The sequence below is a fragment of the Candidatus Bathyarchaeia archaeon genome (assembly GCA_038882715.1).
In the GTDB taxonomy this organism is placed as follows: Archaea; Thermoproteota; Bathyarchaeia; order Bathyarchaeales; family DTEX01; genus DTEX01.
In genome coordinates this window covers 57,320-114,714 of sequence record JAVZNR010000004.1, presented here as the reverse complement: position 1 = coordinate 114,714, position 57,395 = coordinate 57,320, and the positions used below count along the sequence as shown (strand labels likewise).

Here is a 57,395-nt window from a genome sequence, read left to right as displayed (position 1 = left end):
TCATAACTAAAATCGGACCATCCTCTGTAATCCTAACTATATCATCAAAGTCACCACTGCTGGACCGAGAAAATGTGGAGGAAATCATTCGCTCAATCTCATTGATAAAATTCTCAGGTAGAGATTTCACTATCTCAACTAACTCATCGGCAGTTGAACCCTCGATCACTATTTTACCAAACGATGTTTTGATCTCGGCTTGAATTTTCCCCAATAAAGTGACCCACTCCCTTTTTTATCCAAAGACCTTTATATTTTTTATCTACGAATTAAACTGTATCTTTAATTAGTACCTGAAAATTTACGCGATTTTTCAGCATCATCTAGATCCTTTTAAGCTCCTCTGAGATTTTCTCCCTTAATACTTTATTGACCGTCTCAGGTTTAACTCTGCCCCTCAGATCCCTCATTATAATACCCATCAATGTGCCAAGCGCGCCAATCCCTCTCTCCATTACTAAACTCCTATTCTTCTCTAAGTACTCCTCTATCAATCTTTTAAGATCGTCCTCTGAAATCATCGTTAATCCGAGCTCCCTTATAGCGTCGCTTGGCGCAGCATCCTCATGCTTTGCTAGCCACCTTACTATCTCTGGTATAGATTCCTTTGATGTCTTCTCCAAACTTACCAACCTAAATATCTCAATTATCTGTTCATCAGATATAGCGTCAAGGTTTACGCCCTCCCGCCTTAAAGCCTTAAATGTCTCTGTTAGCGTTGCGGCCACAACTGTAGGCGTTACACCCGTTTCCTTAACTATTGCCTCGAAAAGATCGGTGTATTCTGAGTCGGAGAGCTGCCTCGCAAGCTTCTCATTTATTCCATACTCACCCATTAGTCTCCTAACAGTCTCCTCCGGAGGCTCGGGCAAGGCTTTCTTCAGCTTCTCCAAGTAATCTTTAGTGATCTTTACGGGAGGAACATCCGTTTCAGGATACATTCTAGCGGCCCCGGGTCTGGGCCTCATATATCTTGTTGTTCCATCCGGGTTAGCTGCGCGCGTTTCTTCTGGCACACCCTTTAATGCTTCACGAGCCCTTTCTACAACGGCTTTGAGCGCATCCATAGCGTTCTCAATCTTATCCGCAACTAATACTATGGCGTCCTCTTCAGATGCGTTTACTCGCCTTCTTAACTCGGATATCTCCTCATCTGAAACACCATAAGACCGCAGCTCATCGGTGTGAAGTATGCCTCCTACTCTGCCCCAGAATTTCGCTCTATCGGATAGCTCGCCGCCAAATCTTAAACCCGGTATAAGCTCAAAACCCAGTAGACCTGAAAATCTAGGTAGCTTAACTGCGAATACCCTTGCCCCTTGACCTATGGCTCTTTGCAACACCCTACACTTTGTCCCCTTAAAGACGTCAGTTACATCGAAGAATTCTTCCCTAAGATCCTCGTCTTTAACTCCTCGCTTCTTTAATTCGTCGCGGATCTTTAACAAATTTAGTTGGCGTTGCACCTCATATTCAACAACTTTAGAGATTAACTCGAGCTCCTGGACGCCTTTTACCTCGACTAGAGCCCCGTCCCTAATAGATATATTTAAATCTTGCCTTATTGTACCAATGCCGCGTTTAACTCTCCTCGTAGCCCTCAGTATTCTGCCTATTGCGAGCGCAACTTTCTCAGCCTCCTCCGGCGTATTTATAAGCGGCCCTGTTGTAACCTCAACGAGAGGTATGCCTAGCCTATCGATCCTATATCGCACTAAGAGGCCTTCTTCACCCATCTTTCTCGCAGCGTCCTCTTCGAGACTTACATGCTGTATTGGGATTGTTTTGCCGTCAACCTCTATTGAGCCATTTAACGCAACAACGCATGTTCTCTGAAAGCCGGTTGTGTTTGATCCATCTATGACGATTTTACGCATAACGTAGATTTCGTCTACGGGCTTCGCATTCATCATTAACGCTATTATTAAAGCTATTTCTAGAGCCTCACGGTTAAGCTCATGGGGCGGCTCCTCATCCATCTCAACGAGACAGGATGTTTTACCATCAGCCTCGTAAAGTATTTTCACGCCTTTCTGGAACTCAAAATAGGCTGCTGGATCTATTTGGCCTAGCTCGCTTTGGGTTGGCCTTAACCTTCGCATAAATAGCATCTCGGGTTCTCCCTTGAACAGCTGAGGGGGACACTTACAGAATAGCTTCTCACGTGTTGCAAGCTGCTGATGGCATTCTAAACCAACTTTGAGCCCCAGCTCTTTATAGTTGATGTTCATCTTTCATTATCACCTCTAGACCAGAGACGTCATCCCTAAACTCTTGAATATTCTACGGGTTCCACGGTTCTCTCAGAAAACTCATTTGCAATATTTGTTAACATAAGTTTTTTCGCTTCGTCCAAGTCTTTTGTCTGCGCTAGACACCACATCATCTTAACTAGAGCGGTTTCAGCAAGCATATCTGCTAGCGGGATCACCCCTATAGCCAAAAGATCTCTGCCGTTAGAATAAACATTCATGTTCACTCGCCCCCATATGCATTGCGACGCCATAGCGACGATTACCCCATCCTCAATGGCGCTCTTAATTGCTGGAAAACATTCTCTTCTAACATGCCCTAACCCCGTCCCTTCAAGAATTATTCCCTTATAGCCTTCTGAAACATACCAATCTATGATTTTGGGATCCATGCCCGGATAAAACTTTATTAATGCAACCCTTTCATCAAAGCTCGGCTTTAATATGAGGCTGCGGCCTAGATCTCTAGGCCGGTAACCATCTATAAGCATATGAATATTATTGTCGATGATTCTGGCTAGAGGCTTAGCATTTATTGTTTTAAAGGCATCCCTGCGACTGGTATGACACTTTCTCACCTTTGTCCCTCTATGTAACACCACTGTTTCATCTGATGGCGTTTCATGCATCGCCACAGCTACCTCAGCAAATGGCGCTTTGGAAGCGGCTAAAACCGCACCTATAAGATTAATGGCTGCATCAGAGCTCGGCCTATCTTCAGACCTCTGAGCACCCACTAATATGACTGGAACTGGAAGATTCTGTAAGGCGAAGCTTAGAGCAGCAGCCGAATAACCCATAGTGTCGGTTCCATGCGTTATAACAACGCCCTGAACACCTTTAGCGATATGTCTGGCAACAGCCTCAGCCATAGCTGACCAATGCTTTGGAGTTAAATCCTCGCTGAAGGTGCTGAAAAGGATTTCCGCATCTATGAGAGCTATTTCCGATAGCTCTGGAACAATGCTGTAAAGATCGCTTGCTGAGATAACTGGCCTAACAGCTCCAGTCCTATAGTCAACGCGGCTGGCTATTGTTCCACCGGTGCTTAAAATAGTGACTCTCGGCAAGCCTATTTTCTGCTCTGGGAGCGGAGGAGGAATAAATGCTGGCTTTGTCTCCGCAGCAATCTTCTCCACTTTAGTTGTCGGCGTAACTTCAACCCCAATATTATAGCCAGACTTAATTTTTATCACGATATGGCGGTCATCGCTGTACTCTGATCTAGGGATCAAAATGCCTTCGAAGATATCATTCTCCCTAATTACGCGTATCAAGTCCCCAATTTCAGCCCCAGCTTCAAGCAGAATCTTTAGAGCTAACCCTCTATACCCCGTAAGCCTCTCGCCCATTATCCACTACCTCATAGATGTAAGGAACACTGGCTAAAAATAATTAGTAGATAAGAGGATTAAAAATCTCGCTTAACCTAAAGGCATTTTATTATATTTTCCTTAAAGGATCTTGTAGACTTTATCGCCTTCCCTAACTCTTTGGCTAACTTTAAGCCCTACGCTCTGCCCGCTATACGCGACATTTACATTTTTATGTTCTATTTGCATTGATTCAACTGTTTGCTCAAAATTTGTCGTTGTGCCCCTTATGAGGATTCTATCACCGACTGATAGGGTATCGGTTAAACTGATTACTGCAACACCTATCTTTGTGAAGTAGTGGGTTACTTTACCGACCTCTTTTAACTCCGGCTCAGACATATTTTCCACCTGCTGACAAATAAAATTTAGAGTTATTATCCTTAAATGATTTACGATGCCACAACCCCTATCTACGCTAGCAACTCATCCAATTCATGACAAAAATAGAGGTTCTAAGATGGCGATGCGGAGATCTATGAAATCTCTTCTAGATCCTTTAGACTTAATCCCAGCTCTTTCGCCTTTCTAACCAGCTCCTCCAGCTCTGCCTTTAATTTCTTTTTCTCTTCCTCTTTTGATGTGAATATTGTAAGGGTTTCTAGCGGTCTTATCTCCATAATCTCTATTGTCGCTGAAAGCGGCTTAAACTCTCCCCGCGGCCCCGTTTCATAATTTATTATGAGTCTAGCTGGCTTATCCGTGGCGTTGCGCTTATTTATCTCTTCGACGAGCTTAGCGGCTAAGTCGACCCAAACCTTCTTATTTTCCTCCTTTATCTCGGCTGGAACCCCAGTATAGAATGTAGAGTAAAACCATCTCTTAGCTCTAAATAATGCGCTTTTACAAGTAGGAGTTATCCTGAACCTTTGAACAGGCATATTGGCCCCCAATGGATAATATATAAGCATGAACATATAAATATATCGAGCGTAGCAGATCTTTTGCCTAACACTTTCCTACTCATATCTAGTATATAGACATGTTATCTACGTAGATGCCCCGATAATGTATAGTTTAAAATATTCGGCCCATTCTAAAGAAGAGTCAGCCTAAAGCGGTCTTGGCCCTGAAAAAGAGGAATATGCGGAGGGCAGGATATGAGCCAGAAACTTAAAATGATGCTTGCGATAACGATAATCGGGTTTATGGGCTTTATTTTGGGAGCTATGGCTAATTTAATTTATGTTCATGTCTTTCCAGTAATCGCGGAACTTTTTCCCCAGATTTTCACGTCAGAATGGGTTATTTGGGGTTTAATTGGAGCGTTTTTGGCTGTTGCATGCTGCCTTATCTACGCTTGTCTTCCCTAAGGAGCTCCCTGAAAGCATGTTCACGTTGATGGTGGTATTAAATTGAAGGGTCCCTTACCGCAATACAAATCTTCCATGTGGATTGACCCCTCCGGAAAACCAGTCTCATGCTGCCTTGTTTACGATAGAGTATTCGTAGAGACTATTGTTGAGAACCCCTTAAGAATGCAGCCGGCAATAGGTCTAGTTAAAGTGGCGATATTTAAGAGCAATAAACTTCTCCCTGACATGCTCATAAAGTACTCTAAACATATTGTAACCCTGCCTCCCCTCTCAAGCGAAAAAATAGTTGTATCTTTTAAACCACCGTTTGAAGCCGAATATTATTATAAAGTTTTCATAGAAGACGAAGAAGTATATATGCAGCCGAAAGGCTCTCCCCCAAGGCTGCGCGCTTCTAAGAGAGAAAGCCGCATATTTATTGAGAAAATATCCGAGTTCTCGCGGAACCCCGGCTTTACAGTAATCGGTAAACTTGTTGACGCTATTACAGGCGAGGGCATAGAGAGAGCCCGAGTAGAAATATATGATTCTAGAATCTTTAGAAATGATAAGATGCTTGCTTATGGAACCACCGATAAATCCGGATCTTTTGTCGTAGAAGGGTTAAAGACCCTTAAGATTGGAGACCAAATCAAGGTTTACGTAAAGTTTAAGGGAGATGACGTCTATAAGCCAGCTGTCAGCGGTTACTTTGCGGTGAACCGCGCTTAACACTGATCCTCTGACTAACTATACTCGCTATTCTTTATATAAAAGGATAAAAAGGTGTTTTCCTAAGTCTTATCGTAAGTATGTTTGCATGGTGGTGATTATGCAGAGAAAGTTAACGTTGATAATGGCTGCTTTAGCTCTAACCATCGCTTTATGGTACTACTTGCTTGGTGGATCAAAAATGCTCGCTTTCTTCATGAGTGAACAGTATGCAGTAAGATTCATCTCAGCTCTTATCTTATTTGCAGGGCTCACAATAGGCTACATGCTCATCTCGTTGCTGATAAGATCGGCGATGTTGAGGGTCGGCGCTAAAGAGGGCGAAGTAATAATGATTAATAATGTCATTAAGGCAGGCTTAATTCTAGCTGGAATAATATCCATTTTAAGCGACTGGTTTTCGCTTGGAGCTTTAGGCTCGGTATTCGCAGCTTTTGGAGGGATGTTTCTGGGATGGTCTCTGCAAGCACCTATAACGGGTATAGCTGGTTGGTTACTGATATCGATCATTAGGCCCTTCAGCGTTGGCGATAGAGTTCAATTACCATCCTATGGCTTAGTCGGCGATGTTGTCGCCGTCACCCCACTGTACACAATACTAAATCAGGTGGGCGGCTCTGTTGGAAGCGAGGAACCAGTAAACAGAACAATCCTAATACCAAACGCGATGCTTTTCGGCACATTAATCATTAACTATACGCCTAAAGAGCAGGAAAAGCTCATCGAAATGTTCAGAAAGAGGTTTAGTACGGGTGAAGCCGAGCCTGGCCCGGCTTATATACTTGACGAGTTCGTTCTAAGAATAACATTTGACTCTGACTGGGATGAAGCCGAGAGAATCCTATTAAACGCGGCCAAAGAGGTCACGGCGGATATTATAAAGGCAACTGGGCAGGAGCCATATATTCGTGCAGATGTATCTGACTGGTATGGTGTATTTATGAGACTTAGGTTCATGACTAATGCGACGGAAAGACCGCGTATAATGTATGAGTTAACAAAAAGAATAATTAAGGCGATACAGGAAAGCGATAAAGTCGATATAGCAATACCATACGTATACTCTATGAAGAGACCTTTCCCGATACAAGCAATAGAAGGCTCCATCGGGTTCACCAATATAAAGGGGTTAAACCCAAAAGGTGACGCTGAAACGAAAGCCTAGGATCTTTAAATTACTAGCTGCTGCAAGATGGGGTAACTTGATTTAACTTTGTTCTAAATGTATCCATTAAAACAAGAACGTTTGAAGTTCTGTTAGAACTTTATAGCCTAGATTCTACAAGCAGTTTGAGATGATGCCGTCTCTTCTTCTTTCCCAGTAGAAGGAGATTCTATCTCGGCTAATCTTTTAAGGAGGGATAGGGCTCCCATCGAGAGATTTTTAAGTATAAGTGATAAAAAAGGTTATTGTGAAAGTTAGGAATGTGAGAACGGGCGACGTCGATTCTTTTATTAAATTATACGTCGAGTCCTATAGGGGGCTTGAAGAGTACGCTTATATTGATGAGAAGGACATAAAAGATTATTTTGGATGGCTATTTAGGAGGGACCCCAAAGGTTTCCTTGTAGTTGAATTAAATGAGCCAGTCGCCTTTATGGCATGCGACGCAAATTGGTTCAGCCACTTTGAAGGAGAGATTCTAGGTGAAATTCATGAGCTCTTTGTTCATCCAAATTACAGGGGGCAGGGAATAGGAAGCATACTGATTGGTGAAGCAACTAACTATGCGAGGAAAAAGGATAGAAATTTAATGGGCTTATGGGTTGGAGTGAAAAATATATCTGCAAAAGAATTCTATAAGAAGAAAGGGTTTATTGAAACCATAACCCTCGGAAAATGGACGAGGATGATGAAAATAATCTAGATCCCGAAGGATGCAACTCATCCTAGCGAAGATTAACCGAAAACCAAAAAAAATTTTTAAACAATAGATATACTAGTGGATATCTATGGAGCCTAGGTTTAAGGGGAAGGATGAAGGCGAAACTATACTTGAAGTTAGAAATCTAATTGTTGAATTTAAGCTTCCACGAGGAATACTTAGAGCTGTAGACGATGTAAGTCTTGACGTGTACCGTGGTGAAGTTTTAGGGCTAGCTGGAGAGAGTGGATGCGGTAAGTCGGTTTTCTCTCGCGCGATAATAAGGCAAGTGGATCCAAATGGGTATATTAAAAGCGGGAAGGTGTTTTTCAGGAGAAAAGATGGAAGCATGGTAGATATAATGTCCTTATCCGAGGAAGAACTGCGTAACTTCAGGTGGAAGAACATATCAATTGTTTTTCAAGGAGCGATCTCGTCCTTTAACCCTGTGATGAGAATAAAGGAGCATTTCCTCGACACGGTGCTTGACCATGAGGAAAGGGTGGACAAAGAAGAATTGCTTTCTAAGGCTTCAGGTCTACTTAAAAACGTTCTTTTGGATCCAAACCGAGTTCTAAGACTATTTCAGCATGAGATGAGCGGTGGGATGAAGCAGAGGTCGCTGATCGCTTTGAGCCTAATACTTGATCCCGATCTTGTAATACTGGATGAGCCCACCTCAGCCCTTGACGTTTTAACACAAGCCTACATTCTTGACATACTTAAGGATCTTCATAAGGAGACTAGCTTGACGATGTTATTTATAACGCATGATTTACCGGTTTTAGCTGAAATAGCTGATAGAATCGCAGTAATGTATTTGGGCAAAATAGTTGAAATAGCGGACGTATGGAAGATATTCTATGAACCTAAGCATCCATACACGCAAGGCCTCTTAAAATCTATACCCTCAGTAACTGGAAGCCTAGAGGGTCTTAGACCTTTATCTAAGGGCGTCCCTGACCCAATGAACCCGCCGCCGGGATGCAAATTCCATACTCGATGCCAATATGCAATGGATATATGTAAGAAAGTGGTGCCGTCGCTCCTGAATTTAGGAAACGGGCATCTAGTTGCCTGCCACCTCTACAGCAAGTGATTGTTTCAGACATCAGTTTGCCGTTAAAATTTTGGTTCTCGCTTAAAGGCTATACGGCTATTATTTTTATTTATCTTCTTTTGATATACCTGCCTGCTTTACTTGTTTTCTGACATCGTAAGATACATATAATAGGAAGGCGAGTGAAACGGTTAACGCTATAACGTCAACGATAAACTCCGCTGAATTAAAATCTAAGAATGGTAAAGGAATTAACGCTAAAAAAACTAGAAGAACCCCTATATTAAAGGCAACTCTACCGGTAGATGGATCCATACAACTAGTATTTCCTTAACACCTTTAAAAAATTAATCCAAAATTGCTTATGCCTAAAATTTGAGAAAAACTTTTAAAGAGTAGCCCTATATTTTCTACGTGAAGGGGGAATATTATTGGAGAGAAAAATTGGCGAAATACGCGGGTTGGCTCTTGTCATAATACTTTTAGGGACTTTACTCTTCGGCAGCTTCTCCATTGCGAGAATAGGAGGACAGGAGCAGAAAGCGAGAGTATTCACTTACGGTCAACCTGCAATAAAACCGCCTGTCCACTGGAACCCGTTCACCACAGGCTCCTACTTTGGTCCCGAAGGCCTTGTCGTTGAACCATTAGCCTTCATAAATTTAGCTAACTGGACTTGGATACCTTGGTTGGCTGAGAGCTGGTCTTTAAGCGAGGACGGCCTAACCTTAACCGTTAATCTTAGAAGGGGCATTAAGTTTAGTGATGGCACAGACTTCACGAGTAAAGATGTTGTATGTACATTTTACTGCTGGTATCTCGTTAAGTCGTGGCTCTGGGACTACATCGAAAGCGTTGAAGCCCAAGGTGATTACAAAGTGGTCTTCCACTTAAAGAAGCCATTTATACTAACCGAGTTCTACATAATGAGGACAGCCATATGGTCAGATTCGGTCTTCGGCAACTTCAGCGATAAGGCGATCGAGCTCATTAAGAAGGGAGCTCCAGAAGAAGAGATGGCTCCACTGAGGGAAGCGCTAAGAAACTACAGGCCGCCGAAAGCTATTGGAACAGGAGCATTCGAAATAAAGGAGTATACAGAGGCCGATATATGGCTTGTTAAGCGATCCCAATATTGGAGAGGCATCGAGAACGTTTATGTCGATGAGTTTATGCAGGTTAACATTGGAGGAACAGCGCAATTAGCGCCAATGCTCACATATGCTTTCGACTTCAACTCGCCAGATCTGCCCGCAGCGGTTTACCAAGAGGTTTTAATGAAGCCAATGTTATACGTTCCAATACTTAGGTGGACTCACGGAAACATATTACTGTTCAACTGTAGGGTTTATCCTCTCAATATTACTGAGGTCAGGCAGGCTATAGCTTACGCCATTAACCGCACAGAGCTAGCTATAGCTGCGTCTCCGCACCCCAATCTGTCATTCCCAGCTAAGTATCCATGTGGAATGACTGCAGATCACATTTCCCTATTCCTAGGTGAAGACTGGGCTAAAAATAACCTAAACAACTACGATTACAATCCAAAGAAGACAGAAGAGCTGCTCAAAAAGATTGGTTGCACTAAGGGTTCAGACGGCGTATGGATAGCTCCTGATGGAAAAACAAGATTTGAGTTTGACCTCTATAATCCGCCCTGGGCTGACTGGGTGCTCTGCGCTGAAAACCTTAAAGCTCAGCTTGCGAGAGTGGGCATTATAGTGAACCCGATAACTATTGATGAGGCAAAGTTCGGCGAAGTCTTCAGAAGGGGAGAGTTCGTGATGGGACTGGAGTTCTTCTTCTTCCAGATACATCCATGGGAGACTTGGAATAGGCATTTTGTGCAGTTTGGAAGGATACCTGAGCTACCTGAGCAAGTTGGCGAGGGCTTTGAGTACGCCACACTTCCGAATGGGACGGTGGTAAGCGTTAAGGACTTAACCGTGGCGCTTGGATCAGCCGTAGATATGGCGAAGCAGAAAGAGGTGCTAAAGACGCTCGCTTGGGTAACAAACTATTATCTGCCTTGGATAACCCTTAGAGAGAAGCCATGCACTTACGTATACTATCTTGGCAGGTGGCAGTGGCCTCCTAAAGGAGATCTCTTCTACCTTTGGCACTCAAAGGATGAATATTATGCTCTTGGCTGGATAATAGCGTCTGGAACATTGAAACCGGTACCGCCCGAGCAAGTCGTGGTCGAAAAACCGGTAGAAGTTGAAAAACCAGTTGAAGTCGTAGTTGAAAAGCCAGTTGAGGTAGAAAAGCCAGTTGAAATTATACCAACATGGGTCTACGGCGTTATCGGTGTGGCGGTTATAGCGGTGATAGCTGCCGTGGTAGTGGCGCTAAGGCGGAGGTGAAAATAGAAAAAATTTTTAAATCTTCCCTTTTTTTATTTTTGGTGGTGGTTAGACCTTGAGGTGGATCGTTAAAAGAACAATTACGCTTTTAACAACCTTCTATATAGCTATTACCTTAACCTTCTTTTTAATACGTTTAATGCCCGGGAACCCTATCGATGTTATGATCAACCAATACATGCAGCAGGGAATGTCTATGGAGCAGGCTAGAATGATGGTCTCCTCACTTTACCAAATAGATTTTTCGAAACCAGCGTGGGAACAATACATTGAATATTTGCAGCTGATTTTTAAGGGTAATTTAGGAGTCTCCTATATCTATACTGGGGTGCCAGTAATAAGAATTATTTCTTATGCTCTTCCATGGACCGTCTTCCTATTGTCCATCAGCATAACTTTAAGCTTTATGCTAGGCATAATCCTCGGAATGTTCGCGGCATATAGAAGAAATACGAAGGCTGATCATACGATCACGTTGCTTTCAACGATAACTAATGCTATACCAAACTACGTTTTAGCGCTTATCTTTCTATTTTTCTTCGCTTGCGTATGGAAGATTTTCCCCATGAGGGGAACCCGTGACCCTAGAATTCCTCCGGGCTTCACTTTAGAATTTATATCTAACATATTTTATCATGCGACATTACCAATACTTTCTTTCCTTATTACAACAGTAGGCAGCTGGATTCTGCAGATGAGAGGTGCAACTATAAGCGTTTTAGGAGAAGATTATATAAAGGTGGCGGAGGCGCGAGGACTAAAGGGAAGAAGAATAATGTTTTCTTATGTTGGAAGAAACGCGATAATACCACTATTCACTAGGCTAGCTATAGCTATAGGCTACATGTTTTCGGGGTCAGTGTTAATAGAGAACATTTTCACTTACGCCGGAATAGGCTATTACTTAACTTATAGCGTTACAGCGAGAGATTATCCTTTAATGCAGGGTTGCTTCCTTATAACAACGCTTGCAATCATATTATCTAATTTCATAGCCGATCTTCTCTACGGTGTCCTTGACCCAAGGGTTAGAATTGAAAGGTAAGGTGGAAAATATGGCTCAGATTAAAGAAATATTGATAAAAACTCTGAAAAAACTCGTATACGATCCACTAAAAATAATATTGAAGAGTAAAAGAGGAACCGTGGGACTCATAATAGTCTCATTCTTTGTGTTAGTGGCCACAGTCGGCCCATTGATAGTGAAGTATGATCCATCAACTGTGAGCTTAAGTGAGGCATTACAGCCCCCCTCCCTTAAACATCCTCTTGGCACAGACTGGTTTGGCAGAGATATATTAGCAATGCTCATAGTTGGCTCTCAAGACGTTTTATTTGTCGGTTTCGTAGCTGCCTTAATAACTACATCAGTAGCTACTTTTATGGGCATCCTTTCAGGGTATATGGGAGGTAAAATGGACTCCGCATTAGTGGCTGTTACGGATATAGTTCTCACAATCCCAAGCTTCCCGCTACTAATTGTCATAGCCTCCGTTTTAAGGACTTCGAACCCAGTGCTGCTGGCTGCGATACTGAGCATAACCGCGTGGGCACCCCTTTCAAGGGCAATTCGAGCTCAAACCCTTTCTTTAAGGGAGAGAGGGTTCATAGAAATGGCAAAATGTCTCGGTATGCCATCAATCCACATTATACTCAGCGAAATACTGCCAAATATAATGCCCTACATAATTATAAATGGCATATTCGCTTTCACGGGAGCAATTTACGCTCAAGTAGGCCTTTTCATGCTCGGATTAGCGCCTTATAAAAGCCAAAACTGGGGCGTAATGCTAAACCTAGCTGTAAATTATGCGGGAGCCGTATTCTCAATAAGGCAAGCTTCCCTTCTGGCCCCTGCAATATGCATTATACTATTACAGATTGGGCTAGTCTTTCTGTCTGGATCTTTAGAGGAAGTGTTCAATCCACGTCTACGCTCAGGCTAAAAATTACGAATGAATGGTGAAGCCAAACATGATTTCTCGCCGCAATAAGCACAATTCAAGTTATTTTTCAAGGCGAATATGGAATGGAGAGATGAAACATCGGAGGTGAAATCATCTCCGAATACGTGATGGAGGCCAGAAAACTAACAAAAGAATTTGAAGTAAGCGTAGGGATGTTTAAGTCTAGGGTAAAAATTAGAGCTGTAGATGAGGTGTCATTTGGCATAAAGGAAGGTGAACAAATAGCGCTAGTAGGAGAATCAGGCTGCGGTAAAAGCACCCTCGGAAGGCTTTTGCTCGGTCTTATAAAACCAAGCTCTGGCCAAGTATTGTATAGAGGAAGAGACATATGGCGCCTCTCCAGAAAGGAATTCGAAGAATTCCGCAGGAACGCTCAGATAATACCCCAGAATCCTTACGATGCGCTTAATCCCGCGAAGAAGTTGTCGGCCGCACTGATACCGCAGATCTTACGCCATAAGATGGCGAGGGGAAGAGACGAGGCGAGAAAAATGGCGCTGGATCTTTTAGAGATGGTTGGCTTATCCCCTCCAGAAGATTTTATAGAGAGGTATCCGAGCAGGTTAAGCGGAGGCCAAATGCAAAGGGTTGTCATAGCCAGAGCAATATCGGTTAAACCTCAATTCATAGTTGCTGATGAGGCAGTATCTATGCTTGACGCATCTCTCAGGGTAGAGATACTTGACATGCTGCATAAAATCGGAGAGGAATTAAAAACAACATTCCTGCTTATAACTCATGATTTAGGGGTGGCAAGATACTTCGCTAAAAACGGAAAAATTGCCATAATGTATCTGGGAGACATTGTTGAAGCAGGGGAAACTGAGGAGACGATACGCAATCCAATGCATCCATACACTAAAGCGTTACTCGCAGCTATCCCGGTGCCAGATCCAAAGATCGCTAGAGAGAGAAAAAGCATTCCGTTGAAAAGCATTGATGTGCCAAGCCTATTAAAACCAATCTCGGGCTGCAAATTTCACACAAGATGCCCATATGCCACCGAAGATTGCGAGAAAATAAAACCAGAGCTCCGGCTGATCGGTAACAGGTGGATTGCCTGCCACTGTGTGTAAATTAGATAAACAACCATAATCGTCCTTTCTGCCTCTAAATTTTTCTACCTCCCAGGTAGGCGTAGTAGGCGGTTAACCTCCTTTAATCCCCTCATTTTATTAGCAACTTTCATCTAATAAAAAGATAAATTATGGATTTTAAAGAGAATCACTGAGAGATGATTGAGACTTGGGGAAGACAGTAAAAATTGGCGAAGTCCACCGCTTGAGAATTGAGGGGAGCTCTGACTTCAAGGCGATGGTGCGTAAAGCCCTTAAACTCATTAAGACCGCCGGCTACTATGACTTCTTAAGAACCTATATTTATTGTATAAGGGAGATTAATGGTTTAACGCAGCTGAGAGTCTCTGAAGCGACAATCTGGGCAAATAAGTACGCTGTTGAAAACCCGGTTGACGCAGCTGGCAGATTTATTCAAGAGGCTTACTACGTACAGATGCAGCTTGAGGAAGAGCGCATAGAGTCGTATCACGCTGGTCTACTGGAGCTTAAATCATTTGAAAAACGCATAGAGTTCCTTAAGAAATTGGGGGAGAAGAGTCGAAAGCTGGAAGTTAAGAATGAATGTGATAGATTATTAAGGATGTGGAATGAAAGCCTACTGATATACTGATCTCTCACCACACATGCGTTTGTCAAGATGAACCGAGAGAGAAGAATCACTTGGCATAATCTTTTCTTGTCGAGAAAAAGATTATGATCAAATTTATAGCAAGCGCTGTGAAATCGCTGTTGTCTCCTCTAGAGCATCTATGCTAGGAAACTAAGTCTCGTATAGTCTATGGTATTTAGTGGCTTCTCGCCAGAAAAGAACCTTCTAAAATCTTCCACAATAACGCCGAATAACATGCTTCTTCTCTCATCGGATAGACCTGCTACGTGTGGCGTGAGAAAAACGTTCTCATCTAAATCATAGAGCGGGCTTTCCGGTGGCAAAGGCTCCTCTTCAAAAACATCTAATGCCGCCCCCGCTATCCATCTTTCTCTTAGGGCTTTGCATAAAGATCTCTCGTCTACTAATGCGCCTCTCGCAGTATTTATGAGGAAAGATGTCGGCTTCATGATTTTAAGCTCCCTTTCACCTATCATATGATATGTTTCAGGTGTTAGAGCCGCATGCAAGCTAACTATATCGGAATTTGACAGCAAGTGGTCTAAATCGGATTTCTCTACACTGTACTTCCTTAACTCCTCAACTGATACATATGGATCAAAAACTAGAATTCTGACATTAAATGGTTTAAGAAGGTTAACGAGCTCACGAGCAACCGCGCCAAATCCAATCAAACCTATAACCTTATTTCTGAGGTCGAAGGTTTCCCCGGATCTCGCTTCCTTATATCTCCAGTCTCTTCTCCGCATGGCGCTTATATGCTGCGGTATAGCCCTTAAACAGTTTAAAATCATGGCTAAAGTGAACTCGGCGACTCCGATGGCTATAGCTGATGCAGCATTAACAACCACTATGCCTCTCTTGAAAACTTCATCTGTAACGTATGGCTTCACGCTTCCCGCAGCATGACCTATGATCTTAAGTTTATCGGCTTTGTCTAAAACTTTCTTAGTGAACCTCGGAGAACCCCAGCTAGTTATGCAGCCATCAACGCCTTTTATAAAGTCTGCAAGCTCGTCCTCACTTAAATTCCTACTATACGGATTAAATTCAACATCAGCAAACTCCCGAAGCTTGTCTTCATCCTCCATCCTTGAGAGTTGCGCATACAGCTCTCTGGGAATCGTTATTAAAACTCTGATTTTCCTGCCCACTCAATCCATCTCCCCGAGCTCATAATTTGTTGAGAATGTGCTTCACATATGCTAAGTCTCTTCTAGTGATCTCTATTATCCTCTCAAGACTTTCATGGTACTCGCTGTGAAGCGATATTGGACCATGAAATTTTATGTCTTTAAGTATTTTAAAAACTTCTTTCCAAGGAACTAACCCTTCACCAAGAGGAACAGTATTTGCAACCCATCCCTGACTAGTCTTAAACCAGCCGAAATCCTTCACAGCGACCATGACTATTCTATCAGAGAGGATATCCATGCCCATCAGCCACCCCGCAAGTCCGCCTTCAACAGCCATATGACCGGGGTCTATATATGCGCCAATATACTTTGGCTCGAATCCATTAAGCATAAGATATACTATTGCTGGCTCAGCTGTTGCAAACATGCCTGAGTGTATATGTAATCCGGCAGTCACCCCGTAGTTTTCGCAGAGTTTTTCGATTCCTTTAAGTTTTCCACGAACTTCCTCAATCTGCTTTCTAATGTTACCGAAACCCCTATACCTCCAGTATCCGAGCTTAATATATTTTATTCCCATGTTTGACGCGGTAGAGAAAGTTTCTTCAGCATATGGTTCATCCGCCGATGTTATAGATGTCGTTATCATGGGCACGCTTAACCCCTTTCCTTCAAATATTCTTATGGCTTCAGGAAGTTTTTCCGGCACATCTCTAGGCTCTATATACCCTTCTGGCCTAACTGTTAAATCGATTCCCTCGAAACCCATATTGGCTGCGAGATCCGCGAACCTTTCCATGGGCATTGACTGAAACATTTTAGAAAATAATACGAGCATCATTACTGTAGATCACCTCCCTAAAAATGCCATTAAAATACTTTTTCTATTGTTGACGCACTTATGAGCTCTACGAGTTTCATGGTTTTAACGGCGTCTTCGAAGTTGGTTTCAGGTTCTATGTCGCTTTTAATACAGTCTATGAAATGCCTATTTTCCTGGAGGAACCCGTAAGTTACGTGAAAGTCTCTGACCCCATCTACGAGGTCAAGATTTTTTATTATCTCCATTTCCCCATAAGGCTTATTCTCCCTAAGTATATAGGCTAGCTGTTTTTCAGGCGGCTCCAGAGGCAAATCTACCATGGCGTATATTCCTCTCGAATGCATCTCAAAATAGTGTACCCGTCCGCCAGAAGAATAGTTTGAGCATAAATGACCTACGCAGCCATTACTAAAAATAAGCAGAGCGTTAAAGCTGTTTGGATAATCCGTGTAAAAGCTCGAAAAATAGCTCGCAACCTTTTCCGGCTCTCCACCCATAAACCTTAAAGCATCGACGGCATGTATTACGTCAGCTACAAGGTGGCTTACCGATCCCCATGGCTGGCTCTCATTCAAAGCATTTTTGTGAAAGACTGCAGAGCAATGAGTTATCTGACCATACTCTTCAACTATGGCTTTAGCTCTCTTGAATACTGGTATAAACCGCCTATTGAATCCAACCATGCTTCTACACTCATTCTTCTTCGCGGCTTCAGCCATCTTTTCAGTCTCAGAAGACGTGATTCCAGGAGGTTTCTCCACAAAAACATGGAGCCCGCGTTTAAGGCATTCAAGAACTATTGAAAACATGGGTTCAGCGCCCGCATAGAAGCTGGTCGGTATAGGTGCCATGATAACGTAAACAGCATCTAAAGGTACTTTGCTGAGCATTTCCTTATAGTCTCTAAATACGCTTTCTATACAATATTTCCCGCTAACTAATTTGAGTCTATCCTCGTTTAGATCACAAGCAGCCTTCAGCTCCACATCGGTGAAGCTTGCAAGCGAGGGATAGTGTACTTTAACTGCATGCGATCCCGCGCCTATAATTCCTATCTTAATTTTATCGCTCACAGATGAACACCTCTAAAGTGATAAACCTAAACCAAGAGACCCATTAAGTATACCCGTCCTTATAAAACCATTTCTAACATTAAACAACTCCTCATATTTTCCCTGAACCTCTGGGAAAGCTAGTGGAAGATACTGCCTAGCATTATATTCAAATCCTTTTATGGGGTTTATCCTAGAAGCAAAACCAGCCGAATGCACTAAGGCTAAGCCTGAACACGTTAAATCTTGAACGCTGTAGGGGACTCCAGCCTCTTCGGCTTTAGCCATTAGTAGCAGGGCTGAGCTATGACATTTACAAGTTTTTAGAGCCACGCCAGACCATCCTAGGCTTAAGGCCAAGTCGAAGCTGCCTATATTGATGACTCCCTCATCAGCCAACACCGGCTTAATCGCTGACACCAACATCATATTAAACCTATATTTCTCTAGATCTCTGTTGACCGGCTGCTCTATGTAAAGTATCCTCTCAAAAACGTCCGGGGCTTCCCTCTTAATTCTTCTAAGATACTCAAGAACATCATCAGGTGATTTATGCATTTCATTTGAGTCAACCGAAAGAAAGTATTCATTTCTGCCGAACTTCTCCTCAAGTTTTTCTTCGGCGATTCTAGCTACAGTCTTAGTTCTCTCCACATCCCAATCTATATCTACGCCATTTAGCTTTATTTTAAAGCAGAAGACGCCATCCCTCTCGATCCATTCTTCTAGGCTGACAGGGAAACCATCCTTAGGATCCTCGGGACTTATCTCATCTTTAGTGAGCTTATCTAGCCCTCCAACGAGATGGAAAACCGGTATCTTTTCCTCGTATCTTGGCTTTATATAATCAGAAATATATTTGCCCCTAAATTTTGATCCGAGATAATAGCTTAAATCTCTCTCCATATACTTGGGTCCGTAACCATCATAGCTACATATATTGTTGACTTTACCAAAACCATCGTGAATAGCAGCATCTATAGGTGATACCGCCACTAGAGACGCTAAGACTGGCAAAGGAGCCTTTAGCTTAAAACTTTCAGAAACATAATGAGTTATCCTTAATATTTCATCCTCAAACCTCATGAACCAATCTATAGGATGTAGATAAATGCCGCTGCCGGACTCTTCCTCTATAGTCTCAGCGTACTTTTCAGCTACGAGTTTCATTGCTTCAAGCTTATCTTCGTGCTCTACTTTTGGATCTGGAAAAGCCCATTCGCACATGAGGGGCATAGACCCGATGCCTTCAGCTTCACCACCCCCCTTCCTCTTAACTAGAACTTTAGCGATCAGAGAAACCGATTCATTAACGATAACTGAGCCGAATTTCAGCGGGGTTCTAAAATTATAGGATACGTAGCTCAGAGATATCTCCCTAATATTTACGTTTGACTCCATATCTGTTACTATCTAAGGCTAAGTAAATATGTTTATAGAGCTCAAATCAAATTATTAAGGGTTTTAAAAACGCAACGCTATTTCTCTGGACTTTCTTTCAGCAGACTTTAATGCTGCTTCAATAAAAGCGATAATTTCAATGGTCTCCTCCGGAGTTACTGGCATTTTACGCGTTTTAAACATTTCAATAACCCTCTTTAACAGTTCCCTATAAATGTATTGTGTGTTTATGCTGGAGGAGACCACATCTCTCTCGCAAAAAGCTGTGAAGCCGTAGACATGCGGACCTTTTCGTATCCCTCTGAAAATTCCTATTCGGTCGTCATGCCATGTGCCGATGACGACATCCCACCCCTCTTTATGGACGCATCTAACTGACTTACAGCCATTTCCCATAATAGTGTATAGCATCTCTATACCATGAATGCCGTAATTGAAGAGCCCAGGGTTCTTTGGATTTAGGATTGCGGGCGAATATGTCTCGGCTCCTAAAACCTTACCTAAGTCTTCCCTAGACTTTAGTTCCTGAACCTCAGGAGCATAGCGAAGCGACGATGATGAGAAGACTGGAGTATTATAAAGATGGGCTAATTCAAAAATCTTTTTTGCATCAGCTACGCTGCATGCGAGCGGCTTATCTATGAATGAGGGTATGCCTGCCTCTAGGAAGGGCTCAACGATCTTCAAATGTAAATCACCCTCCTGTAGCTCTATCATAATTGCATCAACTTTACCAATAACTTCTTCGGGAGAATCTACTATTTCAACGCCAAATTCCCTGAGAGCTTGCGTTCTCTGCGCAATTATATCTTCGCTGGCAAAACTTGAGGGTCCGCAGGGGCAACCTACTGTTACTTTCGCGCCGTAGACCCAATGGTCCTCAGATATACCTATGTGGTTTATGCGCTTCGTAAATTCTACAGCGTGAGAAGTATCAAAACCAATTATTCCGATTCTCATCAAATACATCACCACAACCGTAAGCAACATTAAATTGACTCTGATTCTAAAATAATTAATTATGAGTATTAAGCATTTTATATTCGGAGCGCCCCTTTAAGATTAAGGGGTGTTTTAGTTTAATGGAGGCGAAAAAGTCTTGCATCCATATTTATCCGAGTTTGCCGATCTACCTGTTATCGACTGCCACGTCCATTTTGATGACTGGCGCAATAACGCGAACCTGAAGAGAATGGCTGAGTTTATGGTTAAAGTGGCTGAAGAAGGCAGACTCAACAAGATTTATGTAACTGGAGGTGATGCTGGAATATATTTGAAGTTAAAGTACCCTGGCTTATTTTATGCTGGTGGGTTTGTGCCTTGGTCAGGCGGCACAGGTAGCATGCCTAATGTCAACTGGGACAACTACATTCGCTCTTTAATCGAAGCAGGTTTTGACGGCGTCGGAGAAATGGGTTCGAAGCCGGTTCCAAAAAGGATACATGTGCCGCTGAACAGCGGGTACTATGAGGGTTTTTGGGGTGCTTGCGAATCCTACGGTTTTCCAGTCTTATGCCATGTTGCCGACCCAGAAGAGTTCTGGGATGAAAATCTAGCTCCAGAATGGGCTAAGAAAAGGGGTTGGGTTTACTATGGCGGAGACTACCCGTTGAAGGAGGAGCTCTATAGGGAGATGGAAGATATCCTAGATAGGCATCCACGCTTGAAGATAGTTCTATGTCACTTCTACTTTATGTCAGCGAATCTTGAAGAGGCAGCCGACTTTCTTAACCGCCATAAGAATGCTAACCTTGATTTAACTCCGGGAATAGAGCTCATATATAATATTTCGCGTAGGAGGGATGATTGGAGAGACTTCTTCATAAAATATCAGGACAGAATATTTTTTGGAACAGATATTGCAACGTGGCAGACGGAGGTCGAAGCGGTCGCTAGAATATGGATAGTTAGGAAATTCCTAGAGTCGGATGAAGAGTTCTTTACTCCGGAAACAGCGGACGAATTACTGACAAGGTATAAAGAACCGTTTATAGGTTTAAAACTGCCAGTGAACACTTTAAGGAAAATATATTCAGAGAACTTTAAGAGACTTTGGGGGAAACAACCAAGAAAAGTAAACGTCGACACTGCGATGAGATTCTTTGAGGAAAGAGGAGAAAAAGAGCTTGTAGAGAGCATGAAAAGCAATTTTTAACTTGGCTCATTTTTTAAGTTAAGTGTCTTTAATTCAATTTATTTCGGGTGTTTGGGTTAATCACCCGGGGGCTCTTCACCGGTTAATAGTAGCTTCCTCATATATTTTAATGCCGCTTTTACGTGCCTATCTACAACTTCAACACCTTGGTGCTCATGATTCTCTAGAACTGGGGCACATTCTTCAGATGCGAGAAAACCATTATAACCTATTCTTTTTAGCTCTCTTATGAAAGCTGGATAATTTATGTATCTACGCATCAAGATTTCGCCGCTTGATAGCTCATCGAAGTCTAGGGAGCCGTAATGTGAGAGAATTATGCCGACATCTTTACAAGCCTCAATCGCTTCATGTATATACTCATCACTCTGATTAGAAAACAATGGGACGTCCAAACATAATTTTACGTTTTCCACGTTGACTTCTTTAACCATTTGAAGAGCGTCTTCATATCCATAGCGTATAACTGGTGGATGATTCTGTAACGCAATGTTTACACCATAGTCTTTTGCCCACCTAGCTGCATCTCTAATTCCCTCAACGCACAGCCGCCACCTCTCAACATCAGTTATAAAGTTGCCTTCATAATCAAATATCCTTCGACCAAAGTCATAAGTGCCAAGACCATCATATCTGCTGGTTCCAGGCCAAGCGGCAAAAACCTTAACCACATCAACCTCTAAGTCCGCTGCTAACTCTATGGCTTCCTTAACCATACAAAGGTTATTTTCTCTGTCCTCTATGAGCGGCCTTGCGAAATTTGACATTGTTTCAATAGCGCAGATTTTAACACCATATGAGTCCGCAACCTCCTTTATTTCCTTTCTATCCTTTTTATTTAGGTCGCATGGAAGCGCTACGGGTCTTTTCGTCTCTATAGATATGCCTTCAAACCCGAGGCCTTTGGCTTTAATTATCTGTTCTCTAAGTGAAAGAGCCCGCCCTCTATACCATAAGCCGCAATAAGTTACCGTAAATAGAGCAAGTTTAATCATAAGCGGGTCCTCCTTTAAGGCGCCACATGATAAACTTTTATGGGAGATTTAATTCTTTAATTTTCCCAATTAAGTAATCATGGGCAGCTTTTGCGTCCTCTCTTTTTCCCTCAAAATTGTACCAGCCGGAATATTTTGCGTCTTTAAGGAGTATAAGAAACTCCTCTATATAGTTGTCACCTTCGCCGAGTGGAACTGGTTCTCCAAATGGTTTGCCTGGCATTCTTTTTGCATCAAGAAGGTGCGTATGGAATATTTTATCGCCCCAACCATTAGCGATGAGAGCTTCCGCCAGCAGAATCGCTAATTTGCCAACGGTGTGAATGTTAAATCCAAAATAATCTGAGTCCACCTTCTCAAGTATTTTTACGGCATTATTTACGGTGTTGGTTACCCGGCTATGTGTAACATCTAGCGCAATTTTAACATCAAGGGACGCTGCATATGCCGTTATATCTTTTAATCCACGGATCACAACGTTTAAAGCCTCTTCCATGCTCATATAGGTAGGTTTATCGGCGCAAGGAAATGGGCGAACTAAGGGTTTCCCTAGTTCAACAGCAAGATCTATAACTTTCCTTAACACTGTAGCATCATCAGGTGAAGGGAGGTGTGGCACAAACTGTCTTACGCTGGGAGGTACAAGGAAATCGCTTGAGGGAGATAGGCAGACGATGCGAAGATTGTTCTCGCTGAGCTCTCTCTTCAATTTATCCATCTCCTCGCTATTAAGTGGAAGAGCATTCTGATTCAAATGGTAGCCAATTGGAGTCCCTAAATGATGCATAACTATTTCAACACCTTTGTATCCGATTTTTCCAATATCCTCTAGGGCTTTTTCTCGCGGCCAGTCCCTATAACCCCATAAACTACAGGACACCCTAACCATTTTTAGATGCCTCAAACCATTTTATTCTTACACTCAACTAATATAATTAACTAAGATTTTTCTCCGTTTGGATAGAAGAAGAATCCATAGTTTAGAAAGAGCACTTTTAAGGAAGGCTCGAATTCATTTCGCATGGAGGTCGTTCGCTTAAGACGAAAGTGCCGCTTGATTTCGCGTTAATAGACATTTTTTATGTCCAAAAATGCTTCGCTCGATCGGGGAGGAGTCGATTTACGCTTCGTTCATGGATAGAAAAATGATCCATAGATAAAATCAGGCTAAGAGAGCAGATGAATATTTCCTATATTCACTTTTCTAAGATATCTTTTCGCCGCGTTATAGCAGTCATAAGCTTGTTTTCTACTTGTAGTTGGCAGGTCGCTCATAACGTATTGCGGATAGAACGCGAGCAGAGTATACGGGATATCTGGGTCTACGCTCGCAATAAACTTAGCTATCTCCTCAACATCCGAGGGATCTATGTAGCCTGGGATAAGAAGGGTACTTGCTGTTAAAACAGGGACTTCCGGTCTTTCCCTAAAGTACTTTTCGCCTATAGTTCTGAAATTTTCAAAGGAAGGCTTGTTTGAGGCTCCGCATAGAGCTTTGTAAATGTTTTCGTCCCATGCTTTTAGATCATACTTTACGATGCCGCCGCTCCTGAACGATAATTCAGCTGCTTTAATAGCAAAACTTTTACTCATGTTTCCATTTGTTTCCCAACATATCCTCAATATACGTTTTCCATCCTCAGCCTTTTTTAGCGCTATCTCGCTGGTTTTTAACGCATGGGGCATTTGAACCGATGGGTCTCCGCCAAAGAAGCATATGCATGAGACCCTGCTATTAACTTTGTCAGCTAACTCCTCACAGCTTAAATAGGGACTTAGTCTCTGAGAGAGAGTTCTGTAATGCCAGTTTTGGCAGAAGAGGCAATCTAGGCTACATGCACCATAGAAGACGGCGAGATTCATATAGCCAGTCTCGGCAGTTGGCTTATAAGCGTACTTCGGATAGCCAGCGCCTGTGCAGCCAGGACAAAACCACCATGCTACGCAGTTCGTCGGCAAAGGGTCATAGTACCATTCTAAAATACCTTTCTCCGGCGTTCCACCTAGACGTGTGAGGGAGCCTTCAACATTATATGAGAGACCGCAGAATCCTTTTTCTCCAGAAGGAATGGCGCATTCATTTCTGCACATTCCACACTTTACGCCTTCCGGGCTTTTTGGTACACTTGATGGTAGATTAAATGATCTGCGTGAAACCTCGCGTACCCTGCTAACCACCTTTAGGGCTTCCTCTGGCTTCTCCTTTATGCATTTTGAGCATACGCCTAGATTACTGGAAACTAGAGGCGAGCTAATGCCGCATACTGAGCATTTTCCCAATATTTTCACCAAAAATATAATTCTAGGACGCTTGTATCTTAACTTTCCCTCAAGTATAAAAAGTTGAGAACAACGATAAAATAATGAGAGCAACCTATTTTTGCGACGAAAATTTCCCCATATTCGATTATAAAGAAATAAGGGGGTTACGTTATTGAGAGTTTCTCATTTATCTCCTTCTGATACTCTTCAACGAGTAAATCCTCAACATCTTTAACTCTGACAGGTTTGTTTAGCTTGGCCGACTCGTAAAAGCCTAAAGGTATCGCCATGTCTTTATACGCTTCAATCGCGTCAACTTCAGGTTTTCCTTTGCTGACCACCGAGTCGTAGAAATCGTATAACTCGATGGCAAATGTATCAGTTATCCCTCTTGGGAAAAGTTTCTCCAAGGTTTCTTTAGGAAGGTTTCTCCGCATCTCTTCTACAAGCGTATCTATAGATTTAGTTTCAATTTTTCCATATTCTGTTTCCAGGTGAATACCATCATCTGAAAGGTTTCCCTTTGAGCCACATATGGTGTGCATGTAGATCCTTTTAGCTGGCGTTGCCCGTGTCCAGATCCACTGAGAAAAAACATTTCCTTCATATCTTATTATCGCTATGGTCATGTCGTCAACCGTCACTTTCACATTCTCCTTAACCGGGTCAAAAGTATGGCACATGGCGAAAACTTCTATCGCCTCCCTACCAAGCTGATATCTATCTAGATCCGCCCAATGTACACCTCCATCAAAAACCCAGCTTCCACCAGCGGAAAACTTATCTTCTCTCCAGCCCCATGGCTTAGGACCCCAGCTCATGGCAGACCATAGGACGATACGTGGCTCGCCGATCAGCCCTTCTCTTATAGCCCACCAGAAAGCTCTCTCTTTTTGCGCTCTTCTATAATTCTCTGCGACAGCCAGCACCTTATTATGTTTCGATGCTTCATCAATGATACGTTTTGCAGCCCTCATGGTTATCGCTAGTGGCTTCTCGATAATTACATGTAGCCCTCTCTCTAAACATTGAGAAGCTACCGTATGATGTATGTTGTGCGGTAAACATATGTCTACAGCGTCGAGGCTCTCTTCCCTAAGCATTCTATCGATATCTGTGTAGACTCTCGGTTTAGAATCCTGGAAATAATGGATTAAATTAGCCTTCTCTTCAGCGTTTTTCTCAGCAACGTCACATACCGCTTTTACGTTAAAGATCTTTAGTCCCGATGTGCTTAGGGCGCGGAGCCCTCCAATGTGCGCATTAGATATTCCACCGCATCCTATTAATGCAATATTTATTTTTTCCATGGGTTTAAGATTAACCTTATGCCAATTTAAGGATTATGGATAGACGGGTTTGAACTAATGTCGGCTAAGCTAAAGATTTAAATTTTCAATAATAATCCTCTGATAAAAGGAGGTTTACTTTATGGGTAAACTGGAAGATGAAATCTTAAGCCTTCTAAAGGAGTCTGAACCTTTAACTCTAATGGAGATAGCTGAGAAATTAAATAAGGCGCCTAAAGCCGTCTTTAGGTCTCTGCGTAAACTCTTTGAGGAAGGTAAAATCGGCTGCGATATAAGAACGAGAAGATACTACTTAGAGAAAAACTATGAAAAACAGGAAGAGGAAGAAGCTACCGATGTTGACGATCTTTAGTTCCCAAAGATATTTATTAGCATTCAGCATAAATATTTTTGTCAGAATGGGGGGTTTAATTTGAAGATAGGTATATTCACAATACTGTTCAACGAGCTAAGTCTCGAGAAAGTCTTAGAATACGTCTCAAAGCTTGGCTATGAGGCTGTAGAGATAGCCGCTTGGAAAGGAAGCAATCACATAAATATAGAGAAGATTCTTAGTGGAGGCGCATCCGAATACAAGAGGACCGTGGAGAAATATGGTCTAATGATTTCAGCATTGAGCAACCATCTCGAGGGACAACTTGTTTTAGGCCCTCACGACGAGTCGACCGATGAATGGTTTAAGGGGACCCCTGAGGAAAAAGTTAAGTACGGTGTGGAGCGCATGAAGAAGACGGCCGAAGCCGCCGCAGCTCTAGATGTCCCTGTAGTAAACGGTTTTATTGGGGCTCCAAACTGGGGCGCATGGTATATCTTTCCGCCAGCATACGAGAAGATTTTTGAGAGGGGATTTGAGGTTTTCGCTGAGCGCTGGGGAGAAATCCTAGATCATTTTGCGGCTCACGGCGTAAAGTTCGCGCATGAAGTTCACCCGCAGGAGCAGGCTTATAATATTGAGACAGCCGAACGAGCGATTAAAGCCATAAACGGTAAGAAAGAGTTCGGCTTTAATTTTGACCCGAGCCATCTTGTCTGGCAGGGCATTGATCCAGTAGTGTTCATCAAAAAATTCGGTGACAGGATTTACCATGCGCACGCAAAAGACGCTGAGCTTGTTAAAGAGAATCTTCCAATATCTGGTTGCATACCTACCGGCTCATGGCGTAGACCGGATAGAGGTTTTAGATTTCGTGTCGTCGGCTGGGGCGACGTGAACTGGAAAAGGATATTGACGGCTTTTGTTGAGGTTGGATACGATTATGTATTAAGCTATGAGCATGAAGATCCGGTTATGAGCAGGGAAGATGGCTGCGAGAAATGTATAGCTTTCTTAAAGCCTTTAATCATCAAAGCTCCATTAGAGAAGGTTTGGTGGTGAGATAGCGATGCCTGAGGAGAAGGAAGTAGGTTTCGTAAGGATGGGTAAGGTTGCAGGCGAAGTGAAGGAGATTAAGGAGATAGGCGTAGGCTTACTTGGCTACGCATTTATGGGTAAAGCTCACGCAAACGCGTATATAAAGATGCCAATATTCTTCTATCCTCCCCCTGCGAAGCCAAGATTAGTAGCAATATTTGGAAGGACTGAGAAAGCTGTTGCTGAGGCCGCTAAAAGATATGGGTTCGAGAAATATTATACTGACTGGAGGGCGCTGATTAAAGACGAAAACGTTGAGATAGTGGACAACGGATTGCCGAACAATATGCATGCCCCTCCAATTATCGAAGCTGCTGAAAGTGGGAAGCATGTTCTTTGCGAAAAACCTCTGGCAACCACCGTGAAAGAAGCTGAAGAAATGTATAGGGCGGCTGAGAAGGCCGGGGTCAAACACATGACGGCTTTCAACTACCGATTTGTTCCGGCAATAAGATTATCTAAAAGACTTATCGATGAGGGTTACATTGGAAAGATTCTACAGTTTAGAGCTGTTTACCTTCAGGAGTGGATTATGGATCCCAATTTCCCACTTGTTTGGAGACTTCGTAAGGATGTAGCGGGGGCAGGAGCCCTAGGGGACTTAGGCTCACACATAATAGATTTGGCCAGGTTCCTTATCGGGGAAATTTCCTCTGTCTGCGGTATGACGGAGACATTTATTAAAGAACGTCCATTGCCAGAAGACCCATCAAAGAAAGGGCAGGTTGATGTCGATGACGCCTTCATCTCACTTGTCAGATTTAAGAATGGGGCGATAGGCAGCTTAGAGGCTTCAAGGTTCTGCGCTGGAAGGAAAAACTACCAGAGAATAGAAATTCATGGCACAGAGGGCACAATATGCTTTAACCTTGAGAGACTAAACGAGCTAGAAGTATATTCGAGAAAAGACCCTGCAGATAGAATGGGTTTCAGAAATATCTTGGTCACGGAGACCGTTCATCCATATATCGAATACTGGTGGCCTCACGGCCACATAATTGGATGGGAGCACACATTTGTCCATGAGATCCATCACTTCATAGATTGCGTAGTTAACGATAAGCCGATTGCACCTTTAGGCGCAACCTTCTATGATGGATTAAAGTGCCAAGAGGTTATGGAGGCAATACTAGATTCCGCAGAGAAAGGCAGATGGATAAATGTCCCTGAATGAATTGCCCCCTAAAACACGTGAAGGAAGGGTCATCGCTGAATAACAGCAAGGGAACGTTTGAAAAAATCGTTGATGGTTTAAGGAGAAGATACGAGAGTTTAACTGGGTACAGAAGCCAGCTTTCCTGGAAATTTTATCAAGGTGAAGCCCTAGAAGCCTATGATCCCAACTTTGATGATTCACGATGGCAGCAAGCTAAGTTACCTATGGTATTTGATGCTCGGAAAGGTGAAGGGTGGCTTAGATGTAAAATAACTGTCCCAGAAAAAATTGATGGAATAGAGGTTCCGGGATCTGTTGTAAAACTTCATTCATCAGCAATACTCGGTAAAAGCGAGGTGTTCGTTGACGGGCGACGTGTTTTAAGTGCAGACTATTGGCTGGAGCTCAGACCAAGAGTAATTTTAGACGAGAGAACAGAGTCTGGAAAAACCTATGTTGTAGCGATACATTTATTTCCGAAGCATGAACCAATCCATGTACCGCAATTCTACGTGACCTATAGCAACATTGAAAAGATAGCGTTTGAAATAGAGTCTTTCATAGAAGAAATTAGATTCGCAAGGGTTTTAAACAAAGATTTTACAGATAAAATATTGGAAAAATTCGATCTTAGCGCCATTGAAGGAAGTTTTCAGCATCTGCTGAATGAGATTGATAAGGTTCGAAGGGAGATTTCGCCTCTCTCTGCTGAGGCAAAAAAATTTAGGGTTCATTTGGTGGCTCATGCTCACATAGATATGAACTGGCTTTGGCCTTGGGAAGATACGCTCAACACCATTAAAAATACTTTTTCCACGATGGTTAATCTAATGGACAAATATGGCGATTTTCACTTCTCGCAGAGCCAGGCGGTAACTTATAAGACCGTTGAAGAGAGTTTCCCAGATTTATTTGAGAGGATAAGGCAATATGTTACGAGGGGTAACTGGGATGTAACTGCATCTATGTGGGTTGAAGCGGACTTAAACATGGCTGGCACTGAAGCACTACTGAGACAATTCTTATACGCAAAACATTATGTTTACGAGAAATTTAATGTGAAAACTGAGGTCTGTTGGGAGCCGGATACATTTGGCCACATATGGACCCTGCCACAGATTTTAAGAAAATTCAGTATAAAATACTACTATTTTATGCGCTGTGGTAAAGGTCATCCTATTTTCTGGTGGGAGGGGCCCGACGGATCAAGGGTTTTAGCTTTCACAAGCATTTATAATAATTTTGTGGCTCCGAGAAACATAATAGATCTAGTTTTAGATCTCTACGAGCGCTACGGCCTTAAAACCAGCATGTTTGTCTATGGCGCAGGCGACCACGGTGGAGGAGCTATGGTGGAAGATATCGAGAACACGTATGAGATGCGGAAAAAACCCACCTTACCAGACTTAGTTTTTAGTTCAACACATAGATTCTTTAATGAAGTTAGAAAAGAGATCGAAGATCGAGGTTTACTAATACCAGTCATTAATGATGAACTACAGTTCACTTTTGATGGATGCTACACTACTCATGGCGACGTCAAAAAATATAATAGGCTGTGTGAATCTCTACTCATTGACGCTGAGAAAATATGCGCTATAACCGGATCCGGCGATAAGAGTGATTTGAAGGGCTTATGGTTAAAAATGCTCTTTAACCAATTCCATGATATTCTTGATGGGAGTGGAAGCCCTGAAGCATATATATACCCAATAAATCTCTATCAGGAAACGTTTGAAGCTGCCAAAAACTTAATAGATCTTAAGGTGACGAACTTCTCTAAAAAGATAAAGTATTCGAGAGCTGGCATACCCATAATCGTCTTCAACACTCTTTCTTGGGATAGAACAGATATAGTGAGAGTAAAGGTTCCTAAGAATCTTCTTCCAAAGAATGCTGTCGCAATATCTTATGATGGTAAGGAAAGGCGACCGATTCAGATCCACGAAGATGAATTATTATTTTTAGCCAGCGTTCCACCACTAGGTTACAAAGTATATTATATAGTTGAAGAACCTTCCACTGAAGAAAACAGTTCAAGCTTACTAGTCCAACATAATCTGCTTGAGAACGACCACTTTAAGATCGAGATAAATGAGGGTTCAGGCACAATAAAAACGCTGTATGATAAGGTGAACGGAAGGTTTGTATTCAAGGAGGAGCGGTACCCCTACACTAAACCCGTATTCAGCAATTTAATGCAAATTTTATATGAGACGCCTCATCCAATGTCGGCATGGATAATCGGGCCAATATCTCGTGTAGAGAATCTTATAAGGGGGGCTAAAACAGAGGTCATAGAGAAAGGTCCAGTAAGAGCTACGATCAAGGTCTCTTGGAAGCATAGCAACTCTGAAATTACCCAATATATAAGTCTCTATAACGGTTTGCCTCGAATAGATCTCCGGATGCTAATTAATTGGCAGGAGTTAGCGGATGATGAAACTGACGCTCCCATGCTTAAGGTCTCCTATACACCCATGCTTAACATGTCTAAAGCCACGTTTGAGATACCTTTTGGATACATTGAAAGGGTTCCGGATGGAACCGAGTATCCCGCGCTGAGATGGGTTGATCTATCCGATGACGAGTATGGTCTAAGCATAATAAGTACCTGCAAGCACGGGTTCGATGTGAAAGGTAATACTGTGAGAATGACGCTTGTCAGAACCAGCTATAGTCCCGATCCTAAGCCTGATCAGGGAATTCATGAAATAACTTACGCGTTATACCCGCATAAAAACGATTGGAAGAGGGCGCTGACATTTAGAAGAGGGTGGGAGCTAAACCATCCACTAATAGCATACGCGGTTCCAGATCGGAGAGAGCATGGCAGCGCAGATGAGGAGATGAGCTTCATCAACGTTAAGCCAAGCAACATAGTCGTTTCATGCTTTAAGGAGGCTGAGGAAGGAAACAGCTTGGTGGTTAGGGTTTACGATGCTTCTGGCGAAGGAGGCCTGATGGAAATACAATTTAGTTTTAGTGTAAAGGAGGCTTATGAAGCGGATTTAATGGAGGAGCCAATAAGACCTCTCGAAACTCTCGATAATAAAATTAGGCTACAGATCAATCCATTTGAAATAAAGACTTTGCTAATTAAACCCTCTTGAGAACAACGCTGAAGCAGTAACTTATCTTGCCCCTAATGCCCTTATTTTATGTCTTTCAGTATGTCGGGCCTATCGCTAGCTATTCCATCAACACCTTTTTCGGCATACTCCCGAGCTTCTTCCGGAGTATTTATTGTCCATACAACAACTTTTAGGCCGTTCTCATGGGCCTTTTTAACGAAGGATGAGTGGACGAATCTATACATTGGAAACAGATACTGTGCCTTAAGCGATAGAGCAGTTTTTATTGGATCTTTGTGCTTCACGTAGATTAAACCGGTTTTGACGCTATCACTCAATTCTCTAATTCTTCTAAGGGCTTCCTCATGGAATGAGATTATTATCACGTTGTCCTCTAAATCCCTCTTCCTAACGATCTCTAGGACTTTATCCTCTGTTCCGATCTCCTTTAATTCTATAAGTATTCTCACTTTTCTGTCGAGAAAATCAAGGGCTTCTTCTAAGGTTGGTATCTTTTCGCCTTTCTCAGTAGACAGCTCCTTGATCTCCCTGAGCGTTAATTCGCTAACTAATCCTTTACCGCTCGTTGTTCTGTCAACTTCCGCGTCATGGATAACCACTAACTCACCGTCTTTGGTTCTTCTCACGTCAAGTTCAATAGCGTTCACGCCTAACTCTAAGGCTCTTTTAAAACTGCGTATAGTGTTTTCAGGCTCATATGCTTTAGCGCCTCGATGACCAATCTTCAGCTCTAGCATACCTTAATCACCCTTCTACCTACTCTTTTTCCTCAACAACTATTTTACATTTCGCTACCAAAGCCGCTATGACGCCTAAAGCTGCCACCCAAGGGGCTAACAAGGCACCTACTAGGCCGACCGTTACCGGCATCTCAAGGAGAGTTTCATCCTTTTCATTCTTAACTATTATCTTGGTGACGTTTCCTTTGTGAATTATCTCCTTTATTCTGTTTATTAGATCGTCCGACGAAACCTCGTAAACTGTTCTTTTTACTTCTTTTTGCGGTGCCCCGCAATATGGGCAGTAATTTGCATCCCCAGATATTTCTTTACCACACCTTATGCAATAAACCATTTTAGATCACTCAACCATTTCTAAATGTACAATACGCCCTTATATCACCTTTTACTCTAAAACTTTCATAAATTTTATCCCGTCGCTTCCAGCACCGTAATAATTTCTTAAAATCCCGACGACAGAATATTTGTGCTTAAGGTATAGGTTTATGGCGGCAATATTATCCTTACGCGCTTCTAGATAACATGCTTTAGCTCCACGCTTCCTTAAACTTTCCTCCATTGATTCTAACAGGCGCGACCCTATGCCTCTTCGCCTATATTCAGGCTCAACATTTATGGAATATATGTGTCCAACACGTTCACTCTTAAAAATCTCTATAGAAGCCACTATAAACCCGACAATTTTATTCTCCAATATGGCAGCTAACGTTATAAACTCAGGATCCTCAACAAACCGCTCTATAAAAGAATATGGAAAAGCGTCTTCGCGGAAGCATCTAACCTCTATCTCATATAATCTTTTTAAGTCTGATTTCTCAGCTTTCCTTATTACTAGATGACTGAGCACACTATAATATATGTTGACCATAAATATAAGCGCACTTAGATTTTGAGGGGGCGATGAAACGAGAGGTATATACGTATTAGTCATATCAGTTGAAAAGGAAATAAATATAAGGGTCGGTTCTCTCGGCGTGCTAACCTTCGGTAGCGGGCTCTACGCTTACGTAGGTTCAGCTCAAAGCAGCTTAGAGAAAAGGGTGGCTAGACATTTCAGCAAAGAGAAACGGATATTTTGGCATATAGATTACCTGCTTAATAATGAGCATGTAAAGATTCTAGGCGTATTTTTTAAGGCGGCTCCAAAAACTGAGGAATGCTTATTGGCGAGGGCCATGGGCGAACTATATAAGCCAGTGAAAAGTTTTGGCTCATCGGATTGTGGTTGCCTGAGCCACCTATTTGAAATAGACGATTGTGAAGGCCTCAGCGAATTTTTAAGAAGAATGGGGTTAACAACCTTAAAATTATAGGGCTGCGCTAAGTATTGTGAAGGGGGAAGAACGCAAGCATGGGAATTAAAATTCGAATGTTAGGGGTGCTGAAAAAAGTCTCTGGAAGGGATGAGGTATCTCTTAATTTAGATGGAGAATTAAAGATTAAGGAGATCATTAAAAGAATTTTAGAGGAGATAAACACGCTAGGAGATGTCTTGCTAGATCCAGAGTTGAAGGATCCGCGCCCTAACACGATAATACTTGTCAACGGTAAGGATATAAATCTGATAGATTGTTTAGAAACGCGGATTAAAGATGGAGACGAAATAGTCCTTATCCCCGTCGTGCATGGCGGTTAGGGCAAACTTTACATGAATCACCTCAGCTCTTCTATCAAAGGAGAGAAGAATTAAGCTTAAATTTAACGCCAAATATATCTTTTTAACCGAGGTGTAAAAATGATAGGTTTTTCAAGCCTAGCTTCTCTCCCCCGCTTAAGGAATTATAGAAGCCGCAGAATTTCAAGCTATGATAAGACCGGAGGGAACATGGATGCTTGGTTGATTAGGGAAGGTGAGAAAAAGACTATAGCCGACATTGAGGGGCCAGCGTGCATTAAGCATATCTGGATGACGCTTGGAATCCCGCAGGAAGACTATCTACGCAGGATAGTTTTAAGGTTCTACTGGGACAATTGCCCTGAGCCGAGCATTGAGTGCCCTATAGGAGACTTCTTTGGTATGGGCCATGGGATGCGGAAGAACTTCGTTTCTTTACCGCTTCAAATGAGCCCTCAGGATGGAAAGGGATTTAATTCATGGTGGCCTATGCCATTCAAAAATAGGGCTATTATAGAGGTTGAAAACCAAGGCGAAAAAGAATATTGGCATTACTTCTACATTGACTATGAGATTTATAGCTCTATTAAAGATGTCGAAGATTTAGCGTACTTTCACGTTCAATGGAGGCGAGAGGCGGATACTGATGGATGGGCTTATAGAGAAAGGCTTAGCCCACAGACAATGACGAGGGATCCCAGATGGTATAATAGGGATGGCAAACATAACTACGTGATTCTTGAAGCTGAGGGGAACGGCATATACTGCGGTGCACATTTAGATATAGATTGCTTCGTCCGGAACCCAGATGATTGGTACGGTGAAGGCGATGACATGGTTTTCATCGATGGCGAAGAGTGGCCCCCATCAATCCACGGAACTGGAACAGAGGACTGGTTTAACTGCGCCTATGGCCCGCAACAAGAATATAATGCCCCATATCATGGCGTAATCCTGTATAGCGGAACAAAAGGATGGCCTTGGAAGAGAAAGCAGACCGTTTACCGCTACTATATTGAAGATCCGATTAGATTTTATAAGAGCATAAAGGCGACAATTGAACATGGCCACGCAAACACCCTAACCCTAGATATTTCGAGCACAGCCTACTACTACCTATCAGAGCCGAAAAGAGGAGGCCCTCCATTACCACCGGTTAAGAATAGGCTGCCTAGGCCTGACGAAGAAATATATGTGCCGGAAAAATAGGAGTTTTATCTCTTTAACTACCATGGTAATCTACCATATTTTTTAACATAGTTTACTAGACCACCGTTAACCAAGATCTCTAACAAGGCTGGTGGCATGGGTTTAACTCCATAGGTTTCGTTACGAGTTAAGTTCCTTATATATCCCTTGGCGAGATCCACGTATAAGATGTCCCCATCCGCTATCCTGTACGCTTCCTTGCACTCAAGGGCTGGCAGCCCTATGTTTATCGCATTCCTATAAAATATTCGGGCAAATGACTCAGCTATAACCGCGCCTATGCCTATACGCTTTAAAACTAACGGAGCCTGCTCGCGGCTTGAGCCACATCCAAAATTTTTCCCGGCCGCGATAATATCGCCTTCTTTCACCTTCTCGGCGAAACCAGGTATTAAAGCCTCCATAGCATGTTTTGACAGCTCATCTATATTGGTTATGCTCAGCTTATATTTTCCAGCAATAATTAGATCCGTATTTATGTTGTCGCCAAACTTCCAAACACGACCCTTAATGCTGGCATCCAACGGCACTCGCCTCCTAACGCCTCAATAATATTCTCGGGTCGGTTATTTTTCCTTCTAGGGCAGTCACCGCCGCTGTTGCCGGAGAAGCCAAATATATTTCCGCATCGGTACTGCCCATTCTACCCTTAAAGTTTCTGTTAGAAGTTGATAAGCATACCTCTCCCGGGGCAAGTATCCCTTGATGCGCACCCGCGCATGGCCCGCATCCCGGGTTGCAAACTATGCAGCCCGCCCTCACAAAGATTTCTATTAACCCCTCCTTTAGAGCTTGCAGATATATGCTTTTGGATGCGGGAGCCACTATCATGCGAACGCTCTCCTTAATCTTTCTCCCCTTAAGTATTTCAGCCGCTATTCTTAAATCCTCTAGGCGCCCATTCGTACATGAGCCGAGAAACACTTGATCAACCTCCTTTCCTTCGACATCCTTAACAGGTTTCACATTATCAACCGCGTGTGGACAGCTGATCATGGGCTCAAGGTCTGAAACGTTAAGGTTAATTTTCTCAGCATACTCAGCATCCTCATCGCTCTTCAACGCTCTATATTCCTTATTTCCTAAACCGCGTATAAATTCCAGTGTTTTGTTATCGGGCTCCACCATGCCGGTTTTAGCGCCCATTTCAACAGCCATGTTACATAATGTTAAGCGCCCATCAACGCTCATTTCCCTAACCGCCGCCCCGCGATATTCTATGGCTTTATATGTTGCACCATCAGCTCCAACAATCCCAATTATTTTTAATATGACGTCTTTGGGCAAAACCATCGGTGATAAAGAGCCATCCACTTCAATCTTTAAGGTTTCCGGAACCTTAAACCATAACCGTCCAGACATGAACACCGCCGCCATCTCTGTTGAACCTATACCTGTTGCGAAGGCTCCTAAAGCGCCATACGTGCATGTATGCGAGTCCGCGCCAACAATAAGCGACCCTGGATAGACAAGCCCGGATTCAACCATGATTTGGTGGCATATTCCAGATCCAGCCTCGTAGAGAACGGCTCCATACATACGTGCAAATTCACGCATAACCTTGTGTACTCTTGAGAAATTTTCATTAGAGCTGGGGGCAACATGGTCTATGGCTAAAACAACCTTTGACGGATCCCAAAGATTTTTACCACCCATTTCTTTAAAGGCTTCGATTGCTAGAAGCGCGGTTCCATCATGAGCCATAGCTGCGTCAACCTTTGCTATCACGATGTCGCCAGCATAAACATCCTTCCCGGACGCAAAGCTAAATATCTTTTCTGAGAGCGTTTTCCCCATACCTAATCGACCTAGCCTAAAAAGATTAGAGGACTAGGTAATAAAATTATTGTCAAACAGATGATGAGAAACGTTGATGCTTTTGTATCCACTTAGACCTGCCGGAAAATATTGGACAAAACGCTTAAAGCGATATCCCTCTACCTTATAAATGTCTCTAAACTTCCAATTAGCATGGGGAGGATTTAAAAGTGATTGAGGGAGAACTTAATTTAAGTGAAATTTTAAGGTTGCTAAGCAGAGCTTCCGTCGCAACAGCTTACAGTCTTTTAGGAGAATCAAGGGCCAGGTACCTGCTTTCTGGAGTAAAACCTTTGCTGCCCGACATGAAGGTTGTAGGTCCCGCTTTAACGATACAATATATAACATACGAAGAGGCAAGCAAAGAGGGATTTAAAGGAAACGCTGTTCACGAGGCATATGACTCAATTAGAGGCGGAGAAGTAATAGTTGCGGCAGCACTTGGCAGAAGCGACGTAGGGGTATTCGGCGACTGCATAACATTCGGCTTTAAGGTTAAAGGCGCCGCGGGCATAGTTACGGATGGAGGTATAAGGGACAGCCCATATATAATGAAGCTTAATTTCCCCGTGTTTGCAAGGAACACAACGCCTGAACATATAGGAGGTGTAATTGTACCGTACAAAGTTAACGGCGACATTGTATGTGCGGGGGTTCACATAAGGCCGGGGGACATAATAATGGGCGATGCGGACGGGGTTATAGCCGTACCGAGGGAGAAGGCTAAAGAAATAGCTGTGAAGGCTAGCGAGGTTGAGATTAAAGAGGACGCTATCAGAAGAATGATAGCTTCAGGAATACCTTTAAGAGAGGCCTATCCACCTAGACCAGATCTATTGGAAAAATTCCTTGAAAAACGTTCCTAGGAAGAAAAGGGAGAAAAAGAAAATAATAGGATTTCTAATATTTTTCTTTAAAGAATGTTTTCTCGATAGCTTCAGCAAGCCCCTTCATATATCCGAGGGCAAGAACCTTTCCTATCATGTAGTATCCGGGGTGCCCTCCAAGGAGACATTCGAAGAGCAGGTCAGCTATGGTTTTTGGCGCATGGTCAGGTCTCATAGGCCCCTCAAACCCAACCTCATAGTAGGCTTTCATGGCTTCAAACATATCGACTCTACCAGCCGGATCATCGTGGAAGATTTCTTGAAAGCCGCCGGGCTCATGTACTGAACCTACAACGTTTCTAAAGTGGGCAAAGAAAATTTTCTTTTTTCTACCAAAATGCCTTATTGCTGCTGGAACATCAACTCCCATTTCCGCGAAACATCCCTGGCAGAAACATACGCCAACGTTATCGCTAGGAACAATATTGAGTAGCTTATCGAAAGCTTCTACGCTTCTAAGTATTCGCGGAAAACCTTGAATAGGAGATATTGGAGGGTCATCCGGATGAAACGTTATTACAACGCCAGCTTCCTCGGCCGTTGGAACAACATTCTTCAGGAAGTACTCAAGGTTCTTCCAAATGTCCTCTTCCCTATATGAGCCGAATCTAACGGTTGGCGGGATATCCTTAACAAGGCTGTAATCGAAGGCTGTTGAAGTTGCCCCTCCTCTAGTCGGCTTATCAATCTCAGTCCTCCAAATCATGTTTGGAACCGGAGGCATATGTTGCGGCTTTATAACCTTTATACCTGCCTTACCCAAGTTCTCTAACGATTTACAGAAGTTTTCGAGCTGCTGCTCTTTTCCTGGCAGATTATATATTATCTTCTCTATCGGAGGGCCGTCTTCAAGCACCTCCAGCTTTAAACCATAGCTTTCAACATGTCTCTTAATTTGGACTATGTCTCCGTACTCCCAGACTTCCGAGCCTTTTGGCGTTGGAGGCCCGTGACCTATAACATCTGTACAGCCCAATTGTCTCATGAGAATCAGGTTCTTTGTGTCATAGATATCGCCGAAGGGGAGAATCACAGCGAACCGCATTTTAACCATGCTATCACCTATTCTCTTATTTTTCTTTTCCGACAATTAATAAGAGTTGCGCTCAGCTCTAAAAGAAGGAGTATAAGGGCTACTTTCTCTTTCTCCTGCCAGCCCTCTTAGCAGCTATTAGACCAACTTTTCTTCCAGGAGGTGCATTACGAGAAACTGTTGTAGGTTTTCTAGCCCCTCTTCTACCGCTTCCAAAAGGATGCAAAGCGGCTATCATCGCTCTGCCACGCACCCTTGGATACTTATGCCCCTTTGCTCTCATCAAGTGGAATTTTTTGCCAGCTTTTACAAAAGGCTTTTCTACTCGGCCAGATGCCGCTACGACACCTATCGTTGCTAAACATGAATCGTTAATGTAGCGGGTTTTACCTGATGGAAGAGATATAAGCGTCCCTTCAGGAGTATGCGATATCACCGTGGCGTACGCTCCAGAAGCACGTACAAGTCTTCCTCCATCACCGGGTAACGTCTCTATGTTGCATATTGTCGTGCCTTCGGGGATTACTCCAACTGGAAGAATGTTGCCAACATTTATTGATGCCTTTCCGCCAACCTCTATTATTTGCCCTTCATGAATCCCTTCCGGAGCCACGGTATAATATCTTTCCCCGCTTTCGAGCTCTATATGGGCTAATGGAGCGCCTCTGCCAGGGTCATGAATTAACTCTAATATCTGTCCCTTCAGAACAGTATTAAATATATTGATTTTTGACAGATTTGGATATTTCGCTGGGGCAACGCGTTTATGCGTTGAGGCCCTAAACGTTGAGGAGCCTCTTCCTCTCCTTTGAACCAGTATTCTTTTCCCCATTTCACTCTCACCTACTAGAATATACCTAGCTTAACCGCTAAATCCGTCGCACTATACTCTTCAGTCAGCTTCACATAAGCTTTCTTAGTTCCTTCCCTAGTTATCGACGTATTAACGCTACTAACTCTGACCTGATATAGCTCTTCAACGGCCCTTTTTATGTCGCCTTTAGTTGCCTTTCGACTTACAATGAAAACTATCTTATTTTCTTTCTCGATTAAGCGGCTTGTAACCTCAGTTACAAGCGGGTAGATGATGATTTCATGAGGATCCATTCTCAATCCACCTCTTTAACTAAAATAGTTTTTCTAAGTTCCTCAATACTAGATCTAGTCCAAATCGTTAGTCTCCCTGGATGGGCGCCGGGAGCCAATAACTCAGGATTTAAATCCTTAATATAAACAACATTTACTCCTGGAATATTTCTGGCAGCCCTAAATATGCCATCATCTTTAGACACAACTATTAGCGGTCCAACAGCCATCTTTTTTCTCCTACCACGCATTTTACCCTTACCGCTTCGAACCTTCACGCTCTCAATAACCCTTTCAACATCTGACCAAACGCCAAGGTTTATTAGCGCGCTTCTTAAATCCTTCGCCTTCTTTATGCTTTCGAGGTCGTCCACGACGACTAAGGGTATTTCCGGAACATTGTCAACTATATGGCCTCTAGCTTTAACTATGTCTCTCTGCGCCGACGCAGCTATAGCTGAAAGCAGCGCTAGCTTTTTCTCCTTTTTAGGAATCTTCTTATAAATTTTCTTTTCAACTACTGGCGGGTGAGCAAGCCTTCCTCCAACGATTCCAGGGGCAAACGCCGCCCTTCCAGTGTCTAAACGTGGGACTCTTGAGAGCCCATGGCCAACACCCCATGATTCAGCCGTCGTCCTTTTTCCAGCGTACGGATCTCTGCCCTTAGGCTGAAGCCTATGGGATTGAAGGGCGATGACAGCGCGTTTTATAACATCTGGTCTAAAAGGGGTTCTAAAAACATCTGGTAATCGGATTCTACCAGCCTCTTTCCCCTCTAGATCAAAAACTCGAGCAAAGAGCCTCGCCATGTCACATACCCACCCTAAACTCCCTGCTGAGATTCAAGTGAAGTAAAGAGGATCTGTGGCGGCGTCTCAACTGCCTTCTTTGGCGGGCGCGCAGGATATCTAAGCCTTATTAACCTTTTAGCTGGCCCGGGAACGCTTCCACTCAGCATTATATATGGGCCTTTAACGGGTCCATAGTGTAGGAAGCCCCCCTTAGGCGTAACCTCTTTCCCATCTTTACCAATTTTCATTATACGCTTATTATACTCGGTTCTTTGATGGAAACCCATCTGACCAGCTCTCGGAACAGTATATATAACTCTTTTCATACCCCACGGACCTAATGTTCCAACGCCTCGCTCCGTCTTACGGCTTTTATGCTGAAGTGTTCTTACACCCCACCTTTTTACCGGTCCCTGGAAGCCTTTGCCCTTAGTTACTGCTATGACGTCTACATACTGGCCTTCCTTAAAAACCTCCTCTACTGATATTGTCTTACCTAAAATTTTCTTCACGTAATCGAATTGTTCCTTTATTGTTCCTCCGCCTATCTTTATCTCCATCAAATCTGGCTTCTTTTTAGGAATGTTTGCTAATTTCGGCTGCGTGGCAACTAAGGCTCTAAATTCTACGATCTTATCAAGTGATTTCTCTATTTTTTCTAGATTTTCTTTAGTGTTAACTTTTGGCGGAGTTATTACTCTGCTAATATCTTTGGGCAACGAGTCAGCCCAAACCTCAGTTAACGCCTTAAGGCGATTTTCATCCTTCACATATGCACGTATTGCGGCTACGTACATTGGAGGCGCGTCAATAATAGTGACTGGCTGAACAACCTCTTTACCGAAGTTCGGTGAGCCGGGCTCATCATTAATGACCACTGTGTAAGTCATGCCGGATTTGTAGCCAGCAAACCCCAATAAAACCGGACCTTCTTTAACTTCGGGCCAATATCTTATTCTCCCAACTATATGGGATGCTCTAGCCTTAGGTAAGTAGGCCAATGAGCCTCTTCTTGGAGCGCTAATTTTCCTATGTCCCACGGCTCTATTCTCCTATATTCCCTACTGCCCTTAGTCTTCTCATCAAAATAAGAGAAATAAGTTATAAATCTTTCTCTATTATTTATTGGAAATATCGTTAGAAGAGGATTATGGAAATGATTAGGTTCTCAATGCGTGAAGGGTTGTGGCTTAAGGGGTCTTTGCATTGCCATAGTAACCTTTCAGACGGCTTGCTCAGCCCGGAAGATATTGCCAAGTTTTATGAGAAAAGGGGCTACATGTTTCTGTCTATAACGGATCACGAGAAATTGACTAGCGTGAAATCTTTTAAAGGCATTTATAGTTTTGGCGTCGAAGTTTCTAGGGGGAGAGGCAGGCTCGGCGAACCATACCACATAGTGGTTTTAGGGGTAAATGACCCAAAGGTGCTGGATATAGGTGATCCCCAAGATCTGATAGATTATGTTAATGAATCTGGCGGGCTATCATTTATAGCACATCCGTACTGGTCGAACCTAGTGTACGAAGATTTAATTCGGTTAAACGGCTACACGGGTATAGAAATCTACAATACTGGATGCGATGTTGAGGTGGCTAAGGGATACGGCCTAGTATACTGGGATAACCTCCTTTCATCAAACAGAAATGTTAAAGGTTTAGCGGTTGATGATTCGCATAGATACGTTAGGCCGCCTATAGACGCTGACGGCGGATACATATGGATCAACGTGAGTGATACGCGTTTGGAAGAAACCTTAAAATCTATAGGCGTGGGCAGATTTTATGCAAGTATGGCTCCAAGAATAACCTACTTCCATTATGCGCAGAATCTACTCCAAGTGGAGTCAACACCAGCTGTTAGGCTCAACTTGATAGCACCCAACGGCAAAGGATTTTCTATGTCGCTTGATACAATGCTAGAAACATTAAACTGCTGGAGAGATCCGGAGAAAAGAAAAATATGCGAGAAAACCATTACAGGCATCGATCATGTGGGTGAGAACTCACGGCAAATACTCTCTATAGAGACCACGAATAATGAGAGATTTACGATTGAATATAACGATGAAGGAATAGTTAAATTCGAAGTTAAAAGGAACTTTGATTATCCCTATTTTAGGGTGGAAATAATCGATGGAGAAGGCAGATGTGCTTGGACTAATCCCATCAGTAATCTTTAAATAATACTTAATAATGGGGACTAACCTTTATTAACAAAATAAGTTTGCTAAAATGGTGAACCCTATTGAGCATGCCCACAGACCTGTTAAAGGAGAAGATTAAGACTTTCCTTGAGGAAGATATAGGGTTAGGTGACATAACCACCGAGCTTATAGTGCCGCCGGAAACCAAAGTGCGGGCGCAGATAGTCGTGAAAGAAGCGGCTGTCATAGCCGGGTTACGCGAGCTGAAAACAATTTTTGACATGGTTGATGCGAAAGTCGAGTTTCTGGTGAATGAAGGCGACGAAGTTTCACCAAACACGGTTATCGCCATAGTCGAGGGGGATGGGAGGGCGCTGCTATCCGTTGAGAGAACGGCATTAAATATTTTTTCCCGTATGAGTGGAATCGCTACAGAAACAAGAAAACTAGTTAAGAAGATAAGGGAAGCTGGACTTAATGTGCGCGTAGCTGCAACAAGGAAAACCGCCCCCGGACTACGATACTTCGATAAACGGGCCATAGTTGTTGGCGGCGGAGACCCGCATAGATTAAAGCTTGATGATCAAATTTTAATCAAAGATAACCATATAATCATCGCGGGTAGCTTAGAAGAAGCCTTAAAGAGGGCACGTTTATTTGGAAGTTTCTCAAAGAAGATTGAGGTTGAGGCAAAGGATGCGGAGCAGGCTGTGCTGGCGGCTAAACTTGGGGCGGAGATAATAATGCTGGATAACATGTCGGTTGACGAGGCGCGCAGGGTTATTGGGTCTTTAAGAGAAATTGGTCTCCGCGATAAGGTCCTGATTGAAATATCGGGTGGGATAAATGGAGAGAACATACTGGAATACGCTAAGCTTGAGCCTGACATAATTTCAGTTGGAACAATCACGCATTCAGTTAAATCCATTGACGCCAGTTTAGACGTAATAGAAGTCATTAGATAGCAGTTTTAGTTTTAAACTCTGTTTTTCACAGCTCTCTTAACGGCTTCAATTACTAAGGATGCTGGCGCATCAGTCTTTATTCCTCTATCATGGAGATGCGTGCGGAAAGCTCTGAAACCTGCCTCTTCAATATTATTGATAACTTCTTTTAGCGGAGGAGTTGGGGCCCTAATTTTCTCACAGATATTGTCGACAACATAATACGTGATAGGGGCTTCAGCCTCTTCCTTAATTAGAGAAATTAACCTCGCAATCTTATCATTTTCATGCTTAATAATCTTCATGTTTTCTTCAATGGATTTACAGAAATCTCTATTAGATATCTCCCCAAGCCATAGGGGTCCAGCGGCCTTTAGAGGCGAATTACACGTGGGGCATCTTGAGCTATGGTTTAAGGGAAGCATGCCTTTCGTAGGTTCTCTATAAAGGCACTTAAAGCAATGGAAGATGTAACCCATGTTTTCTAGAGATCCATCTGCTTTTTTAGCGCCATACTCGATTAACGCGTATAGTCTTATGCAATGTCTTGCAGCATGGCTGAACAATATTTTTATGCCAACATCATGTTTAGCGGCCATACTTGTCAGGCAGCCAGCTAAGAGCCTTATAGCAATCTCATGGGAATATTCGGTTTTTAAAGATAAACCGCCATATTTTCTAAGGGCTACTTTTGGGTAAACGCCGCAGAGTGGAGCTAAATCTGTTGCCGTTAAAGCCAGCATCCCCCCATCCCTTAGCGCCCTAATGGCTGAGTCGATATATGGAACCGGAGAACCAAATGGATCTATATCTATGAAGTCAAACCTTTTAGCTGGAGCCGCGTATCTCGATAAAAATAAATTTGCATCTTCATTTGAAACAAAAACCTTCTCTTCAAGATTATTTAATTGAACATTATATTTAGCCATTTTATAAGCCATTTCATTTATATCATTAAGAAAAACCGAGTTTATTCCTTTAACCTCCTTCGCGAACCTTATCCCTCTAACACCACAACCAGCCAGCGGTTCAGAAACACTTAGCTCCCTATTCACCAATTCTTGATATGATTGAAGAACCAAAACAGCGATATCTCTGCAAGGCTTCATGAGAGGGTTATAGAAGACAGGTGCCTTAGAAGGAGCGTAATCCCAAGGCCCCTTCCTAAAGGCATTAAGGTTAGGAACAACAATATTAGCCGCGCCCTCGCTAATAAAAGCGACTGGAAAATTAAAAGTCAAAGTTTTCCCCTCGGCATAACCTTATATGTAACAAAAAGATTTAAAGGAGATCAAAAATATTTCTGAGTAATATAACTATTTACAGATTCCATGATGCTATCTACATTAATCTCAACAATGGTGATAAAGACGCTTGAAGTTTAAAGAATTAGGTTGGAATGGTTTCCTGCTTCAAGTTCCTGAAGAGATGCGCCTTGCAACAGAGGGAGGAAACATAAATTCAGGGTACTTTAGGCTTGAGATGGAAAACCTGTTTTTAGAAGTTAAATGGGAGCAAGCTAACCTGAAAAAGCCCAAATCTTTGGCAGAAATATCCGCATCATTTATTGATAGTGCGAGAAAGACTATTGAGAAGACCGCAAAAAAGAAAGTCGACGTGAAAGCTAAAGTTATGGAAAACATCTTTATTTCTTCTCATAACGCACGTTCCATGCTTCTCGAAACCGGATCTGGTCTAAAAGAGCCAACCTACATTTGGGTTTGTGAAAAGAGTGGTCGAATAATCATAGCTCATTTTGCTTTATCGCCACTTATTGAAGAAGGCGAAAAAATAGTTGAACGTATACTTGGCTCATTTAAGTGCCACACAGAGGAAGATTCAGTGACATGGTCAGCGTTAAACACTCGTTTTAACGTTCCTTCCAGCTTTTTGCTTTCTGAAAGAAAAATCGCCGTTGGAAGAACATATTTGACATTTAGGGATCAAAAATTTTCTGCATTCGCTGAGATCGGTAGAAGTCTATCGATAGAGTATTTTTCTATGGCAAACGTGATTTTTGAAGACACGTATAAAGATGTGGATGCGTGGTTTCAGAAGAATTATTGGAAAGACCTGAGAAAAAGCCACAAAAATATCGCTTTCCAATCTAGTGAGGGTAAAAAGATCATGCGGCACAACGCCATATATAGGTATGGTGTAAGTAAATCCGGCTTATTCACGAGAAAAACCATGCTATGTAAAAATTTAACGTGGTATTGCTCGAAGTCGAACCGCATATACTCAATAACATACACATCGTATGTTAGCAGACCATTTTTCCTTAGGAGAAAATTGAGTGAGGAGGATGAGGAAAGATTTTTCCAAAGTTTTTTATCGTCTTTTAAGTGCCATTTTTAATTCCGCAGAGGTTTAAGAGCTCGTCGCACCTTGCTTTTATGCATTCGTAAATTTTCCCTCTAAGATCCTCGCTAGAGATGTCAGATTTTCTTATGAGCTCCAGTCTACTAGCGAGCTCTAAGTCGCCTAGAAATGAAATCCAGTTCTCGAAATCTCCTCGAAAGAAATGAAACTCCAAGGATCTTGCGTCTATTTCCCTAATTCTATCACGTAATTCAATTAAGCTATCCGAGGAAATGTTCAGCGGTTCGTTCTCCCTAATATAGAAGTGAAAAGCGAATTCAAAGGGAACTTTGCTTAAAATTTTTCTAGCTAAGCTTTCATCAATTTTGGGAAAACCCAAAAATTCTTTGCCCAAATCCGTTAAAGCGTAGAGACCATCGCCGAGCGCCTTCACATAACCTTTCCTCTTAAGATTAAGGAGATGCATGTTAACCGAGCGTTTTTCTAAACCAACTCCTTCAGATATTTCTTTTAAGCGGGCGGGTCTATTAAACTGCCACAAGAATTTCAAGATCTCTATTTTAACCTCGCTCATTTCCCCCATGTTTCCCTCTCTAACCCTATTTAACTGTCATTTAACCCTCTAGTTGTCTCGACGGCGTAAATCTTAAGACTCCGGGTTTTATAAGGGTTATGGGGTTAACGCTATGGTGAATGATCTGAGAAAAGACTATATCTTAGATAGGTGGGTTGTCATCGCCTCACAGAGGAGAAAGAGGCCCACAGACTTTATAGAAAACCAGAGAGAGGAGAAAAGAGCAGCGATATGCCCATTCTGTCCGGGTAATGAGCATCTGACCCCGCCAGCATCACTGATATATTTCATGGAAGATGATGGGCTAAAGAAAGACCACGATAAAAATGGGGATCGCCGAAAGGACTGGATCATTAGATGCATACCTAACCTTTATCCGGCGTTTTCACCACAAAACTCAGAGAGTTCTTCAAGCTTTCAAGGCGATTATATCCATGTCTCTAGGGGAGCCTTTGGCTACCACGAAGTTTTAATTGAGTCGCCGAATCATGACGAGCACCTAGGCGTAGCTAGAATAACGCAGTTAACCCATGTATTAAATGCGCTAAAAGACAGAGTTTCATTCTTCATGTCGAAGGAATACGTGAAGTACGTGTCGATTTTCAGAAATCATGGCGTAAGCGCGGGCGCATCGCTGTCGCATGCCCACAGCCAAATAATAGCGACACCGATTCTCCCAAAGATATTAGAGGAGGAGAGATCTGCAAGCGAAAGACATTATGCGGAGAAGGGACATTGTGTTTTCTGCAAGATAATAGAAGTGGAAGCTAAAAGTGAGCGTTTTATATGGGAGAACGCTGATTTCCTAGTTTTCGCACCATGGGCCCCGATAAATCCATTTGAGTTTTGGATATTTCCGAAAAGGCATCAGTCATCGATTTTGGAGCTCACGGGAGAAGAAACTAGGTATCTTGCTGAGGCGCTTAGAATTAGCTTTGGAGGTTTAAGAAGCCTATTAAATGATCCTCCCTACAACCTTGGTTTTCATATGATCCCGGAAAAACATTATCACTGGCATATTGAAGTTTATCCTAAATTAGCCATTTGGGCTGGATTTGAAAAGAGCACCGGAATGTATATCAACACTATGCCGCCGGAGGAGGCTGCCAGAAACTTAAGGGAAACCTTTAAGAGGGAAGAGGAATCCCTAAAGATGTAAGCTGATATTTTTGCGATGTTTGGGGTGAAGCATGTTGTTTAGCGCAAATCTAAGGCTTCCAAATCTACCTAAAGGACCATTTAAGCCAACATGGGATTCCTTAAAGAAGTATAGGTTTCCAAGATGGTATATGGATGCGAAATTCGGCATATTCATCCATTGGGGAGTTTACTCTGTGCCAGCTTTCCAGAACGAATGGTATCCAAGAAACATGTATATTAGGGGTCATCCAGCCTATTACCATCATTTGGAGACATATGGGCCTCATGACAAGTTTGGGTACAAGGATTTTATACCCATGTTCACAGCCGAGAATTGGGATCCGGTAGATTGGGCTAAGCTATTTCGGGAGGCTGGTGCCAGATACGTCGTTTTAGTTGCCGAGCATCACGATGGCTTCGCTCTCTACGATTGTAGCTACACTAGGTGGAATTCGGTGAGGATGGGTCCTAAACGCGATATAGTTGGCGAGTTGGCGGAAGCCGTCCGCGGAGAGGGATTAGCCTTTGGGGTTTCATATCACAGGGCTGAGCACTGGTGGTTCTTTGAGGGCGGGATGCATTTTAACTCGGATGTTAGAGACCCGAAGTACTATGATTTTTATGGTCCTGCAAAGCCGTCTAGCACGCAGCCAGATGACGAGTTCTTAAGCGATTGGCTTAGGCGAGCCTGCGAGCTGGTGGACAAATATAAGCCTCAGATATTCTGGTTCGATTGGTGGATTGAGCAGCCGGTTTTTGAACCATATCTTAGGTTTTTTGCAGCCTATTACTATAATCGTGCGTATGAGTGGGGCACTGGCGTAGTTATAAACTACAAGCATAATGCTTTCCCAGAGGGTACTGCTGTACTTGACATTGAGCGTGGAAAATCCGATGTTATGAGACAGAGTTTTTGGCAGACCGATACGTCGATATGTAGGAAATCATGGGGCTAAATTAAAGACCACGATTACAAGCCAGCGGGTTTGATAATAAGCGATCTAGTCGATATAGTTAGCAAGAACGGTTGCCTACTACTTAACGTAGCACCAAAACCAGACGGAACAATACCTGAAGAGCAGCGGAAAATTCTCCTAGATGTTGGGGAATGGCTTAAAATTAATGGTGGAGCAATTTACGGCTCAAGACCATGGACAGTCTATGGGGAAGGACCCACAAAGGTTATTGGAGGAGAGTTTAAAGAGGAAGCCAGTGAGCGGTTTACTGGCAAAGATATACGCTTCACATCACAGGGCGATACGCTCTTCGCAATACTTCTAAACTGGCCGGGCGGCGAAGCGGAAATTAAGTCGCTTAGCACCATGTTAACGCTATATCCTTATGAAATTGGAAGCGTCGAAATGCTAGGCGTAGAAGAACCGTTGCAGTGGACCCGCAACGAGGATGGGCTGAGAGTAAAAATGCCTGAAAGAAAACCTTGTGAGCATGCTTACACACTAAAGATAAATAGGTTTAAGGGGAGAAAGGAGCATTAAGGAGCCTTTGGGCTAGCTATACATGCTTAGAACCTTTCTTATTCCGCCGACTGACACAAAGTATCTTTTGGCGCCCATAGTCTCCATGACCTCAACGTACCTATTCTCTATGAGCTTATTGAGATTTTGTTCGGCTTTAGAGGGATCCATAGCTGTCCAGTACGATATCTCCTCAAGTGTTAATGCTTTATTCGGTTCTGTTGCGCCGATATTATGCAATATGCAAAGTAGGTAGATCTCGTCCGGAATTGATGTGAATTTACTTGACATTAGAGCTCACTCCTTAAGAGCCTTCTCATATGTTTCAACAGTTCTCCTCGCCACTGCATCCCAGCTATATACTTCATTGATCTTCCTTTTAGCATTTTGCGTAAGCCACGACGCATAACCTGGATCAGAGAGTATCTTGTTGACCCCCCAAGCTATCGAATCCGGGTTCTCCCTAAAGGCTAAGAAACCAGTTTTATCATGCTCAATTATCTCAGACAGACCACCAGTATTGCTCGCTACAACTGGCACTCCGGCCGCCATTCCCTCTAGGGCGACTATGCCGAACGGCTCATAAACAGACGGAACAACAAGAACGTCTGAACTTAGAGTTAACTCAATTAATTCCTGGTCTGATAAGAATCCTAGGAATGTTATTTTATGCTGGCATCCAGTTGAAGACGCTAAATTCAGCAGATACTCCTTCGACCAACCATCTCCAACTATAACTATTCTGGCCTCAGGATGCTGGCCAATTATTTTTGGTGCAGCCATAATTAAGTATTCTACACCCTTCTGCGGAACAAGCCTTCCAATAAAAAGAACTATTCTCTCAGATGGATCTATACCGAAACGCCTTTTCACCTCATCACGGTTAACCGTAACACTGTACTTTGACGAGTCAATAGCGTTGGGAATAACATCAATTTTTTCATCCGGGAGGCGGAAATGCTCTTTAACCTCATACTTCATAGAGTTGCTCACGACAATAATTCTCTTTGACTCGTAGGTCAGCCACCATTCTATTCCATCAATCAGGTAGGAATCCGGGTTGTGAAGACCACGCGACCTGCCGACCTCAGTGCTGTGTATGGTTGAGATAAGCGGCACGTTCAAATAATGTTTTGATGATATGCTGGCGGGAGCCACAAGCCAATCGTGAGCGTGGACTATTTCAAACTTTTCATGTTTTCTTATCGCAGCAACTTTTTTCTCCATAAAATGGTTAAAGAGGAAGACCCAGACAATAAAGTTTGGATGCCCTAATTCTATGGCAGTTCTATGTATCTTCACGCCCTCTTCCTCTTCGTAATATGGTGCTCCGGGAAAATCTAATGTGATCAAGTGTACTGAATGCCCCATTTTTGTAAGAGCTCTTGCTAAACCATGGCAGTGTCTAGATATTCCGCCAACTATTCTAGGGGGATATTCCCAGCTGAGCATACATATATTCATGGTTTATCAGCCAGTATGTTAAGCTAGTGATATCTAGATGACTTCATGATTATCAATTTTTCTGCCCCAGCGAGATTTAGTTTAGTTTGGATAAAAGCATTGTTTGGAATTGATCTATATGATGCCCAAGCAACATAAGAGATGGGGATCGACTTAAAGGAGAATCCTTCTTTAACATGATGGTACGGATTAGACGTTATCCGCTTAAAGGTTTCAGGGTAGATTTGGTGGACTTGCCTAAACTCTTCGATAATATGCCAAAAATTGAATGAGCCCTCCATTCTGTTAACCAGCTCTTTGGAGAAGAAAAGTCGTCATCGACCTATTATACGTTTCCCTTCACTGAGCAACCTCCTTGTATATTCTGATGGTGTTTTCCGCGACAGTTTTCCATGTAAACATCTCTAAAACTCTTTTCCTAGCATTGATGCCGCACTTCTTCCTTAACTCGTCGCTCTCTAAGAGAATCGACACAAATTTAGCTATGTCGCTTGGATCATAGGGGTTAATGTGGAAACCGCATTGATTCGGACCAGAGGGGACAACCTGCTCCCTTAAGCCGCTTACACCTCTAGCGCCGACAACTACAGGTTTACCCATACTCATAGCTTCAGTGCATACTATGCCGAACGGCTCATATTTGGATGGAAAGACGCATACGTCAGCCGCAGCATAAAACTTTATCCTCATATCCTCGGGCAGAAACTCGTATTTCAGGATTACTTTATCATATAAGTTAAGTCTAGCAACTTCCTCCTTCAGCAGCTCCTCTTGCTCCCCAACACCAACTATAACTAGCTTTGCCTTAGGCACTCTGCTCAAAATCTCCGGCATGGCGAGTATTAAAGTGTCCGCGCCTTTAACCCAGGTTAGCCTACCTATAAAAAGTATCATGAATTCATCTTCAGCTATGCCTAGACTCTTCCGCAGGGATAGCCTTTCTTCTGGAGAAACGTTTTCAGGCGCATATTTTTCAGCGTCTATTCCATTGTAGACTACCCGAATCTTCTTCTCGTCGTAACCTAAGCTCACAAGATGATCTCTCATAGCATAGCTTACGGTTATAATTCTCTCAGCAAAATCGGCTGCTAGGCGCTCTAAACGCTTAATAGTATCCGAACCATCGCCAGTTCGCCCTTGCTCTGTGCTATGTACATGGAAAACAAATGGTTTACCTAGTCCCCTGCTGGCTAATATTCCACCTATTGAACCCAACCAGTCATGTGAAACAATTAAATCAACTTTTCTTCTCTCCATTCTGACTAAATCGTTCACTAGCTTGCTCGCTGAAAGTATGTTGTAGAGGAAGATGTCCCCAAAGAATTTTTTGCCGCTCTCCGTCCAACGCTGTATTTCTTCAGGTATAAACATGGGTAACAGCAGGCTGATATTCATGTTTTCAACTATCGGGCGATGTACTTCAACACCGCCATATATGTCTCTTGTCGGAGCATCCCTAGTATGCATTGCGAAAACAGTCACGTCATGCCCCATTTTAACAAGCTCTCTCGTTAAGTATTCAGCGTACGTCCCAAGCCCGCCAACGATGTAGGGCGGAAACTCGTATACGAAGAAGGCTATCTCCATTTTGAGTTCTCCTAATTACAGAAAGAAAGTTTCTATAAGATTTAACATTTTCTTCAAGTCGCACAGAAAAACTTATGGCTTATTCTTTCTTTAAAATATTTGAGGGGGAATTTGCTGATTGATAGCTTTCGTATTTATTAAGGTCGAGGTTGATCAAGTCTCTAAGGTCGCTTCTCAGATAATGAAGATTGAGGGCGTTGAAGAAGCACATGAAGTTGCGGGGGATATCGACATAATAGCGAAAGTTTCGGCACGCAACATAGATGATTTAAGTAAAATAATATTTAGGATTAGGGGGATTAACGGGGTTCAAGGCACAGATACGAGAATTGTTCTAGCAAGCTACCCTAGGTGATAGGGTGTTGAGCAGAAAACCCATCAGAGACCGTGTAAGGGAGATGCAATTAAATGGTTTGTCTAGAGAGGAAATTGTTAAGATCCTTTATCTCGAAAAATATCCTATTTTTGAAATAACAGAAGTCTTAAAAATTTCTTCTAGCGAGCTTAAAGATCTTAATAATAAACTGAATCTATTTCTGCTAAGATGTCCTGTCGGTCATAAATTCCTTGATGATCCCGCTTTGCACGCTAATGATGCACATTACTGTGTTGAATGTAAAAGATGGTTTGACGAAAAAACATTAAGAGACGAAATTTTTCTTGAAATTAGGAGACTTGAGGAGAAAGAAAAGGCAATAAGAGGATAGAAATTACTTAGCAACTGTCTTCGCATGTTTTCCTTTCAACTCCTTTATTCTTTCTTCAAGGAGGGTTACTAATGCGCGCCGAAGATCTTCCTTATCTTCCCAAATTCTTGGCAGTTTCTCTATCTTTGCAGCTAACTCCGCATCACCTATCACGTTGGCGATCCACTTTTCAAAATCTCCTCGCCTCATATGAAAATCTATTGATTCAGCGCTCACTTTTTTAAGGGCATCATAAAACTCTTGAAGGCTGCCAGCAATTATGTCCGTGGGAGAAGCAAACATATAGAAGAACCTAAATTCTCTGCCAGCTGGTACACGTCTCAATAACTGCACATGTTTAAATTCCGGTTTACTGACCTCAGCTTTGCATCTGGCTTCAAAGTCGAGTAGCACGCCCATATATGTTATGAAGGCCTCAATAGGGTTTCCGTAAGGGTTAAACGAGTCATGGACTATGCCGGATTCGCCGCCTTTAGTGTACATGTAATAGAAGTGATCGCTTATCTGTAAGTAGCGCCAGATCCTTAGTAAGTCGCTATCATTCAACCCTTTAACTAATAAGCCGATTTCATTAAGCAGGCTGAATGATATCTGCTGTTGCGGGTTACTTAGCCAAGCGCTGGTGTCACGTTCAGCATCAGCCCATGAAATCGTCTTCTCCGGCGGAACATCTATCATGTCACATGGAGCATGTTTTTCAATAGCTTCAGAGGGCGTTACCCAACGCAGATTTCCCCACCTGCAAACCTCAGTAGGCAGCCATCTTAAAAATTCAAGTATACCGCTCTCGGCCCAATAATGCTCGCCGAAGGTTTCATAATCTAAAAATAGGACTATGACTTGACCAGGCGTATGTGCCAGCCAAGACGCATATTTATCTGCCGTAAGGGGCCATTGATCCCACTTGGTTGAGGCGAAGCGAAAACCTATATCATCGGAAAGCCTATAGTTACGTAATAAGACTTTGATGGAGGAGCCCTTAGCCTTATAGACGAAGTTCGGCGCCCTCCAGCCGAGTATCCTATCGGCGCCTTCAGTCACTATCGCCTTAAACCCAAGCTTCTCGACTTTTTCCGCGATCTCATTGTTATATATGCACTCGGTATTCTCAAAAGTCTCCGGTGTATAGTTAAACAACTTCTTTATAGTCTCACGGTGCATCTCAACTTGTTCTGGGAACTCTGAGCGATCGACAGTGTTTAGGCTAGAAAGAGAGTGATAATATGTTTGGCAAAGCAGTTCAACGCACCCTGTCTCAACCATCCGCTTAAATATATCGAGAAGACCAGGGCCAGGGCTCCACATTTCACATTGCTCAAGAAAAACCCCGGAGAAGCTAAATGAGACTTTAAATTCGTTTCGCCCCCCTCTAAATTTATTTATCTGCTCCAATATTATCTTACTCGCTGGAAGATAGCATCTCTCGCAGATCCTTAGAAAAATTTCTTTGTTGGTTTTTTCATCAAAGTATATTTTGTAAAGATCGCTTATGCTAACGTTCCCTCTGGAGAGAAGTTCCATGTTAAAGCTGCGATTTAACCTTAAAGGTTGATGAACCTCGAAGATAAGACATATATCAGCCATTTTCTATCACACAGAGACCCGCCGATTATAGCCTATCATATTTAAGGCTAAATATTTATTGCTTAAGATAAATCTAAATGAACGCGCCAATGCAATTTTTATGGGAGGACAAGTTATGAATTATAGGGCTGAAAGCGAGACCCTTTCAGATGAAGAGCTTGAGCTCTACTCACGGCAGATTGCCTTATCAGAGATAGGCTACGAAGGGCAGCTTAAGCTTAAAGGGTCAAGCGTCTGCGTCGCCGGATTGGGCGGCCTAGGTTCTCCAACCGCCCTACAATTAGCTGCAATAGGCGTTGGGCATATACGTCTAATTGATCAGGATGTTGTGGAGCTCTCAAATCTACATAGGCAACTGCTTTATGGCGCAAAAAATATCGGGTATCCTAAGGTTGAGATCGCCGCCAAGAGATTAAAGGAATTAAACCCTAATGTAGAAGTTGAACCAATACCCGCATCGATTAGCGCTGAGAATGCGGAAGAAAATATTAGGGGCGTAGATGTCGTTGTTGATGGACTTGACAGAATGGCCCCGCGATACGCGATAAATAGGGCTTGCCAGAGGCTTGGCATACCCTATGTATTCGCGGCTGCCATAATGACTTTTGGCAACGTCACAACGATCATACCCGGCGAAACCCCGTGTCTTGAGTGCTTTCAAGGTAACATCAGAGACGAGACGTTACCTATGTGCGCTACCGTGGGTGTTCACACATCCTTGTTAAGCGTGATATCAGGCATAGAGGTTTCCGAAGCTATCAGAATAATTCTTGGCAAAAAGCCCCGTTTAGCCGGCAAACTGCTTTACTGTGATATTGGGGATTTATCCTTTGAAGAAATAGAGATACGTAGAGTTGATAGCTGCCCGGTATGCGGTTTAAACCCATCGGGTTCACCAATGCCTCTAGAGAGAAAATTGATATCTGAAGGGCATCCTAGACAGGGACGAAGGGTCTTCAGAATAACTCCTAGGGATAATCTTAACCTCGACTTAGATAGGCTTGCGACGATAGTTAGCGAGCGCGGCCTTAAGGTCAAGGTGAAGGCTGAGCTCGGAATAACCTTCTTTAATGAGTTTGGGGGCATAACGAGTGTTTTAAAGAGTGGGGTAACCATAATTGAGGGGGCAAAAAATGGTGAGGAAGCCTACAAATCATTCTTAGATTTAATGGTTGGTGAATTGGGGATATCAGTTCAAAGAATAATATGAATGTGAAGATATGTTTAGAGGAAGCGGAATGATTCTCAGGTTAAACAAGAAGCACGTCAAATTACTGGCGAATAGAGCGCGGGAAGAACACCCCATAGAGATATGCGGTGCACTATTTGGATTAATCCGTGAGAATGAAGCCCGCGTGGTTAAAGTAGTTATCTTAAAAAATATTCTTAGATCAGAGATCATGTTTCAAATAGATCCTGAAGAATTCCTGAAAGCGTTTCTTGATTCAGAGGAGGAAGGTCTTCAACATATAGGTTTCTTTCACTCTCATTCTGGAGATATAAAGCCCTCGGTGAGAGATCTGAAATATATGACGCTGTGGCCCGAAAGCATATGGCTGATAGTATCCTCCACAGACTATAGAATCGCAGCTTATGAGTTTAATGGAAAAAACTTTCATGAAATCCCTGTGATAATAGAATAATTGTTTTTTATCTTTCACCGATTTTCAGAAAAAAATAAAAGTTTAGTTAAATATACAAATGGGCGTTGAATGTATATGAAAAAACTTATTGTTGTCAAGGTTGGCACAAGCAGCGTCACTAAAAAAGACGGAAGTTTAGACCTTGACGCCCTACGTGAACTTGCTGACCAAATAGCTACGGCTGTTAAAAGGGGATTTCAAATAATTCTTGTAACTTCTGGGGCTATTGCATCCGGGATCGCCGAGCTAGGTGTGAAGCCTAAACCAAACGATATAGTTTTCAAGCAGTCATGCGCTGCTGTTGGCCAAGCAATTCTCATGGAGCATTATCGCCAATTATTTAAACGCCATAACTTGAGGGTTGCACAGGTTCTCTTAACAAAGGAAGATTTAGCGAATAGGGTTTCATATATACACATATGTAATGTTCTCGATAGACTGCTCAGCCTAGGGGTTGTGCCCATAATAAACGAGAACGATGTTACTTCAGTAGACGAAATAATGCCTGTTATGAAGGGCTACAAAGTCAATTTTAGCGATAACGATATATTGTCCGTTTTAATAGGTAACGCTGTTCAAGCCGATCTAATTGTGATTTTATCTGACGTTGATGGTCTTTACGACGCCAATCCGAGTAAGAAGAAAGATGCGCGGGTAATTCCTTTAGTTGAGAGAATAACGCCTGAATTAAAAATGGCTGCGGAAGGCAAAAGCGCCCTTGGTAGAGGTGGTATGAAGACAAAGCTTGAGGCTGCTGAAATAGCTATGCAGAGTGGCATACCGCTCGTAGTAGCGAATAGCCGCAGAAAAAATGTATTAATAGATATATTGGATGGAAAAGATGTGGGAACGCATTTTAAGCCGCTAGGCGGTAGAATGCCGGGTATAAAGAGTTGGATAGCCTACGGTGCGGGGGCAAAGGGGCAGATCAAAGTTAATGAGGGTGCTAAACAAGCGATTCTTAGAGGCGCGAGTTTACTGGCTGTCGGAATAGAGGATGTTTCAGGTCAATTCAAGATAGGAGACGTTGTTAGCATAGTTGGCCCAGATGAAAAAGAGTTTGCGCGCGGCATAACCAATTACTCTAGTGACGAAATAAACCTGATTAAAGGCTTAAAGACATCACAAATAAAAAGAGTTTTAGGCTACATTAGACGTAAAGAGATTATTGTTAGGAAGCTTATGTACGTGTTTAGTGAGGCGGATTAATTAAATGATGGATGATGAAAGCATAA

General features: G+C 42.8%; 61 protein-coding genes and 1 pseudogene (2 of these 62 running past the window's edge). 31 read left to right on the top strand and 31 right to left on the bottom strand.

Going from position 1 to position 57,395, the window contains the following annotated elements; genetic code table 11:
* The 5 genes from QXR61_03905 to QXR61_03885 all read right to left on the bottom strand — a co-directional run.
* Positions 1 to 214, bottom strand: the 5' portion of a protein-coding gene (locus tag QXR61_03905) for a hypothetical protein (protein ID MEM3757092.1). Its footprint begins 263 nt before the window's first position; only the first 214 of its 477 coding nucleotides appear in the window; its start codon is at positions 212 to 214; its stop codon lies beyond the left edge, outside the window.
* 109 nt (positions 215 to 323) lie between these two features.
* Positions 324 to 2,231 carry a Glu-tRNA(Gln) amidotransferase subunit GatE gene (gene gatE / locus QXR61_03900; protein MEM3757091.1) on the bottom strand — a complete coding sequence of 636 codons (1,908 nt, stop codon included), beginning with the start codon at positions 2,229 to 2,231 and terminating at the stop codon, positions 324 to 326.
* Between the two features lie 35 nt (positions 2,232 to 2,266).
* Positions 2,267 to 3,604, bottom strand: coding sequence for a Glu-tRNA(Gln) amidotransferase subunit GatD (gene gatD, locus QXR61_03895; protein ID MEM3757090.1), 1,338 nt, complete (start codon positions 3,602 to 3,604; stop codon positions 2,267 to 2,269).
* A gap of 102 nt (positions 3,605 to 3,706) precedes the next feature.
* The gene (locus QXR61_03890; GenBank protein MEM3757089.1) at positions 3,707 to 3,967 is read right to left on the bottom strand and encodes a translation elongation factor-like protein; all 261 of its coding nucleotides are present in this window, start codon (positions 3,965 to 3,967) and stop codon (positions 3,707 to 3,709) included.
* Positions 3,968 to 4,101: 134 nt separating this feature from the next.
* Positions 4,102 to 4,506 carry a hypothetical protein gene (locus QXR61_03885; GenBank protein MEM3757088.1) on the bottom strand — a complete coding sequence of 135 codons (405 nt, stop codon included), beginning with the start codon at positions 4,504 to 4,506 and terminating at the stop codon, positions 4,102 to 4,104.
* Positions 4,507 to 4,725: 219 nt separating this feature from the next.
* Between QXR61_03885 and QXR61_03880 the strand changes: the two genes are divergently transcribed.
* The 5 genes from QXR61_03880 (at position 4,726) to QXR61_03860 (ending at position 8,616) form a co-directional block, all read left to right on the top strand.
* Positions 4,726 to 4,938, top strand: coding sequence for a hypothetical protein (locus tag QXR61_03880; protein MEM3757087.1), 213 nt, complete (start codon positions 4,726 to 4,728; stop codon positions 4,936 to 4,938).
* Between the two features lie 42 nt (positions 4,939 to 4,980).
* Positions 4,981 to 5,652 (top strand): hypothetical protein, encoded by a 672-nt coding sequence (locus QXR61_03875; GenBank protein MEM3757086.1) that lies wholly within the window; start codon positions 4,981 to 4,983, stop codon positions 5,650 to 5,652.
* Positions 5,653 to 5,752: 100 nt separating this feature from the next.
* Positions 5,753 to 6,817, top strand: a complete 1,065-nt coding sequence (locus tag QXR61_03870; protein MEM3757085.1) for a mechanosensitive ion channel family protein — start codon at positions 5,753 to 5,755, stop codon at positions 6,815 to 6,817.
* A gap of 229 nt (positions 6,818 to 7,046) precedes the next feature.
* Positions 7,047 to 7,520 (top strand): GNAT family N-acetyltransferase, encoded by a 474-nt coding sequence (locus QXR61_03865; protein MEM3757084.1) that lies wholly within the window; start codon positions 7,047 to 7,049, stop codon positions 7,518 to 7,520.
* An 85-nt stretch (positions 7,521 to 7,605) separates the two neighbouring features.
* On the top strand, positions 7,606 to 8,616 hold the full coding sequence (locus QXR61_03860; GenBank protein ID MEM3757083.1) for an ABC transporter ATP-binding protein: 1,011 nt from the start codon (positions 7,606 to 7,608) through the stop codon (positions 8,614 to 8,616).
* A gap of 66 nt (positions 8,617 to 8,682) precedes the next feature.
* On the opposite strand, the gene QXR61_03855 is transcribed toward QXR61_03860, so the two are convergent.
* Positions 8,683 to 8,892, bottom strand: coding sequence for a hypothetical protein (locus QXR61_03855; protein MEM3757082.1), 210 nt, complete (start codon positions 8,890 to 8,892; stop codon positions 8,683 to 8,685).
* Positions 8,893 to 9,008: 116 nt separating this feature from the next.
* Here QXR61_03855 and QXR61_03850 point away from each other — a divergent pair, with 116 nt between their 5' ends.
* The 5 genes from QXR61_03850 (at position 9,009) to QXR61_03830 (ending at position 14,599) form a co-directional block, all read left to right on the top strand.
* Positions 9,009 to 10,943 (top strand): ABC transporter substrate-binding protein, encoded by a 1,935-nt coding sequence (locus tag QXR61_03850; GenBank protein MEM3757081.1) that lies wholly within the window; start codon positions 9,009 to 9,011, stop codon positions 10,941 to 10,943.
* Positions 10,944 to 10,998: 55 nt separating this feature from the next.
* A complete protein-coding gene (locus QXR61_03845; protein MEM3757080.1) occupies positions 10,999 to 11,988 on the top strand; it encodes an ABC transporter permease in 990 nt (329 codons plus the stop codon).
* A 10-nt stretch (positions 11,989 to 11,998) separates the two neighbouring features.
* Positions 11,999 to 12,889 (top strand): ABC transporter permease, encoded by an 891-nt coding sequence (locus QXR61_03840; GenBank protein ID MEM3757079.1) that lies wholly within the window; start codon positions 11,999 to 12,001, stop codon positions 12,887 to 12,889.
* 173 nt (positions 12,890 to 13,062) lie between these two features.
* A complete protein-coding gene (locus QXR61_03835) occupies positions 13,063 to 13,986 on the top strand; it encodes an ABC transporter ATP-binding protein (GenBank protein ID MEM3757078.1) in 924 nt (307 codons plus the stop codon).
* 169 nt (positions 13,987 to 14,155) lie between these two features.
* The gene (locus QXR61_03830; protein MEM3757077.1) at positions 14,156 to 14,599 is read left to right on the top strand and encodes a hypothetical protein; all 444 of its coding nucleotides are present in this window, start codon (positions 14,156 to 14,158) and stop codon (positions 14,597 to 14,599) included.
* A gap of 137 nt (positions 14,600 to 14,736) precedes the next feature.
* Here the strand turns inward: QXR61_03830 and QXR61_03825 are convergent, their stop codons facing one another.
* The 5 genes from QXR61_03825 to QXR61_03805 all read right to left on the bottom strand — a co-directional run bounded on the left by QXR61_03825 (position 14,737) and on the right by QXR61_03805 (position 19,971).
* Positions 14,737 to 15,753, bottom strand: a complete 1,017-nt coding sequence (locus tag QXR61_03825) for a hydroxyacid dehydrogenase (GenBank protein ID MEM3757076.1) — start codon at positions 15,751 to 15,753, stop codon at positions 14,737 to 14,739.
* A gap of 19 nt (positions 15,754 to 15,772) precedes the next feature.
* Positions 15,773 to 16,576, bottom strand: a complete 804-nt coding sequence (locus tag QXR61_03820; GenBank protein ID MEM3757075.1) for a sugar phosphate isomerase/epimerase family protein — start codon at positions 16,574 to 16,576, stop codon at positions 15,773 to 15,775.
* Between the two features lie 29 nt (positions 16,577 to 16,605).
* Positions 16,606 to 17,631 carry a Gfo/Idh/MocA family oxidoreductase gene (locus QXR61_03815; GenBank protein ID MEM3757074.1) on the bottom strand — a complete coding sequence of 342 codons (1,026 nt, stop codon included), beginning with the start codon at positions 17,629 to 17,631 and terminating at the stop codon, positions 16,606 to 16,608.
* A gap of 12 nt (positions 17,632 to 17,643) precedes the next feature.
* A complete protein-coding gene (locus tag QXR61_03810; protein ID MEM3757073.1) occupies positions 17,644 to 19,011 on the bottom strand; it encodes an enolase C-terminal domain-like protein in 1,368 nt (455 codons plus the stop codon).
* Between the two features lie 63 nt (positions 19,012 to 19,074).
* Positions 19,075 to 19,971 (bottom strand): Gfo/Idh/MocA family oxidoreductase, encoded by an 897-nt coding sequence (locus tag QXR61_03805; GenBank protein MEM3757072.1) that lies wholly within the window; start codon positions 19,969 to 19,971, stop codon positions 19,075 to 19,077.
* A gap of 139 nt (positions 19,972 to 20,110) precedes the next feature.
* Here QXR61_03805 and QXR61_03800 point away from each other — a divergent pair, with 139 nt between their 5' ends.
* Complete coding sequence (locus QXR61_03800) at positions 20,111 to 21,166, top strand: amidohydrolase family protein (GenBank protein ID MEM3757071.1); 1,056 nt, start codon at positions 20,111 to 20,113, stop codon at positions 21,164 to 21,166.
* 56 nt (positions 21,167 to 21,222) lie between these two features.
* Here QXR61_03800 and QXR61_03795 read toward each other — a convergent pair whose 3' ends face one another.
* The 4 genes from QXR61_03795 to QXR61_03780 form a co-directional block, all read right to left on the bottom strand.
* Positions 21,223 to 22,161: a sugar phosphate isomerase/epimerase family protein gene (locus QXR61_03795; GenBank protein MEM3757070.1), complete on the bottom strand. Its 939-nt coding sequence runs from the start codon at positions 22,159 to 22,161 to the stop codon at positions 21,223 to 21,225.
* Positions 22,162 to 22,198: 37 nt separating this feature from the next.
* On the bottom strand, positions 22,199 to 23,050 hold the full coding sequence (locus tag QXR61_03790; GenBank protein ID MEM3757069.1) for a sugar phosphate isomerase/epimerase family protein: 852 nt from the start codon (positions 23,048 to 23,050) through the stop codon (positions 22,199 to 22,201).
* A gap of 278 nt (positions 23,051 to 23,328) precedes the next feature.
* Complete coding sequence (locus tag QXR61_03785; protein ID MEM3757068.1) at positions 23,329 to 24,441, bottom strand: radical SAM protein; 1,113 nt, start codon at positions 24,439 to 24,441, stop codon at positions 23,329 to 23,331.
* 146 nt (positions 24,442 to 24,587) lie between these two features.
* Positions 24,588 to 25,733: a Gfo/Idh/MocA family oxidoreductase gene (locus QXR61_03780; GenBank protein MEM3757067.1), complete on the bottom strand. Its 1,146-nt coding sequence runs from the start codon at positions 25,731 to 25,733 to the stop codon at positions 24,588 to 24,590.
* Between the two features lie 121 nt (positions 25,734 to 25,854).
* Here QXR61_03780 and QXR61_03775 point away from each other — a divergent pair, with 121 nt between their 5' ends.
* The 4 genes from QXR61_03775 to QXR61_03760 are packed head-to-tail and all read left to right on the top strand — an operon-like array spanning position 25,855 to position 31,413.
* Positions 25,855 to 26,085 (top strand): ArsR family transcriptional regulator, encoded by a 231-nt coding sequence (locus QXR61_03775; protein MEM3757066.1) that lies wholly within the window; start codon positions 25,855 to 25,857, stop codon positions 26,083 to 26,085.
* 60 nt (positions 26,086 to 26,145) lie between these two features.
* Positions 26,146 to 27,108 (top strand): sugar phosphate isomerase/epimerase, encoded by a 963-nt coding sequence (locus QXR61_03770; GenBank protein ID MEM3757065.1) that lies wholly within the window; start codon positions 26,146 to 26,148, stop codon positions 27,106 to 27,108.
* A gap of 7 nt (positions 27,109 to 27,115) precedes the next feature.
* Entirely contained in the window at positions 27,116 to 28,318 is a 1,203-nt protein-coding gene (locus QXR61_03765; protein MEM3757064.1) for a Gfo/Idh/MocA family oxidoreductase, read from the top strand.
* On the top strand, positions 28,315 to 31,413 hold the full coding sequence (locus tag QXR61_03760) for a glycoside hydrolase family 38 C-terminal domain-containing protein (GenBank protein MEM3757063.1): 3,099 nt from the start codon (positions 28,315 to 28,317) through the stop codon (positions 31,411 to 31,413). The genes QXR61_03765 and QXR61_03760 overlap by 4 nt, the downstream gene beginning before the upstream one ends.
* Positions 31,414 to 31,454: 41 nt before the next feature.
* Here QXR61_03760 and QXR61_03755 read toward each other — a convergent pair whose 3' ends face one another.
* From QXR61_03755 to rimI, 3 genes are read right to left on the bottom strand one after another with little or no spacing between them, the layout of a single operon-like run.
* A complete protein-coding gene (locus QXR61_03755; GenBank protein MEM3757062.1) occupies positions 31,455 to 32,132 on the bottom strand; it encodes a glycerophosphodiester phosphodiesterase family protein in 678 nt (225 codons plus the stop codon).
* A gap of 19 nt (positions 32,133 to 32,151) precedes the next feature.
* Positions 32,152 to 32,469: a DUF4342 domain-containing protein gene (locus QXR61_03750; protein MEM3757061.1), complete on the bottom strand. Its 318-nt coding sequence runs from the start codon at positions 32,467 to 32,469 to the stop codon at positions 32,152 to 32,154.
* Positions 32,470 to 32,520: 51 nt separating this feature from the next.
* Positions 32,521 to 33,003, bottom strand: coding sequence for a ribosomal protein S18-alanine N-acetyltransferase (gene rimI, locus QXR61_03745; protein ID MEM3757060.1), 483 nt, complete (start codon positions 33,001 to 33,003; stop codon positions 32,521 to 32,523).
* A gap of 106 nt (positions 33,004 to 33,109) precedes the next feature.
* On the opposite strand from rimI, the gene QXR61_03740 reads away from it, so the two are divergent.
* The 3 genes from QXR61_03740 to QXR61_03730 all read left to right on the top strand — a co-directional run bounded on the left by QXR61_03740 (position 33,110) and on the right by QXR61_03730 (position 34,959).
* The gene (locus tag QXR61_03740; GenBank protein ID MEM3757059.1) at positions 33,110 to 33,448 is read left to right on the top strand and encodes a GIY-YIG nuclease family protein; all 339 of its coding nucleotides are present in this window, start codon (positions 33,110 to 33,112) and stop codon (positions 33,446 to 33,448) included.
* A 38-nt stretch (positions 33,449 to 33,486) separates the two neighbouring features.
* Positions 33,487 to 33,771, top strand: coding sequence for a MoaD/ThiS family protein (locus QXR61_03735; GenBank protein ID MEM3757058.1), 285 nt, complete (start codon positions 33,487 to 33,489; stop codon positions 33,769 to 33,771).
* A 189-nt stretch (positions 33,772 to 33,960) separates the two neighbouring features.
* On the top strand, positions 33,961 to 34,959 hold the full coding sequence (locus QXR61_03730) for a glycoside hydrolase family 172 protein (protein ID MEM3757057.1): 999 nt from the start codon (positions 33,961 to 33,963) through the stop codon (positions 34,957 to 34,959).
* A gap of 17 nt (positions 34,960 to 34,976) precedes the next feature.
* Here QXR61_03730 and QXR61_03725 read toward each other — a convergent pair whose 3' ends face one another.
* Both QXR61_03725 and hacA read right to left on the bottom strand, forming a co-directional pair.
* Positions 34,977 to 35,483, bottom strand: a complete 507-nt coding sequence (locus QXR61_03725) for a 3-isopropylmalate dehydratase small subunit (protein ID MEM3757056.1) — start codon at positions 35,481 to 35,483, stop codon at positions 34,977 to 34,979.
* Between the two features lie 13 nt (positions 35,484 to 35,496).
* On the bottom strand, positions 35,497 to 36,756 hold the full coding sequence (gene hacA / locus QXR61_03720) for a homoaconitase large subunit (GenBank protein ID MEM3757055.1): 1,260 nt from the start codon (positions 36,754 to 36,756) through the stop codon (positions 35,497 to 35,499).
* 191 nt (positions 36,757 to 36,947) lie between these two features.
* On the opposite strand from hacA, the gene QXR61_03715 reads away from it, so the two are divergent.
* The gene (locus QXR61_03715) at positions 36,948 to 37,643 is read left to right on the top strand and encodes a hypothetical protein (GenBank protein ID MEM3757054.1); all 696 of its coding nucleotides are present in this window, start codon (positions 36,948 to 36,950) and stop codon (positions 37,641 to 37,643) included.
* A 34-nt stretch (positions 37,644 to 37,677) separates the two neighbouring features.
* Here the strand turns inward: QXR61_03715 and QXR61_03710 are convergent, their stop codons facing one another.
* From QXR61_03710 to QXR61_03690, 5 genes are all read right to left on the bottom strand, one after another.
* The gene (locus QXR61_03710) at positions 37,678 to 38,718 is read right to left on the bottom strand and encodes a mannonate dehydratase (protein ID MEM3757053.1); all 1,041 of its coding nucleotides are present in this window, start codon (positions 38,716 to 38,718) and stop codon (positions 37,678 to 37,680) included.
* Between the two features lie 79 nt (positions 38,719 to 38,797).
* Positions 38,798 to 39,529, bottom strand: coding sequence for a 50S ribosomal protein L2 (locus QXR61_03705; GenBank protein ID MEM3757052.1), 732 nt, complete (start codon positions 39,527 to 39,529; stop codon positions 38,798 to 38,800).
* Positions 39,530 to 39,543: 14 nt separating this feature from the next.
* The gene (locus tag QXR61_03700; GenBank protein MEM3757051.1) at positions 39,544 to 39,804 is read right to left on the bottom strand and encodes a 50S ribosomal protein L23; all 261 of its coding nucleotides are present in this window, start codon (positions 39,802 to 39,804) and stop codon (positions 39,544 to 39,546) included.
* 2 nt (positions 39,805 to 39,806) lie between these two features.
* Positions 39,807 to 40,592 carry a 50S ribosomal protein L4 gene (gene rpl4p, locus QXR61_03695; protein MEM3757050.1) on the bottom strand — a complete coding sequence of 262 codons (786 nt, stop codon included), beginning with the start codon at positions 40,590 to 40,592 and terminating at the stop codon, positions 39,807 to 39,809.
* Between the two features lie 14 nt (positions 40,593 to 40,606).
* Positions 40,607 to 41,614, bottom strand: a complete 1,008-nt coding sequence (locus QXR61_03690) for a 50S ribosomal protein L3 (protein MEM3757049.1) — start codon at positions 41,612 to 41,614, stop codon at positions 40,607 to 40,609.
* A 110-nt stretch (positions 41,615 to 41,724) separates the two neighbouring features.
* On the opposite strand from QXR61_03690, the gene QXR61_03685 reads away from it, so the two are divergent.
* Both QXR61_03685 and nadC read left to right on the top strand, forming a co-directional pair.
* On the top strand, positions 41,725 to 42,756 hold the full coding sequence (locus QXR61_03685; protein ID MEM3757048.1) for a hypothetical protein: 1,032 nt from the start codon (positions 41,725 to 41,727) through the stop codon (positions 42,754 to 42,756).
* 71 nt (positions 42,757 to 42,827) lie between these two features.
* On the top strand, positions 42,828 to 43,685 hold the full coding sequence (gene nadC / locus QXR61_03680; GenBank protein MEM3757047.1) for a carboxylating nicotinate-nucleotide diphosphorylase: 858 nt from the start codon (positions 42,828 to 42,830) through the stop codon (positions 43,683 to 43,685).
* A gap of 11 nt (positions 43,686 to 43,696) precedes the next feature.
* Here the strand turns inward: nadC and QXR61_03675 are convergent, their stop codons facing one another.
* Positions 43,697 to 44,905, bottom strand: a complete 1,209-nt coding sequence (locus tag QXR61_03675) for a tRNA (guanine(10)-N(2))-dimethyltransferase (GenBank protein MEM3757046.1) — start codon at positions 44,903 to 44,905, stop codon at positions 43,697 to 43,699.
* A 133-nt stretch (positions 44,906 to 45,038) separates the two neighbouring features.
* Between QXR61_03675 and QXR61_03670 the strand changes: the two genes are divergently transcribed.
* Positions 45,039 to 46,022, top strand: a complete 984-nt coding sequence (locus QXR61_03670; protein ID MEM3757045.1) for a hypothetical protein — start codon at positions 45,039 to 45,041, stop codon at positions 46,020 to 46,022.
* Here QXR61_03670 and QXR61_03665 read toward each other — a convergent pair.
* Positions 46,006 to 46,569, bottom strand: coding sequence for a DUF5752 family protein (locus tag QXR61_03665; protein MEM3757044.1), 564 nt, complete (start codon positions 46,567 to 46,569; stop codon positions 46,006 to 46,008). The two genes, QXR61_03670 and QXR61_03665, sit on opposite strands and share 17 nt — an antisense overlap.
* Positions 46,570 to 46,672: 103 nt before the next feature.
* Between QXR61_03665 and QXR61_03660 the strand changes: the two genes are divergently transcribed.
* From QXR61_03660 to QXR61_03650, 3 genes and pseudogenes are all read left to right on the top strand, one after another.
* Complete coding sequence (locus tag QXR61_03660; protein MEM3757043.1) at positions 46,673 to 47,719, top strand: DUF4921 family protein; 1,047 nt, start codon at positions 46,673 to 46,675, stop codon at positions 47,717 to 47,719.
* Between the two features lie 31 nt (positions 47,720 to 47,750).
* A pseudogene (locus QXR61_03655) lies at positions 47,751 to 48,815 on the top strand (alpha-L-fucosidase).
* Positions 48,789 to 49,196 carry an alpha-L-fucosidase C-terminal domain-containing protein gene (locus QXR61_03650; protein MEM3757042.1) on the top strand — a complete coding sequence of 136 codons (408 nt, stop codon included), beginning with the start codon at positions 48,789 to 48,791 and terminating at the stop codon, positions 49,194 to 49,196. The pseudogene QXR61_03655 and the gene QXR61_03650 overlap by 27 nt, the downstream one beginning before the upstream one ends.
* A 12-nt stretch (positions 49,197 to 49,208) precedes the next feature.
* Here QXR61_03650 and QXR61_03645 read toward each other — a convergent pair whose 3' ends face one another.
* The 3 genes from QXR61_03645 to QXR61_03635 all read right to left on the bottom strand — a co-directional run bounded on the left by QXR61_03645 (position 49,209) and on the right by QXR61_03635 (position 52,226).
* Complete coding sequence (locus QXR61_03645; GenBank protein ID MEM3757041.1) at positions 49,209 to 49,466, bottom strand: hypothetical protein; 258 nt, start codon at positions 49,464 to 49,466, stop codon at positions 49,209 to 49,211.
* Between the two features lie 6 nt (positions 49,467 to 49,472).
* Positions 49,473 to 50,627 (bottom strand): glycosyltransferase family 4 protein, encoded by a 1,155-nt coding sequence (locus QXR61_03640; GenBank protein ID MEM3757040.1) that lies wholly within the window; start codon positions 50,625 to 50,627, stop codon positions 49,473 to 49,475.
* A 351-nt stretch (positions 50,628 to 50,978) separates the two neighbouring features.
* Positions 50,979 to 52,226, bottom strand: a complete 1,248-nt coding sequence (locus QXR61_03635; protein ID MEM3757039.1) for a glycosyltransferase family 4 protein — start codon at positions 52,224 to 52,226, stop codon at positions 50,979 to 50,981.
* A 118-nt stretch (positions 52,227 to 52,344) separates the two neighbouring features.
* Between QXR61_03635 and QXR61_03630 the strand changes: the two genes are divergently transcribed.
* Positions 52,345 to 52,581, top strand: coding sequence for an Lrp/AsnC ligand binding domain-containing protein (locus QXR61_03630; protein MEM3757038.1), 237 nt, complete (start codon positions 52,345 to 52,347; stop codon positions 52,579 to 52,581).
* Positions 52,582 to 52,588: 7 nt separating this feature from the next.
* The gene (locus QXR61_03625) at positions 52,589 to 52,933 is read left to right on the top strand and encodes a hypothetical protein (GenBank protein MEM3757037.1); all 345 of its coding nucleotides are present in this window, start codon (positions 52,589 to 52,591) and stop codon (positions 52,931 to 52,933) included.
* 3 nt (positions 52,934 to 52,936) lie between these two features.
* Here QXR61_03625 and QXR61_03620 read toward each other — a convergent pair whose 3' ends face one another.
* Entirely contained in the window at positions 52,937 to 54,517 is a 1,581-nt protein-coding gene (locus QXR61_03620; protein ID MEM3757036.1) for a DUF5752 family protein, read from the bottom strand.
* 115 nt (positions 54,518 to 54,632) lie between these two features.
* Here QXR61_03620 and QXR61_03615 point away from each other — a divergent pair, with 115 nt between their 5' ends.
* The 4 genes from QXR61_03615 to QXR61_03600 form a co-directional block, all read left to right on the top strand.
* Complete coding sequence (locus QXR61_03615; GenBank protein MEM3757035.1) at positions 54,633 to 55,727, top strand: HesA/MoeB/ThiF family protein; 1,095 nt, start codon at positions 54,633 to 54,635, stop codon at positions 55,725 to 55,727.
* A gap of 28 nt (positions 55,728 to 55,755) precedes the next feature.
* Positions 55,756 to 56,160 (top strand): M67 family metallopeptidase, encoded by a 405-nt coding sequence (locus QXR61_03610; protein ID MEM3757034.1) that lies wholly within the window; start codon positions 55,756 to 55,758, stop codon positions 56,158 to 56,160.
* A gap of 75 nt (positions 56,161 to 56,235) precedes the next feature.
* Positions 56,236 to 57,369 carry a glutamate 5-kinase gene (gene proB, locus QXR61_03605; GenBank protein MEM3757033.1) on the top strand — a complete coding sequence of 378 codons (1,134 nt, stop codon included), beginning with the start codon at positions 56,236 to 56,238 and terminating at the stop codon, positions 57,367 to 57,369.
* Positions 57,370 to 57,373: 4 nt separating this feature from the next.
* Positions 57,374 to 57,395, top strand: the beginning of a protein-coding gene (locus tag QXR61_03600; GenBank protein ID MEM3757032.1) for a glutamate-5-semialdehyde dehydrogenase. The gene runs 1,247 nt beyond the window's last position; only the first 22 of its 1,269 coding nucleotides appear in the window; its start codon is at positions 57,374 to 57,376; its stop codon lies off the right edge, out of view.

Excerpts from the sequence above, each read along its gene's own strand:
- QXR61_03860 (MEM3757083.1), top strand. The coding sequence starts at position 7,606 with ATGGAGCCTAGGTTTAAGGGGAAGGATGAAGGCGAAACTATACTTGAA.
- gatE (MEM3757091.1), bottom strand. The coding sequence starts at position 2,231 with ATGAACATCAACTATAAAGAGCTGGGGCTCAAAGTTGGTTTAGAATGC.
- nadC (MEM3757047.1), top strand. The coding sequence starts at position 42,828 with ATGCCCACAGACCTGTTAAAGGAGAAGATTAAGACTTTCCTTGAGGAA.
- QXR61_03730 (MEM3757057.1), top strand. The coding sequence starts at position 33,961 with ATGGATGCTTGGTTGATTAGGGAAGGTGAGAAAAAGACTATAGCCGAC.
- QXR61_03660 (MEM3757043.1), top strand. The coding sequence starts at position 46,673 with ATGGTGAATGATCTGAGAAAAGACTATATCTTAGATAGGTGGGTTGTC.
- QXR61_03620 (MEM3757036.1), bottom strand. The coding sequence starts at position 54,517 with ATGGCTGATATATGTCTTATCTTCGAGGTTCATCAACCTTTAAGGTTA.
- QXR61_03805 (MEM3757072.1), bottom strand. The coding sequence starts at position 19,971 with ATGAGAATCGGAATAATTGGTTTTGATACTTCTCACGCTGTAGAATTT.
- gatD (MEM3757090.1), bottom strand. The coding sequence starts at position 3,604 with ATGGGCGAGAGGCTTACGGGGTATAGAGGGTTAGCTCTAAAGATTCTG.
- QXR61_03685 (MEM3757048.1), top strand. The coding sequence starts at position 41,725 with ATGGAAATGATTAGGTTCTCAATGCGTGAAGGGTTGTGGCTTAAGGGG.
- QXR61_03775 (MEM3757066.1), top strand. The coding sequence starts at position 25,855 with ATGGGTAAACTGGAAGATGAAATCTTAAGCCTTCTAAAGGAGTCTGAA.
- QXR61_03795 (MEM3757070.1), bottom strand. The coding sequence starts at position 22,161 with ATGATTAAACTTGCTCTATTTACGGTAACTTATTGCGGCTTATGGTAT.
- QXR61_03750 (MEM3757061.1), bottom strand. The coding sequence starts at position 32,469 with ATGGTTTATTGCATAAGGTGTGGTAAAGAAATATCTGGGGATGCAAAT.
- hacA (MEM3757055.1), bottom strand. The coding sequence starts at position 36,756 with ATGGGGAAAACGCTCTCAGAAAAGATATTTAGCTTTGCGTCCGGGAAG.
- proB (MEM3757033.1), top strand. The coding sequence starts at position 56,236 with ATGAAAAAACTTATTGTTGTCAAGGTTGGCACAAGCAGCGTCACTAAA.
- QXR61_03610 (MEM3757034.1), top strand. The coding sequence starts at position 55,756 with ATGATTCTCAGGTTAAACAAGAAGCACGTCAAATTACTGGCGAATAGA.
- QXR61_03885 (MEM3757088.1), bottom strand. The coding sequence starts at position 4,506 with ATGCCTGTTCAAAGGTTCAGGATAACTCCTACTTGTAAAAGCGCATTA.
- QXR61_03840 (MEM3757079.1), top strand. The coding sequence starts at position 11,999 with ATGGCTCAGATTAAAGAAATATTGATAAAAACTCTGAAAAAACTCGTA.
- QXR61_03855 (MEM3757082.1), bottom strand. The coding sequence starts at position 8,892 with ATGGATCCATCTACCGGTAGAGTTGCCTTTAATATAGGGGTTCTTCTA.
- QXR61_03615 (MEM3757035.1), top strand. The coding sequence starts at position 54,633 with ATGAATTATAGGGCTGAAAGCGAGACCCTTTCAGATGAAGAGCTTGAG.
- QXR61_03645 (MEM3757041.1), bottom strand. The coding sequence starts at position 49,466 with ATGTCAAGTAAATTCACATCAATTCCGGACGAGATCTACCTACTTTGC.
- QXR61_03820 (MEM3757075.1), bottom strand. The coding sequence starts at position 16,576 with ATGATGCTCGTATTATTTTCTAAAATGTTTCAGTCAATGCCCATGGAA.
- QXR61_03635 (MEM3757039.1), bottom strand. The coding sequence starts at position 52,226 with ATGGAGATAGCCTTCTTCGTATACGAGTTTCCGCCCTACATCGTTGGC.
- QXR61_03640 (MEM3757040.1), bottom strand. The coding sequence starts at position 50,627 with ATGCTCAGCTGGGAATATCCCCCTAGAATAGTTGGCGGAATATCTAGA.
- QXR61_03710 (MEM3757053.1), bottom strand. The coding sequence starts at position 38,718 with ATGGTTAAAATGCGGTTCGCTGTGATTCTCCCCTTCGGCGATATCTAT.
- QXR61_03700 (MEM3757051.1), bottom strand. The coding sequence starts at position 39,804 with ATGGATCCTCATGAAATCATCATCTACCCGCTTGTAACTGAGGTTACA.
- QXR61_03880 (MEM3757087.1), top strand. The coding sequence starts at position 4,726 with ATGAGCCAGAAACTTAAAATGATGCTTGCGATAACGATAATCGGGTTT.
- QXR61_03835 (MEM3757078.1), top strand. The coding sequence starts at position 13,063 with ATGTTTAAGTCTAGGGTAAAAATTAGAGCTGTAGATGAGGTGTCATTT.
- QXR61_03790 (MEM3757069.1), bottom strand. The coding sequence starts at position 23,050 with ATGGTTAGGGTGTCCTGTAGTTTATGGGGTTATAGGGACTGGCCGCGA.
- QXR61_03735 (MEM3757058.1), top strand. The coding sequence starts at position 33,487 with ATGGGAATTAAAATTCGAATGTTAGGGGTGCTGAAAAAAGTCTCTGGA.
- QXR61_03755 (MEM3757062.1), bottom strand. The coding sequence starts at position 32,132 with ATGCTAGAGCTGAAGATTGGTCATCGAGGCGCTAAAGCATATGAGCCT.
- QXR61_03780 (MEM3757067.1), bottom strand. The coding sequence starts at position 25,733 with ATGGAAAAAATAAATATTGCATTAATAGGATGCGGTGGAATATCTAAT.
- QXR61_03705 (MEM3757052.1), bottom strand. The coding sequence starts at position 39,529 with ATGGGGAAAAGAATACTGGTTCAAAGGAGAGGAAGAGGCTCCTCAACG.
- rpl4p (MEM3757050.1), bottom strand. The coding sequence starts at position 40,592 with ATGGCGAGGCTCTTTGCTCGAGTTTTTGATCTAGAGGGGAAAGAGGCT.
- QXR61_03890 (MEM3757089.1), bottom strand. The coding sequence starts at position 3,967 with ATGTCTGAGCCGGAGTTAAAAGAGGTCGGTAAAGTAACCCACTACTTC.
- QXR61_03665 (MEM3757044.1), bottom strand. The coding sequence starts at position 46,569 with ATGGGGGAAATGAGCGAGGTTAAAATAGAGATCTTGAAATTCTTGTGG.
- rimI (MEM3757060.1), bottom strand. The coding sequence starts at position 33,003 with ATGGTCAACATATATTATAGTGTGCTCAGTCATCTAGTAATAAGGAAA.
- QXR61_03760 (MEM3757063.1), top strand. The coding sequence starts at position 28,315 with ATGAATTGCCCCCTAAAACACGTGAAGGAAGGGTCATCGCTGAATAAC.
- QXR61_03765 (MEM3757064.1), top strand. The coding sequence starts at position 27,116 with ATGCCTGAGGAGAAGGAAGTAGGTTTCGTAAGGATGGGTAAGGTTGCA.
- QXR61_03870 (MEM3757085.1), top strand. The coding sequence starts at position 5,753 with ATGCAGAGAAAGTTAACGTTGATAATGGCTGCTTTAGCTCTAACCATC.
- QXR61_03810 (MEM3757073.1), bottom strand. The coding sequence starts at position 19,011 with ATGGAGTCAAACGTAAATATTAGGGAGATATCTCTGAGCTACGTATCC.